Source organism: Herminiimonas glaciei, from assembly GCF_042664955.1.
Lineage (GTDB): Bacteria > Pseudomonadota > Gammaproteobacteria > Burkholderiales > Burkholderiaceae_D > Oxalicibacterium > Oxalicibacterium glaciei.
In genome coordinates, this window is the sequence record NZ_JBHTBU010000001.1 from 1,973,396 (window position 1) to 2,030,568 (window position 57,173).

Consider the following 57,173-nt stretch of genomic DNA (forward strand, 5'->3'; position numbering starts at 1 on the left):
AACCTTTATCCCCCAGCTCTTCCACCTTCATATCCTGTCCGTCGAATTTAACACTGATGGCTTTCGGATCTTGTGTTTCTTCAAAATCCTTCAGGAATTTCTTCATCGCTGAGGTCGGATGATCACCGCCAAAGGTATTCATCGCACTTTGCAAGGCCGCTTTCCTGCCCATGGTGGCAGAACTTATAGCAGCACCAAAACCGTTACCGAGCGATGGATGATCGGCCAGCATTTTCTTGAACTGGGTATTGCGTGGATCACCACTCAACTCGTAACCATTCGCACCTGCGGTGACGCGCAATGCCGGTGGCACATTGATGCCATAGGCTTTGAGGGCGGAATTCAAATCCGAAGTGGATGAGGCGGATGACGTGGCCCCCACGGCAGTAACACTCAATGTGCCTTGCCCGATTGCTACCGTCTGGTTCGTTGTATTGTTCAGCACATCCGCGAATTGCGTGCCGGGTGCTTTCTTAAGATTGCCGAAAGTATTCTGTAAAGCCGCAATATTATCCAGATTGATTCTAGTCACGTCCGTGCTCCTGTCAGGGTATGTAAAGCGCTCCTCTGACCACGGCGAAAAACACGGTAGCCAGCGCCACTATTCTGGCAATGTATAAAGCGACATCATCTTTGAATAGACAGGTGTTTACCCCTCAATTCCGGCTTTGCTATGCGCAATCCACGTGCTAACGGCTGAAACGACGCTTGGCTGCAACTCATTTATCAGAGAAATAGCGTGCCGGTGATTTGCCCAGAGCTTTCTTGAACATCGTAATGAATGCGCTGACCGAGTCATAGCCGAGGTCTTCCGATACCCTTTGCACCGACGCACCGGATGCCAGGCGCTGCAAGGCGATGATCAGGTGTAACTGGCGCCGCCAGCGGCCGAAAGTCATGCCGGTTTCATTCAACACCAGCCGCGCCAAAGTACGTTCACTCATGGCAAAGCGCTCGCCCCACTCCGCAACCGTACTGCGATCATCCGGATGCTGGGTCAGGGCGCTGGCAATCTGGCGCAGGCGCGCATGGTCGGACACCGGCAAATGCAATTGTTCGGTCGGCATCATCACCAGCTCACTCAGCAACACTTCAACCAGCTTTGCAGTATGCCCATCCGGTGGATAGTGCTGCGGTAAATCCGCGAGGTGCAAAATCATCTCGCGTATCAACGGTGTCAGCGCCAGCGTCGCGCATTCGCTTGGCAAACTCGCAGCACCCGGTTCCACAAACAGGAAACACAGACGCGCATTGGCCGTCGCCCGATTGCTATGCGGCATGCCGCCCGGTATCCAGACCCCGCATTGCGGCGGCACCATCCACAAACCACCCGGCACTTCGCAAGTCACGCCACCATGCAAGGCCACCACCAATTGCCCCTTGCGATGCATGTGGATAGGCGACTCGCTTTCCGATCCCTCGGTATCGATACGCAAGGCAACGGCCGGCTGAAAAAGCCGGTCAGCATTGTAATCAATCGAACCCAGCAGTGTGACCATAAGGCAATTTGACTGTTTTTAGATATAAGTTGTCATTATCCACAAATTCCTAAAAACCAGTGCGGCTTAAGCTAATCCTGTGATTTTCTTGCGAGAGCTTGTCGTGAAACCGTATTCCACTATTACCACCGCCACCCCGCCCCGGCTTACCAGCCCGGCGCTGCTGTTGTTTGGCATCCTGCTGATTGCGATGAACCTGCGCGTGCCGTTTACCAGCGTCGCACCCCTCATCGATTCCATCCGTACCGGTCTCGATTTAAGCTCCAGCGCCGCCGGCCTGCTGATCACCTTGCCCTTGCTGGCGTTCGCGGCCGTGTCGCCATTCGGCTCCCTGCTGGCAAAAAAATTCGGCATCGAACGCTCACTGCTCGCCGCACTGCTGGTCATCATTGCCGGCATCCTCCTGCGTTCGGCAGGATCGGCAGCAACGCTTTATGTGGGCACGGCGATCATAGGCGGCGGTATTGCGATCGGCAATGTGCTTTTGCCCGGATTGCTTAAGCGCAGCTTCCCGCAACAAATCACCAAATTCACCGCCATCTATGTATTAACCATGGGCGTGGCTTCCGCGGTCGGATCGGTCTATGCGATTCCATTGGCGCAATTATCCGACTACGGCTGGCGCTTTGCGATGGCGGCTCTGGCGGTGCTGCCTTTGATCAGTGCCTTCATCTGGCTGCCGCAATTACGCAAGCACACCGAAGTCAATGCCGCGATCAGCACGCCGCCGCCATCCGCTCCGGTCTGGCATTCGGCATTGGCGTGGCAAGTCAGCCTCTTCCTTGGCTTCAATTCCCTCGTCTATTACATCATGACGACCTGGCTGCCAGCGATGTTGACAGATGCCGGCTATACCGCCACTGAAGCCGGCAATCTGCACGGCCTGATGCAATTCGCGGCGGCGACGCCGGGCTTGCTGATCGTGCCGCTGGTCGGTCGCTTCAAGGACCAGCGCGGTATTGCCTTCGGCGTATCGATCATCACCGTTTTGAGCATAGTCGGACTCATGCTTGCGCCAGGCTTCGCCGTATTCTGGACTTGCCTGTTTGGTTTCAGCGCCGGCGCCACCCTCATCCTCGGCCTGTCCTTCGTCAGCCTGCGTGCAGCCAATACGCTGCAGGCTGCCGCCCTGTCCGGCATGGCGCAATGCATAGGCTACACGCTGGCGGCGATCGGACCGACGCTGATCGGCAGGATCCATGATGCGCAAGGCAACTGGAGTGCGACCCTGCTCATATGCGCGGGGGCAGCTTTCCTGATGGCGGTACTCGGCCTGTTCGCCGGCCGTAACCTGCACATCGGTGTCCACGCATAAGGACTAGCCGGCATGCAGGCGCATGCCGGTATGCTCTGCCAGGCCCTGCAAGTCTTGTTGTGCACCGATCAGGATCATCCTGGTATGCAAATCTTCCCGCACCCGGCTGCTGACTTTCGATCCGAGGCAACACAGCTTTTTGTCACGCAGGTCGACATAAACCAAATCGTAATGTTTACCAAGCGAGCGCCACAGCGCATGTGCGCCGGATGACTGGCGCGCACCGCTGATCAGGCTATGCCCTGCATCCAGCCACCAACGGTAAATCGCCGTCGCAATCCCGCGTCGCTGATATGGCGTCGCATACTTCGAATGCGTCGCGCGCAAATGTTTATCCTGGCGCCGGTTGAGCTCTATCAGGCGGTTGAAAATCGTGTAACCGGCGAGACAATCGCGTTTCACATCTTCCACATAGATGTAATGCTCGCCATCGGCGACGCGATAACGAAATCTCAGGCCCTGGAAATCGATCTGCAGCGTCGGCAAATCGTACAAGGCGTCGCCGGGACGATTGAGACGACGGTGCAAGCCATCAAGTTCTTTTTCCACTTCAGACGGCGGCAGTTGTACATCGATACGTAGCGCCAGCACACCTGGACGCCACAGCGGCAAAGGGAAAGAAGCAAACAAGCTGCTCAAACTCACCTCCGGAAATCTGTCATCTCTCGCGTATATTCAGCAATGCAAACCCGGGATCACACCAGGCAGGCACCTCCCCACCAACCGCTCATCAAACGTTGCGGTTTGCTGCTTGCGTGCACTTGCGCACTCGCTTCCCAGGCCTCCAGCTGGACCACCAGGCCGGCGTATACGCCATAACCTTCCCCCGCCTGTATTTCTTCCTGCGCCTGCAAGCTCTCACCCGCCTTGATCGAACCCTTGGCAACTATTGCGTGCCCGGCCTTAATGCCCCAGTTTGCTTCCAGGTGGCTGTCGCACAATATCGTGGCACCGCAGGCGATACCGTTACCCGCCCACACGCTGTCATGTGCGGTGATCGCACCGTTCACGCGTATGCTCTTGCCGCAACGTAGTGCACCTTTGCTAAGCAGGTCCTGTCCGACCATGAGATTTCCATCCAGTGTCAGACCGGCTCCGCACAACACTTCCCACTCGGCGCGTACATCGCCACCGCTGCGTATCGCATCCTCGACCTCTATGCCCCACGCCACCTTGATATCGCCGCCTGCTTCCAGCGTGCCATCGCAACGTATGCTGCCGCCAGCCTGGATATCTTCACCGGCGACGATAGCCTTGCCCGCACGTATGCCACCACCGGCACGTATCGAACGACCGGCGCGTAATACGGTAGTGACTTCGATATTGCCCTGTACTTCCAGCGTACCGGCAAACACCATAGCCTCCGCATCGATGGCATCGACCTGCAAGACTTCATCGGTAGGACCGAATTGCGTCAGCAACCAGCAGGCATCTTCCACTCGCCCTGCATCGACCAGCGCATTCAATAAAGGCTGGTAATCACTGCCATCGGCATGGTTGCGCAGGAACCAGCGGAAACCATCCGCGCATGGACGTTTGTTTTTAACGAAGTTTTTGGTCAGGTCCATATATCCGTCCCGCTGGCGCAAGAGATGCGTGGCCTGTCGGCAAGATGACTGAAAGGCAAAACCACAACACCAACGTGCTGATACCCGACAAGGCTATGCTTGCCGCAAATAAATGTAGACATAAGTGAATCCCAAAGCGCGGCGCAACCCGCATAAGGGTCAGCCGCTATCGCGCCTGGCTTAAGCCCGGCGATAGATGATGCGCTAATGAGAAAAAGGAAATATCGCCGGGCTTAGGAATCTGCTGCCGGCTGAAGGACGTGTTCTGCGCCCATAAACCTGAGCGCGTGCGAAAACAGAACGGTCATCAAGGACTGTTCTGTTGCAAAGCTGCTCATGGAAGGAAGGTGGAAAGACATGGGCGATAGTTTAGGCCATCTGCGGACCAGGGTCAAACCGCAAGCCCGCGCCATCTCAACTCAAAACCAGTAACGCCGCGCATACACGATGCTCATCACGATACCGGCGACAATCACAAACCAGCGCACGACAGACGCAGGCAGCACACGCACCAGCAAGCCACCGACATACCCGCCCAATAATGCACCACCCAGCATGATCAAGGTCGCGCGCCACTGCACTGCCCCTTGCACGATGAAGATAGTGATCGCCGCCAGGCTCACCGCCGTTGCCAACAGATTCTTCATGACTTTGACCTTGCGGATGTCATTCGGCTCGGCCAGTGACAGCACAGCTGTGAGGATCACGCCCAGGCCTGCGCCAAAGAAGCCGCCATAGATGGAAGCAACACCCAGCGCCGCATAGCCATGCATCCCTGACGCCTCCGCACCGGCGCGGCGCCGTTCCGCCCAGGCACTGATGGCAGGGGCTAAGGCAAACAGCAAAGTGGCAAATGCAATCAGCGCCGGTACCGGCAATACGAACAATCGATCAGGTAGCGTCAGCAAAAGCAGCGCACCCAACACACCACCGACGACGCAAAGCAGTAGCGAGATGATCAGTTGCTTATTAGCGGTCGGCAGTTTTTCCCGATCTGCGAATGCGGCAATCAAATGGCCCGGAGCTACCGCCACCGCATTCGACGCATTCGCAATCACCGGAGTCAGTCCGGCCGCCAGCATCACCGGAAATGTAATCAGCGTCGCGCCACCGGCCAGCGCATTGATCATCCCGCCGGCGATGCCGGATATAAAAAGAAGTGCAATGATCAGTGCATCCATGACAGCCTTTCCCGAGTCAGGACAGGCTAACTATTCAATGCAGTCTGATCTAGAACGTTTGTGACCGGCGCATGCTATTGCGATAAGCGCCGGGGGTGACACCAAAGACACGGAAGAAATGACGGCCGAAATGGCTTTGATCGGCAAAGCCGAAATCGGTAGCGGTGTCGGCGACGGAGATACCGTCGCGCAATTGCCTGCGCGCGGCATTCAGGCGACCGACCAGGCGATACGCATGTGGTGACATGCCGATATCGCGCGTGAATTTACGGCTGAAAGCCTCACGACTCAAGCCGCTCGCTGCCGCGATGGTAGCGATGGAAGCCAGGCTGTTGCGAAATTCCTGCAAAGAGATAGTCGCACTGGCTGACTGTATCCCGGCACGTATTGATGCCAGTTCCCCTTCCATCTGCTGCAGCAAAAATGGCACATCAAAATCTTGTGCATTCAGTTGCCGGATATCCAGCACTGCCGGCTGTTGCCGTGCATGTCCGGGCTGGTAATAGATATTCAGGCATCTGGTCCCGACCGCCAGGTGCGGCAAACTGCAATGCGGCATGCCCGCCGGGATGTACAGGCATTGTCCTGCATCAAGCCGGATGACTTTATTGTCCACCTCAAACTTCCTGCTACCGGCGAGCACCAGTGTCAGTTGCCCTTCGTCATGGAAATGCGTACCCAGCGCCGGGGCCGAGTCCCCGGCCCAGAAGCCATACTCCGTCCTGCTTGCGCTGCCGTCGCGCCAGTAAGTCCAGTATTCGTGCTGATGCATAAGTCTTGCCGCCGATTGCAATACAGCATTGTTGCACAGGGAAAAATCATGTGCTGCGGTCAAAAGACTTCCTCTAATCCCACATCAATTTGCGCCTATGTCCGATTAACTAAACGGCGCAGCGTATCTATGATTAGATTTTTGCTGCCAACAGGAGGATGAAATGTCCGACATCAAGACAGGCAAGAAAACCGAAGCCGCCGATCAGGCCGGAGAATCGGGTTTAAACAATGCCACGCCCACTCCACCGCCGGATGCACAAGTCAGGCTGCGCGAAAACGCGAAGGAAAGCGACAAGCTGGATTCGCCCGAGAGAACCAACGATTCAACCATAGACCCTAACAAGCCAAAGGAAGACATATTGAAAGGTTTTCACGGCGGCTGAACAGGATCACATTGCTGTGCCATTGCGCACAACTTTCCCTGCATCACCAACGTTCGCTTTTTGAGTGAACACACTACTAGGAGTTACTGCTATGAACAAAGATCAAGTTAAAGGCAATCTCAAACAAGCCGAAGGCACCATCAAGGAAGTCACCGGTAAAGTCATCGGGAATAAAAACCTCGAAGAAAAAGGCAAGCTGGAAAAGCATATCGGCAAAGTGCAGGAAAGCTATGGCGATGTGAAAGACGATATTAAAAAAGGAATCTGAATTTAATTCGGATACCAGATAAAAAAATGGTGTTCAGTTCACACTGAACACCATTAAAGCTACTGCACACGAAGCACAACAAGTGGATGACACCGATCCACACGGCACCATCCAGTCACAACATCAACCCGATACTTCTTCCAGCGAACGCCCTTTGGTTTCGGTTCCCATCACGATCACCACCAAAGCCGCGATACCAAACGAAATAGCACCCAAAGTAAATACACCGGTATGGCCGGTCATAGGCAAGATCACGCCGACTGCAAACGGTCCGAGCAAGGAACCCAGGCGACCGATCGAGGACGCAAAGCCGGAGCCGGTAGCACGTGAACGGGTCGGATACAGTTCCGGCGTATAGGCATACAGGACCGACCACATGCCGAACAGGAAGAACTGCATGCACAGACCCGCACCTATCAATTGCGCAACCGGCGCTTGCGCTGTTGCTACCTGACCATACACATACGCGGCACAGGCACTACCCACCAGCATCAATACACAGGTCGGTTTGCGTCCCCACTTCTCCAGCAACCAGGCCGAGAAGATAAAGCCCGGTATACCTGCGAGCGAAATATAAACGGTGTACATCACCGACTTGGTGACTTCATAGCCGGCCTGCTGCAGCAAAGCGCCCAGCCATGTGGTCAGGCCGTAATAGCCCAGCAAAGCAAAGAACCACAAAGCCCACAGCATCACGGTGCGTTTCGCATACACGCCATGCCACAGCTCGGCAAACAAGGCGCGCTTGTCTTGCTTCTTCGGCATTTCATTAATGGGTGGCGCAGGAGTCGGCAAAGGTTTGCCGCCATTGGCCTTGATCACATGCTTTTCGATCCTGGTCGTTACTGCATCGGCTTCTGCATCACGGCCCACTTCTTCCAGCCAGCGTGGCGATTCCGGTACATAGCGACGCACGATGAATACAAACACGGCAGGAATCGACAAGGCGATGAAGATGCCGCGCCAGCCTATCAAAGGCAGGGTCAGGTAAGCCAGGATACCGGCTGCGATAAAGCCAAGCGGCCAAAAGCCTTCCAGGATCGCGACATATTTACCGCGGCTCTTCGCCGGTACGATTTCCGACACCATCGACAAGCCGATAGGAAATTCCATCCCCATACCGAAACCGAGGATCACGCGGAATACCATCAACCAGGTAACGTCAGTAGCGAAACCGCAAGCCAGGCTGCCCACGCCCCAAAAAATCATGCTCCACTGGAAAACCGGTTTGCGTCCGAATTTGTCGGCCAGCATGCCGGCGATTGCAGCTCCAAGGAACATGCCGAGAAAACTGGAACTGGCAAGCAAACCGGCTTGCGTCGTAGTCAATGCGAATTCAGCTTTGATGGACCCGAGCACGAAGGTCATAATGCCGAGATCCATCGAATCGAAAAACCATGCTGTTGCAATAATTCCGAATAGGGACCGCTGGTAACGGGTCATAGGCAAACGCTCAAGGCGCGCAGCCACATTGGCACGGAGGCTAACTCCGGTATGTACATCCATCTTTGTCTCCTGTTGAACCACCGCCGGTGATTCGCTTGTCTGTTTGGTTGATTTGCTCAACCTATTATGTGTATGCGATGCGCATAAAACGCACTGATATATTACATGAATTCTAGTGACATTCAATATGTTTTTAAGAATTTATGCAAAATTGCAAGGCGGAAATTTACAGAAGATCGTATTCATGTTTACTGCAAACAAAAAAGAGGACTATCTCGATAGTCCTCTTTTACTTAGTAAAGCATGGGCACTAATACTGCGCTGCGCACACCGCTTTTTACACCGGCACGCCCTGGCTTCAGAAGCGTTGGCGAATACCAAAGCCGGCGCTGACGCCACTGGATTGCGCAGTCAGCTTATCGTAACTGACGACGCTATAGATATCGGTACGCTTGGAAAGAAAGTAGTCATAGCCAAGTGAAACCGTATTGCGGACCAGTGATGACTGCACGTCACTGTGTCCCAGTACCGCACTCAAATCTCCGTCTGCCTTGACATTGGTACGAGCCCAGGAAAGCAAGGCCGAACCCTTGCCTACCGGCATGCTGGCACCAAGCTGCACCGTATTTGATTTCAGGTCATAGCGGCTATCGTCTGCTGCATTCATTAATTTGTTGGTCGAATAATTCAGTGTTCCAAACAGTTTGATGAATTGCAGGTCATAGGCACCACCGACAAACCAGGTATCGTTTTTTGATGCCGCCAATGTATAGGTGGCCCCGCTTGCCCGGTTATACGGTGTGAACGAAAACACTTGCGAAGCACCTGCCACCGGATCAACCGGATTATTCGATTTCACGGACTGGAAGTAAGCGCCGAATGAGAGCGGACCATTTGCATACATGGTATTGGCGCCAAAATTGTTTTTGCCTGAACTCCCGGCTTGTTCACCAAGTTGCAGGAACAGGCTGGTAGTAAATCCACCCAGTTTAGGCGTGACATACATGATTTCATTGCTCCACGCCGTATCACCTGCAACGGTGGCAGACCATGCCCGCCCGGCATAGCGACTGGACGATGTTTGCGTATGCAAACCGAGCGGTGAAAACTGGAAGGAAGAACCAAACGGGTTGAATGTCAGCGACGGCACAAAGTTAGGTGCCAGGTCACGGCCCAGCGACACTGTGCCGAAGGAGCCAGACACCCCTACGTTGGCATCGCGGGAAAACATGGTATCGGTACCGAAGCGCCCCATCGCACCAACGTCAGGCCGCATAAAGCCGGTCAGCGCAAAGTGTGCCTTCAGGCCATTACCCAGTTCCTCCGTGCCCTTGAAACCCCACCACGAAGTTTGCAGGCCGCCGCTATTGACTACCGATGTACTCGCAGCATCACCGCTGCGTTTGATCGAACCGGCATAGACGTCGAGCATACCGCCGACTTGTACGCTGGTCTGCGCAAGTGCTTGTGCGGAAAGCGCACACGCGAGCAGGCCCAGCACGCTGCCGACGGCAGCATGTTTTATTTGTTTCATTGTTAGCTCCTTTTTAGATAAACAACTGCTTCATTGTGGTTAGCGGGCCGCATTACTCTCACCGTCTCCCCCATCACATCAGGCAAGGCTGCTGCGACAGGCATTTGAATCAAATAATGTGGTACACCACCTTTATGATAAAAATAGTAGCCGAATATTCATCGACCAACTGACATAGCAGTTACCGTGCCAAGCCGTACCGGCACTTAAAGCATGGATATTTCCCGTTTTTGGTGAAAGAAGCGCATCCACATTAAGTGGTATGCCACATTAATGTGCGCAGATTAAATAAGAAAATCTTAAATACCTATATGCAGCAATATTCAGTCGAACTTTTGATGCAAATTTGCATCACGCGTGCCTACGCAGCCTACCAACCTTCGGCCATAGATTTGAGGGCAGCCTTCTATTACCTCGCCCATCCGGCTTGCCGGCAGTATCTTTGCCATCAGCCTGGAGCCTGTCGGTGCCGGCCGACAAAGACATACTCATCACTACGACATACGCCGTCAGCCTTATACCCGTCCGGAACTCACCATTCATTTGGCAGTCAAGCAAGCATCACTTGCGTAACGCGAGTCCCACCATCAGGAGGACGTCATGACAGTAATCATCGCCGGACACTTTGAACAGCAGGACGAAGCAAAGGCAGCACTTGCGGCTTTGCTTCGTGCAGGCGCGCCAGAGACACAGCTCACTTCGTTTTACGTCAATCCGCCGGGGCAACACGATATGTTTCCTATCGGCGGAGATCGTGACGAATCGCCCGGCGCGGAAGACAGCGACAAAGGCTCGATCGCAGGACTTGCTGCAGGCGGCCTCATTGGTGGCGCAGCAGGTACCGCGGCCGGTCCGCTGGGTGCCGTCACCGGTGCACTGGTAGGCGCGCACATCGGCTCATTGGTAGGCACCCTGACCAGTACCGATGAAGAAAAGGACACACCGCCCTTGCGCAAAGCAGGCATGCTGGTGGCCGTCACTGTCACCAGCGAAGAAGAGGAAGAAAAAGCCATAGCTACCTTCCGCGGCCTGGGCGCGCAGTGCGTCGAACGTGCGGAAGGCCAGATCGTGGATGGTGACTGGACTGACTTCAATCCCTTGTCGTCACCCATCTTCGTATAAACATCTATAAGTTGCAGGCGCAAAAAAACCGCATCCCTTTAAAAGGCGATGCGGTTTTTATCGGGTCAATGTATTCGATGACGCTTAGTTCGTATCTTCATCCGTCGTGCTTTTCGCAACCCTGTCCCTGACCATACGTTTTTCTTCTTCAGTCAGGATCTTGTCTTCGCCTGGCACTGTTTCCTGCACTATCGTGTCACGTTCTGCGCGTTTTTCAAGTTCTTCGTTGCGTTGCTGCACTGCGTGGATTTGCGTCAACATGGCGATCTCCTTTTGAATAATAGTCTGATGATCTTACGTTGCCCGGGCAATACGGCAAATCAGACAAACGGACAAGCACTTGTCGGAATAGGCCTGCAAACAACATTGACGACCGACAACAAAATCAACAGCACCGTGGGCTAGCCACTAATTTCCGCGCGCATACTTGCCGGGTGGCACCCCCACGTGGCGACTAAAGGCGGTACTGAAAGTACTGGCCGAACCATAACCGACGCGTCCGGCAACTTCAGCCAGTGCGACATCCTGATCGCGCAGCAAATCCTTCGCCACCGCCATGCGCCACGCCAGTAAATATTCCATCGGTGGCAAACCCACGGTACGCGTGAAGCGATCAAAGAATGCCGAACGTGACAGCGCCACCTCTTTCGCCAACTGGGCCACGGTCCAGCTACGTGCCAGATCACCATGCATATGCTGCATCGCCAGCGCAATCCGCGCATCCGCCAAACCGCGCAACAACCCCGGCGAAGAATGCCGGCCGGCCGTCGAACGCAAGGCTTCTACCAGCAATACATCCACCAGTCGCGTCAGCACCAGCTCGCGCCCTGGCCTTTGATCATGCGCTTCGTCCGCCACCAACTGCACCAACAGGGAAAGGCGTGCCGCACCACGTATATGTATCAGCGCCGGTAACAGCGATACCAGCAAGGCCGCATCCGGCGAATCGAACACAAAGTAACCGCCAAGCAAGCGCACATCCGGAGCGCCGTCCTGCCTGCCGTGACGCACATCTTCGGTCGGTGCCGGTTCTTCCTTTGGATCGATAAAGCGAGGAGTGACAGGCGCAAACCCGGACAAAGTAAATCCGGGTGTTGCCGGCAACAGCACAAAATCACCCGCCTCCAGCGTGAGAGCCTCCTGCCCGTCTACCGCGAGCAGGCAACTCCCTTCCAGCACCGCACAGAAACTCGGCTGCCCGAAGTCGGAGTAACGCACACCCCAGGCACCGGCGCCGCTAATGCCTTTTGAAAACACGGTGCGCGGCCTGAGCAAGGTGATGACATCTGAAAGCGGATCTGTCATTTTGGACTATCACAAATTAAATATGGACTTTTGATTATAGATCGTCTTGATTCGTATCGCTATAGTGACAGCCATCGAAATCACTTTGGAAACACAAACCATGAAAACCGTCCTCATCACTGGTTGCTCTTCCGGCTATGGCCTTGAAACCGCACGCCACTTTCACACGCAAGGCTGGAACGTCATTGCGACCATGCGCACTCCACGCCCGGATCTGTTCCCGCCATCCGATCGCCTGCGGGTAATCGCACTTGATGTGACCAAGCCGGACAGCATTGCAGCAGCACTGGCAGCCAGCGGCCCCATTGACGTATTGGTGAATAACGCCGGGATCGGTTTGTTCGGCGCTTTCGAAGCGACGCCTATGAGCACGACGCGCGAAATATTTGAAACGAATACCTTTGGGGTAATGGCAATGACGCAAGCGGTGCTGCCGCAATTCCGCAGCCGCAAATCGGGGATCATCGTCAATGTCACATCAAGCGCAACCCTGGCGCCGTTTCCACTGGTCGCGACCTACACCGCAAGCAAGACAGCAATCGAGGGCTTCACTGCATCGCTGGCTTTCGAGCTGCGAGCGTTCAATGTAAAGGTCAAACTGGTTGAGCCGGGTTACGGGCCAAGCACCAGCTTCACCAGCAATACCGGATCGCGCATGGATGGCTTGATCCCGGAAGCATATGCGCCTTATGCGCAGGAAGTGTTTGCATCATTCGCGCAGCCGGCCGCGGTGACTACGGAATCAGATGTAGCGCAGGAAGTGTGGCGTGCGGCGAATGATACATCCGGGCAGTTGCGCTTTGCGGCGGGGGAGGATGCACTGGCTTTGGTGCGGGCTGCCTGACACTTGGGCTCGTTCAAATGACGCCGGGATCCGGTTCATCAATACAAACCGAAAAAAAATCACTGGATTTTTTGTTCCAGTGATTTTTCCAGCCTCACCTGGAATTGATTGGGGTCCGGCAATGCGATCCCCTCCTTCTCCAGTGCGTTCACAATGGCGACGCGCACGTCTGATGCAGTCAACCTCAGCTTTGCCCGTATGGAGTCGGTCCAGAACCTGCCTTCTATTTGCAAATGTTCGGCGGTCAATTCCCTTAATCTGATAGATGCTGCCGGATGCGACGCTACGCCAGGCACACCACTCATGGCTTTAAGAATGACAGCCATTGCCCGGTTAATGTCTTCCTCATATTCGAGATATACAAAAACCGAGGTACGTCGTAATGGGGATGCGGTGTTATTGGTCACGCGCGACATGAATACTTCGCCGTTCGGCACCAGTACCAATCGACCATCGTAAGTTCGTATATGGGTCGCGCGGATTTCAATCTTTTCCACCGTCCCTTCCGTTTCACCCACTACGATTTGATCTCCAATTTCGAATGTCTGCGCCAGAAGGATAAACAAGCCGCTCACCAGGTTCGACAACACATCCTTCAGCGCAAAGCCAATTGCCACTCCACCGAGGCCCAAACCGGTTGCCAGCGAACGGGCATCAACCCCCAGCACATCCAGCGCAACACAAATGCCTATCACCCAAATCAGGTAATAGGACACCAGGCGAATCAAATTCGCCTTCATCGGATTTTTAATAAACTGTGTGCAAAATCTGGCGACACGCTTTACCAGCATGGCAAGGAGCCAGAAAATGACCAGGATGATGAGCGCTGCCAGCAGCGATGGTAGTAGTTCGGCCAGCCGATCTATCAGACGATCAACGGATGTCTGTACGCTTTTTAATATTGATCCGTTCAACAACTGGCCCATGAAAATCCTTGCAAATGACCAAGTACATCCTGACAGGGCATTAAGTATCTTCCGGGGACATGTATTAAAAAATTGGCTGTTCAGGCAATGCTTATTGCCCTTTGGTGCAAGGCCGGGGAAATGTGGAATATCACGCTCTGGACTACCGACTATTTTCACCTTGCATCAGCAACAGGCGGTATTTCATATGCAAAGCCCACTACTTTGATTTCATCGCAACGCAGATATCCGAGCCCACCTGCGTGCGCCATTTTTATCCGCAGACCGCTAAGAAGATGATCGACGTATCAGCGCTATTTTTTTAAATTCCCCAATCTTGTCCCGCTTTCAGACAGAATACGCCGCTTATTCATCTATCAGGGCATAGCTTCCACATCACGGTAGTGATCATTGCCCTGTGCTTATCCGGAATTCTATTAATGAAAAATCTGACGTTCAAAACCACGCTTGCCATCAGCGCGGCCATCGCATCCCCACAACTACTCGCCAACGGTTTTGCACTTAACGAACAAAGCATTAGCGGCATGGGTACAGGCTTTGCCGGCCGTGCTTCTTCCGCTGACGATGCCAGCACTGTATTCGGCAACCCTGCCGGTATGTCGCGCCTCAAGCGTCAACAAGTCACCGCAGGTATTGCTGTCATTGATAGCAAGAGCGAAATCAGCAACGCCAATGGCAATCGCCCCGGCACCAATGATGGCGATATGGTTCCTTCCAGGACCGTGCCTATGGGCTTCTATGTCAAGCCTCTTGATGACAAATGGGCGCTCGGTCTCGGCGTTTACTCGCCGTTCGGCATGAACACAGATTACGAAAGCACTTTCCAGGGCCGCAACTTCGGCAGTCAAAGCCAAATCAAGGTCGTGACTTTCCAGCCGACCGTCAGCTATGCATTCAACGACCGGCTCTCGATTGGTTTCGGCCCAACCATCAACCGCATCACCAGTACTTTGGATTCGGCATACACGACTGCATTCTCACCAAACAATGATGGTCGGGTTCAAATCAAAGGGGATGATATCGGCTATGGCTACAACTTCGGCGTACTGGCTCAGGCGACCGACACCACGCGCGTCGGCCTGACCTACCACTCCAAAGTCAGCTATCAGCTCACCGGGCACACCAGCGTCACGCCTGGTGCCGGCACCCCGTCCCCGGTACTGGTGGCGGGACGTTACGCAGCCTCGTTCAAAATCCAGACACCTGAATCATGGGACCTGTCGCTTACACAGCAGTTGAACCAGGCCTGGACGCTGTACGCCGGTAGCACATGGACGCGCTGGAGCCGCATGAAAAGCATCACCGTCAACAACGCCAACGTAAAGGGAGGTGCCCTGGCTCCGGGTGCATTCACCACTATCACCGAAGAACAGAACTGGCGCGACACCTGGACCTATGCCGTCGGTACGTCCTACCAGATGAATAAACAATGGGTGCTGCGCGCCGGCCTGACCTATGACCAGTCACCGGGCAATGGTATCGACCGCACACCGCGCTTCCCTACCGGCGACCGCACTATCCTGAGCCTTGGTGCCGGCTGGAGTCCAATCGAGGACTTCACGATTGATGTGGCTTACTTTTATCGCAAAGAGGAAAAAGTAAGTGTCAACAACGTCAATCCGTTCCCGCTTGGTCAAAGCTACAGCGCTGATTACAGGAATAGTGCGAATGGTTTGGCTGTGGGGGCTACCTATCGCTTTTAAATTGCGCTGGAAGGTCGGGGCCTCGCGATTCGGTTCGCTACCCTGGTATTAATTGGTATTCCCAACCGACCTTCGTTCAGGACAACACCCTATTTACCGAAGTGAGTAGGGTGTGGCAGTGATCGACTTGCGCGCGTTGGGATATGAAGGGGCGTATGACCGGGTCGCAGCCTTCGCCTGACAGTAGAAATTGGATCAGTTAGAAAGGGGCAACTCAGCGAGAAAATCAACATTGATGCACCCAAGAAGCAACGGTGATCTACTATCGTCGAAACGCTGGCTTTAAGAGCGTCGGGCGTCTTAAACACAATATATAATTTCGTAAATGAGCGCTTATCCTTCTCTTTCACAAATCCGCTCCACTTCAACAAATAACGTGAGCGCTATGTTCAAAACAAACACAGATAAGTGTCACAGCAGAATACGTTTTCCAATCCTGTCTCAACAAAGACTCTCAGTATCGTGAAGCGTAGCCGCAAGGTCATCGTGGTTGGCGGCGGCATCATGGGTGCGTCGGCAGCCTGGCATCTTACAAAAGCCGGCGCGACAGTCACCTTAATCGAACGTGCTCCCGCCAGCGTCTCCACTGCCACCGCCTCATCCTTCGGCTGGGTCGGTGCCAGTGCGAGCACACCTTCCGATAACCCGGAAGCATTTGCTGCAAGGTTGAAAGCGCTTGAGGAGTTCGCTCGTATCGAACGCGAACTCGGCCCATTGCCGATCGCGGCGCGCGGTGCGCTGCTCTGGCAAGCTACGGAAGACGAAACCGGATCGATGATTGCTGAACATCGGGCTGCCGGCACACGAATAGAGTGCCTTTCTCGCGTTCAGATCGCAATAAGGGAACCGCGGCTTGCCACGCTGCCGCCGCTTGCCGCCTGGGCACCGGATGACTTCGCTTTGGAACCCGCTGCTTTCGCTCGTCAACTGGTGGCGGCAGCCAAAGCGGCTGGTGCATATGTACGCCAGGGAGCCGTTGATGCTATTGAAACCGCAGGAGGTCAAATTACAGGTGTGTTGATGGCCGGGCAAAAGATAGCTACCGACGTTGTGGTTCTCGCCAATGGTTATGGCGCGCGCACGATCGCCTTTACGGTCGGCGTTGACCTTCCGATCCATGAGTCACCAGCAGTATTAATTCGGTTTGGTGTTGAAGCAGGCATCATCCGTCACTTACTTTGTGCACCAGAAATTGAGTTGCGGCCAGCGTTGGGAGGTGGCCTCATCTCTGCTGCCGACTATCCAGAAAATGGCGAGGCCGGGCTTCCCGCCCTTGCCACGTCAACGGGTGATGTCATTGCACAACTTCTGGGAATGGCGACGACGCCCCCTCTTCTTTCCATCAACGCTGCACAACGTCCGATGACAGCTGACGCCGTGCCACTTTGCGGCCATGTGGGACAAATCAACGGCCTATATGCTCTGGTCGCGCATCCCGGCGTGATCCTTGCGCCACTTTTGGGGCGACGTTGCGCCGAGGCTATTCTCAGCTAAAGCTAAGGCGACGGTATCTATGTCTAAGGAACCCTGCCGCAACGAAGGGCTATTCAAATAAAGACAATTCCATTATTTATTATAAAAATCATTACTGTCGTCACAAGCGCAAGAAATTTCATTCAAGCTTTTTATTCCCATTACGTAGTAACAGGATTTTTTAGAATTTTGTATTTGGCATATCAATTTGAAAGGAACATCAGCTGTTCCTTGCACAGAAATATTCTCTACATTCTTTGAATATTTAAAATCAAAATTCCCACCGTTTTGAAATGATCGAGTATTCGCATCTAATGATTTAGCTCCCTGATACACGTACTCATCATCATTAATTTTTATTTCATTAATGATTATTTTTTGTTGAGTATCGTTGTTCACCATAATGAAGGACGACATTGGAATCGATTTAATATACAAATAATAGGCAGCGCAGATTAGAAAAAGTACGCTGCAAAAGACCATAATTTTTTTGAGTGACATTTTCTTAATACCTGAAAAATAAACTACAAAAAATACCTCGTTAATACATTGTGTGATTTCAATAAAAAAGCGACCCCAAGGGCCGCTTTTTTACCGACTTACTTACCCTTCGCCGGGGGATTGTTTCCCCTGCCTCCGCCTGATGGGTTTCCGGTCTTGCTCGGTGCATTGTTTGGTGTAGTTCCAGACATTTGTATCTCCAGTTTAGAGTCGCCATATCGACGACACATTGAAAATATCTGTCATGGCATACTTCAACAAACCATATTCATGGGATAGGCGGGTGCTTTCAATGTGCTCACCTCATAGCTATGAACACACGAGTGAGTGAGTAACTAGCTGGCATTGCTGTGTATACCGCCTTTTTACACCGTGCAGGGACGATGAAATGTTGAACGCGAATGGCCGCTATCGACCCAAAGCAGACAGATTCCAAAGTGCTTATTCTCTGATGTTTTATTGCCTCATTGCTAGAGCAAGTCTCGTTGCGTCCTTGGCCGGAGGTTGCCCAAACTGACGGGAGTATTCTCTGCTGAACTGAGTCGAACTTTGATAACCGACTTCATAGGCTGCTGCCGTAACACTGTAGCCGGCAGAAATGAGCAAAGTGCGCGCTTTTAGCAGGCGAATTTGCTTTTGATATTGAACCGGGCTTAACGCTGTGACTGATTTAAAGTGACGGTGGAATGCAGATATGCTCATAGCGGCACTATCCGCCAAGTCATCCACACGCAAAGGCTCTGCATAATCGCGACGAATCATCTGGATTGCCAGATTAACCTTAGACAGGGCAGTATCTGGCAGAGCAATGTCACGCAGCATCCATCCCATAGGCCCCTCTATGACTCGATAGAGAATTTCACGCTCATAAGCGGGCGCCAGCGCAGGAATATCATTCGGATGGTTCATAAGTCGAAGCATGCGAACCCATGCGTCAAGCAGTTCTGGCGTCACCTTGGCAACAGAAAATCCTGACGAATCATCAATTTTCTTTACAGTATTAGGCAGGTCGGCAAGGAGATTTGCAATTATGCCCGCATCCAAGGTCAGACTTACTGCAAGATAAGGCTCTCCACTATCTTCGGGACGAACTACACCTGCAGCGGGAAGGTCTACAGACATAACAAAATAGGTTGATGGGTCATACTGCAAGGTTCGCCCACCCACCGTCATTAACTTACTACCTCGCAAAATGAGATTAATCATCGGGTCGTAAACTGCCGCCAGCTCGTGTTCCGGAATAGTCCCTTGCACCATTGCCACACGAGGAATGCCAGTTTCGGTACGTCGATTTTGAGCATGTGCCGCTAACGCACGCAACTCATTCAGTTGATTATCCATGCTGCGATTAGACATCAGCTAAACACAGTAAGCAATCGAAAAGCAGGATTAGGCAGGTTTAAGGCGTGAATTGGCATGCCCACCTCAACGTCAATATATATTGTAGAGGCTCTTATAAAAGTTTATCGGAGCTTCTTCATGAACGTTGTCATCATCACCGGCGGGAGCCGTGGAATCGGAGCAAGTACGGCGCTGGAATGTGTTCGTCGCGGATTTGGTGTCATCCTCACCTACAACAGCCAATCAACGAAGGCTGACGAAATTGTGAATCAGATTTACGGCGCAGGCGGAAAGGCGGTTGCTTTGAAGCTAGATGTGGGTGATACAAGCTCATTTCTAGCGTTTCGTAGTGACGTCGAAAAATGCCTGGATACCGTTTGGAACACCAAACAACTAGCTGGCCTTGTTAATAACGCTGGTTATGGTCTATTCAATCTCATCGAGAGCGTGACAGAAGAACAGTTCGATGGACTGATGAACGTCCATTTGAAAGGCCCATTCTTCCTTACCCAAAAGCTGCTGCCGTTAATGAAGGAAGGCTCCAGTATCGTCAATCTAACAAGCGCAACTACTCGTGTCGCTTTCTCTGGCGTCGCGCCGTACGCCGCCTTTAAGGGAGGCTTGAATGTGCTTACCAGATACATGGCAAAAGAATTTGGCGAACGCCGCATCCGCGTTAATGCCGTTTCTCCCGGCGCAATTCGAACGGAACTGGGCGGTGGGCTAAATGATGAATTCGAGACTCTATTGGCCTCCCAAACCGCTCTGGGGCGGGTTGGAGAACCAGAGGAAGTAGCGAAAGTAATCGTCGGTCTTTTAACTGAAGACAATGGCTGGATAAATGCACAAACCATCGAAGTCGCTGGCGGCTTCAACATCTGATGTTAAAGGGAGAATGTTATGTTGGACCATGTATTCCTATCGGTAAGCGATATTGACCGTTCTGTCGCGTTTTACACGACTGTCCTTGCACCAATTGGTGTAACGACTCGACTCGATTACGACGGCAAAGATGGACCACCCGGACATCCGGACCTCAAGGGATTTGGCGCTCACGGTCGCATGTCCTTTTGGCTGCGCCAAGGTGTAGTGGACAGTCGTGCCGCGCACATCGGATTTCTCGCGCGCAGCGAAGCCGCCGTCAATGAAGCCTACGCAGCAGCCATGGCATCGGGTGGCAGCAACAATGGCGAGCCTGGATTCAGGCTGCACTATGACCCCCGCTATTACGCAGCAAATGTCCTGGACCCAGATGGGTACAGCTTGGAATTCGTATACAAAAGTTGGCAGGTATAAGGCATGGGCACTTTACTTATTTACGGTGCGACCGGTTACACCGGTCGCATGGCATCTCAATATGCTGCCGAATCTGGAACGCCAATTATTCTTGCAGGCCGTGATGAATTGAAACTTGCAACATTGGCTGCCGAACTCAACGTGCCTTACAAGGCTTTCTCCCTGGATGATTTCAAGGATGTTGAAACTGCGCTCTCAGATGTCTCTGTCGTACTGAACTGTGCGGGCCCATTCGCGCGAACAGCTGAGATACTCATGCGAGCCGCGATTAGCCAACGTGTGCATTATCTTGACGTATCGGCTGAGTTATACAGTTATGAGCTTGCCGAAGCTCTGAGCGCGGCAGCAGTTGAATCGGGCGTCATGCTTCTACCGGGCAGTGGCGGTAGCGTCGCCATACTGGGCTGTTTAACCGCACGCGCTATCGAGCGTGTCGCAAGCCCTCAGGGAATCCGGTTGGCCTTACAGGTCAAAGGACCAATGTCACGTGGCTCGGCAATTAGTGCATCTGCGAGCCTGACCGATTCAAGTTTTCATCGTGCAAATGGTCAATTACTCAAAATAGAAGATGCATCCTTACAACCCTTCGATTTTGGCATGGGTAAAGTGGACTGTTTTCCGGTCACACTGCCCGATTTGCTCACCATCTGGCGCGCTACGCAGGTTCCCAATATAGATACGTTTGTTCACATTGCCGGCGACAGCTTTCCGAGCGGAGATTTGTCAACGCTTCCTGATGGCCCCAATGCTGAAGAGCGTTTAGCTAATCGGTACCGCGCGGTGGTTGAAATTACGGGAAAAGAAGGAGACGTGACCCGTGCACTGCTCGATACAGTAAATGGCTACACGTTTACCGCCATGGCATCAGCTGAAGCTGGCCGAAGAGTTCTGGCTGGTGAGTATAAGCCGGGCTTTCAGACACCCTCACTCGTGTTTGGGAACGGCTTTGCAGAGACTATTGCGGATACAACAATTAGTGATATCGCCATTGATGGGCACTTACAAGGAAATTAAATGAAGACAGAAGCAATCGAGATTACTTCCTTTTCATTATCAAAGGGGCTGACCATAGATGACTTCATCACTGCAAATGCAGATGTGGACATTTGGCTGGCGAAGCAACCAGGTTTCATACTTAGACGCATATCCCAGCGAAAAGACGGTACGGTTATTGACATGTTGTTGTGGGACAGCACAGAGGATGCCGAGAAAGCAGCGCGAGGCATAGTCACAGAATTGGCTAATTCACCAGTACATGCCGCCATTGACCAGTCGACGGTTGACTGGTCAGTCAATGTTTGTCGACACAGTGTGAATTAGAAAAAGATAACTCAGCGCAACGCTGATTTAGATAGCCGCCCCCATTGACAGAAAAGGCCCGTATAACCGGGCTTTTTTTTTGATGACTGTCCGCTTCTGGCCGATTGCGGACATTGGAGCACACCAAAGTGCTCCAATCGAACAATGGTGTGTATACGTTCCTATTACACCGCCAATCCTGCTTTTGGGGACCCGCGCTCGGGTGCCAGCAGCTCGAATTTGAACCATATCCCGAGTTCAAATGTACTTGTCGAGATCGGGATACTTTTCTAGCATCGGCCGCAGGCAGTCACGCCATGCATCGATGATCTCCTGACGCGCTCGCAGTCCTCTATCGCTGTATTCCTGCTTAATTCGGGGATCAGGCGCTTCCGCCACCTTCACACGATACTCGATGGTGATTACGTGTTCTAACGTCTCATCATCAAAGTCTTGCTCAATGCTTTTCACACTGGAAGACTCGGTATCCTCGAATGAAAACTGTTGATCCAGCGCTGTGACATGTCGTGGGTAGATGGGAAGCTGCCTCATCATGCACCCCGCAATACAGTATTAGTTTGTTTCAATAGTTGTAAAAGCTTGCTCCACTTGATCATGGTATGCCCTCCGTCAAGAGAGTATTTATAACCGACGTTTTCGTCTCCCCCAACATTTGAGAGTGCACCAAAGCAAGTTTCCGGGCAGAATTGCTAAACTTTTAAAAAATTAGAGATAGTCATTACGACTGCTATCCACAGGAAGTTTCGAATAAGCGGGGAGAAAGCTTGTGAGCACGACATGGAATGATCGATTTACATCATGGGCTCAAGCCCCGAGCCAGACCGAGACCGATAAGATCAACAACGCAATTACTGCGGTTAAGAAAGCGCTCGCCGCTGACCCGAAAGTAGCATCGGCGACCAAAGTATTTGTTCAAGGCTCCTACCGCAACAGGGTGAATGTTCGGCAGGATAGTGACGTAGATATAGGTGTTCTCTACACCGGCAATCTGTTCGGCACCGATTACCCCCCCGGCAAAACTGATGCTGACTTCAACGTGATTACCGTTGAATACGGATACTCAAGTTTCAAGAACGACATTGAAAAGGCTCTCGTCGGCTACTTTGGACGAGCAGCTGTTTCTCGCGGTGATAAGGCTTTCGATGTTCACGAAAACACATATCGTGTCGATGCTGACGTAGTACCTCTCATGGTTCACCGTCGTTATGCAGTTAACGGCACGTACATTTGCGGAACACAGTTGAATCCTGACAGTGGTGGCAGGATCATCAACTGGCCCGAACGTCTATACGATACTGACGAGTGGCCAATTCAGCATTACGAAAACGGCAACACTAAGAACAACGATACTCGCCGAGCGTATCGCGGTGTTGTCCGTATCGTGAAGAAACTTCGCAACATTATGGATGAAGAAAATATCGCTGAATCCAAACCACTGAAAGGTTTCAACGTCGAATGCCTCGTTTGGAATGCTCCTAATACCTGCTTCGCGCACACCACATGGTACGAAGATGTGTCCTCCGTCTTGAATCACCTGTCCTACCATTTGTCTGACATGGCCCTATGCGAGGAATGGGGCGAAGTGAGCGAATGGAAATACTTATTGAAGGGTGACGACACGAAACGCAAGCAATTTAAAGCCTTCGTGGATCGTGCCCGTCTGTACATTGGTATTATCTAAGTCATGTTCACACGCCTTCAGATTACGGTAGCACTTGCCATTGCGACTATTGCATGGGGATTGGCTCTTTGGCTCCAAGGAACGCCGCTTTCCTGGGACCACCTTGCCCCCTTCAGCACGGTGGTTGGCGTCCTTGTAATTGTCGCGTTAGCGATGGAACATTTGTTTTGGCGTTTGCCTATTTTTCACGGCTGGCTTTTTGATCGTCCCGACCTCCGCGGCACTTGGAAAGTTACAATTCAATCGGAGTGGATCGACCCTGAAACTGGGGAGAAAATTCCTCTGATTACAGCATACGCCGGGATCGTGCAGACATTGAGCAAGCTACAAATTCAGCTTATGACACCTGAATCTGAGTCCTGCCTACTCGCCCATGCAATTGAGCCTACACCATGCGGCAATCGTTTTAATGTGTCGGTTGTATACGCCAATACTCCCGGCATCGAACTCCGCGGAGTTCGCAGTGAACGGCACGTTGGAGCTGCGACAATTTCCACGCACGGCGCGAAATACAAACCGGATTCGCTGACTGCTGAATACTGGACCGACAGAAAAACCGTCGGTCGAATGATCTTTGAAGGTCGCGTAGATAAAGTCTACTCACGCTTCGCGGAAGCAAAGCAGAACCTTGGTTAGCACTGTTTTCTTTTCGCTGTAATTTCTTAGGTAGTAAGCGCCTGCTTAAGGCTAAAACTGTCATTCTCGATCAGGTATTCGAATCATACATTGGTGTGTATACAGTCAACTTACACCTTCCAATCCAGATTGAAATCGCAGGACTGTTCACCGACCTACCATAAAAAATGGCCCAGTTTTTCAACGGGCCGTCTAACTGTTTGATTTCCTTAGCATTCTGTCGGTACATCAAGAGCTTAGTAGGCTCTTGATGCACTCAAGCTAAACACGAACTGTTTTAGTGCGACGAAGGGGATTCGCCTACGTTCCGCAGGCCGCGGTTGCGCTTGCAAGCGCAACCCTTCGAATCCCCCGCGTAAGCCGCGCAGGCGGCTTACTTCTCTGCGCCAAACAAAAAAGCCCGCATAGCGGGCTTTTGTATTTTGGCGGAGAGAGGGGGATTCGAACCCCCGGTAGGCTATGAACCTACACACGCTTTCCAGGCGTGCGACTTAAACCACTCATCCATCTCTCCTGAATCTGGTCTTCGCGGACTGCTTTTTAGCGAAGCCGCTGATTATAGCAAAATTTTCCCGAAAAATACCCGTTTTCCTGCTTTAGCGCCCTTCCCGCTATAAAAAAGCCGCCGCAACTGGTCGCCGCGACGGCTTTTTCGAGCACTACCGGTAATCGTTTTGACTACTGTTTTTACTGTGCCTGCTTCAACTGTTCCAGGATGGCCGGGTTTTCCAGAGTGGAAATATCCTGCGTGATGACTTCGTCTTTCGCCAGTACGCGTAAGAGACGACGCATGATTTTGCCGGAACGGGTTTTCGGCAGGTTATCGCCAAAACGGATTTCCTTCGGTTTGGCGATAGGACCGATTTCTTTCGCCACCCAGTCACGCAATTCCTTCGCGATCTGTTTGGCTTCGTCGCCGGTCGGGCGGCTGCGCTTGAGGACCACGAAGGCGCAAATCGATTCGCCGGTGGTTTCATCCGGTTTGCCGACCACTGCCGCTTCGGCCACGATAGGGTTGGCAACCAGTGCCGATTCGATTTCCATCGTCCCCATGCGGTGACCGGAAATGTTCAGCACGTCATCGATACGGCCGGTGATGGTGAAGTAACCGGTTTCTTCATTGCGGATCGCACCGTCGCCGGCGAGATAGATGGTGCCGCCCAATTCATGCGGGAAGTAGCTTTTCTGGAAGCGCTCAGGGTCATTCCAGATGTTGCGGATCATTGATGGCCATGGGCGCTTGATAACCAGCAGGCCACCTTTGCCGTTTGCCAGGTCGTGGCCGACTTCATCGACCACCGCCGCCGCGATGCCCGGCAATGGCAAGGTGCAGGAACCCGGCACCATAGGTGTCGCACCCGGCATCGGCGAGATGACGTGGCCGCCGGTTTCTGTCTGCCAGAAAGTATCGGCAATCGGGCAACGTTCACCGCCGATGTTTTTGTAGTACCACATCCACGCTTCCGGATTGATAGGCTCGCCTACCGAACCCAGCAAACGCAGGCTGGACAGATCGTATTTGCTTGGGTGGACGGCAGGATCTGCATCAGCCGCCTTGATCAGCGAACGGATTGCAGTCGGTGCAGTGTAGAAAATGGTGACCTTGTGCTTTTGCACCATGTCCCAGAAGCGGCCGGCGTTCGGGAACATCGGTACGCCTTCGAATACGATTTGCGTCGCGCCGCAAGCCAGTGGCCCGTAAGTCACATAGGTGTGGCCGGTGATCCAGCCGATGTCGGCGGTACACCAGTAGACGTCGTTCGGCTTGATGTCGAAGCTCCACTTCATCGTCAGCATCGCCCACAGCAGGTAGCCGCCGGATGAATGCTGGACGCCTTTAGGCTTGCCGGTCGAACCGGAAGTGTAGAGGATGAATAATGGGTGTTCGGCACCGACCGGAACCGGTTCGCATTCGGCCTTTTGTTTGTCGACCAGGTCGTGCAGCCAGATGTCGCGACCGGCGACGAAATTCATCTCACCACCGGTACGTTTGTAGACCACGACATTGCGGATAGTGTCGCAACCACCGAGTGTCAGCGCTTCATCGACGATGGATTTCAGTGGCAGGTTTTTACCACCGCGCACCTGGTAATCCGAAGTCAGTACCGCCACCGCGCCGGCATCAATGATGCGTTCCTGCAGCGACTTGGCCGAGAAACCGCCGAATACCACCGAATGGGTGGCACCGATACGTGCGCAAGCCTGCATCGCAGCTACGCCTTCGATCGACATCGGCATATAAATAATGACGCGATCGCCCTTCTGGATGCCCAGCTCTTTCAAGCCGTTGGCGAATTTGCAGACGCGTTCGTAGAGTTCCTTATAAGTGACACGTGTCACCTTGCCGTCGTCTGATTCAAAGATCAGCGCGACTTTGTCGGCATTGCCATTGGTGAGGTGGCGGTCGAGGCAGTTGTAGGAGACGTTGAGCTCGCCGTCTTCGAACCACTTATAGAAAGGTGCATTCGACTCATCGAGTCGTTTGGTAAAGGGCTTGCTCCAGAGGACGTTCTGTTGCGCCAGGCGCGCCCAGAATCCTTCGTAGTCTTCCGCGGCTTCAGTACATAGAGCGTTGTACGCATCCATGCCGCTGATGGCGGCATTGTTTACGAAATCTACAGGCGGATTGAATACCCGCTCCTCTTGTTTGAAGCTCTCGATGCTGGACATTGTCCCCTCCAATATGGATTTTATTTGTTACTCACAATATGCTTTTACACTTACTGAAGCCTTACACGATTCCGAGTCCGTGGTTAGGCTCCGACAAGCTGAAATCGGCGACCTGTACTGCACAGGAAAACGGTCGGCACGTGTAAAATGCAGTCTTCCGTTTTATCCCTGCTTAACCCAACGCTTCCCATGAAAACACCCGTATCTACTAACGAATTGTCAACAAAACAGCCGATACCGCCGCTGGCCCGCTTTATTTTCATGACGCGCTGGCTACAGTTACCATTGTATCTGGGTCTGATTTTGGCGCAATGCGTCTACGTTTTTCATTTCTGGGTTGAATTATCGGATTTGATCGGCGCCGTGCTCGGCAATCCTGATTCCCTGCAACATATCCTGGACGCGGTGGCGATCCCGGGCGCGGTCAAACCGAGCAAACTGAATGAAACAACCATCATGCTGGTGGTTTTGGGCCTGATCGACGTCGTGATGATTTCCAACCTGCTGATCATGGTGATCATCGGCGGCTATGAAACCTTTGTCTCGCGGATGAACCTCGAAAGCCATCCGGACCAGCCGGAATGGTTGTCACATGTAAACGCTTCGGTATTGAAGGTAAAACTGGCAACTGCGATCATCGGTATTTCATCGATCCACTTGCTGAAAACATTTATCAACGCTTCTGCCTACGATACCAAGACCCTGCTGGCGCAAACCGGCATCCATATCGTATTCCTGTTTTCCGCCATGGCAATCGCCTATAGTGATCGCATCATGGCTCAAACCGCTGCCATCAGCGATTCCCATTAACCCGTCATCACTTTCTAGCCGATACTGCCATGACCATCATTAAACAAGACGATTTAATCGAATCCGTAGCAGCCGCTTTGCAATACATCAGCTACTACCATCCGCAGGATTACATCCAGCATTTGGCCCGTGCGTATGAAGCAGAACAAAGCCCGGCCGCGAAAGATGCGATTGCGCAGATCCTGACCAATTCACGCATGTGCGCCGAAGGCAAACGCCCGCTGTGCCAGGATACCGGCATCGTGAACGTATTCCTGAAGGTCGGTATGGGTGTGCGTTTTGAAGGCTTCTCCGGCTCGGTAACCGATGCCGTCAATGAAGGTGTACGCCAGGCCTACAACCATCCGGATAACACACTGCGTGCATCCATCGTCGCCGATCCGCATTTCGAGCGTAAAAACACCAAAGACAACACGCCTGCCGTGGTGCATGTGGAGTTGGTTCCGGGCAATACCGTTGATGTACAGGTCGCAGCCAAAGGCGGCGGCTCGGAAAACAAAACCAAATTCGTCATGCTCAATCCCTCCGACTCACTCGTCGACTGGGTCATGCAAACCGTGCCGCTGATGGGCGCCGGCTGGTGTCCGCCGGGCATGTTGGGCATAGGCATAGGCGGTACCGCGGAACGCGCAATGCTGATGGCAAAACAAGTGTTGATGGAAGACATCGACATGTACGAACTGAAAAAACGCGGCCCGCAAAACAAGACTGAAGAATTGCGTATCGAATTGTGCGACAAGATCAATGCACTCGGTATAGGCGCGCAAGGCCTGGGTGGCCTGACCACCGTGCTCGATGTGAAGATCATGATGCATCCGACGCACGCCGCATCAAAACCGGTAGCGATGATCCCGAACTGTGCGGCGACCCGCCATGCGCATTTCGTACTCAATGGTTCCGGTCCGGTATATCTGGATCCGCCTGCCCTGTCCGACTGGCCTAAGGTCAACTGGATGCCGGATACCGAGCAATCCAAACGTGTCGACCTGAACACGCTGACCAAAGAAGAAGTCGCATCGTGGAAGCCGGGCCAAACCCTGCTGCTGAACGGCAAGATGCTGACCGGCCGCGATGCTGCGCACAAACGCATCCAAGACATGTTGGCCAAAGGCGAAAAACTGCCGGTCGACTTCACCAACCGTATCATCTACTACGTCGGCCCGGTCGATCCGGTACGTGACGAAGTCGTTGGCCCGGCGGGCCCAACCACTGCGACCCGCATGGATAAATTCACTGAAATGATGCTGGCGCAAACCGGCCTGATTTCGATGGTCGGTAAAGCCGAACGTGGTCCGACCGCAATTGAAGCGATCAAGAAACATAAATCGGCGTACCTGATGGCCGTCGGTGGTGCCGCTTACCTGGTATCCAAAGCGATCAAACATGCCAAGGTACTGGGCTTCGAAGACCTGGGCATGGAAGCGATTTACGAATTCGATGTGCAGGATATGCCGGTAACGGTCGCGGTCGATTCCACCGGTACTTCGGTACACAACACAGGGCCTAAGGAATGGAAAGAAAAAATCGAAAAGATCCGATTGAACGAGATTCCTGTTTCCGCAGTCTGATCCGGCACATTCCGACCATATAGAGAGCTGAACGACACTGTGAGCTTTTCCGCTTATCCTGACCCAGTTGCAGCCGACGCACCGATAGGAATTTTCGATTCGGGCGTCGGTGCCTTATCGGTGCTGCGCCATATCCAGGCGCGTTTACCATCCGAGCATTTGCTGTGTTTTGCCGATTCCGGTTATGCACCATACGGCGGCAAATCCGACGCCGCCATCATAGAGCGCACGCTGGATATCACCGCCTTCCTCGCGACCAAGAACATCAAGGCCATCGTCGTCGCCTGCAACACCGCGACGGCAGCGGCGATAGAAGCGCTGCGCCAACACTACCCAAAACTGATCATCGTCGGTGTCGAACCCGGCCTGAAACCAGCCGCTGTGTTCAGTAAAAGCGGCAAAGCAGGTGTACTGGCCACTGCCAGCACCCTGGCCAGCAGCCGCTTCATCGCGCTGCGCGATCAGATCAGCAATAGCACCGGCATTACTTTCCTGACGCAAGCCTGCGTCGGCCTGGTCGAGCAAATCGAAAAAGGCGAACTGGATTCGGCCGAAACGATTGCCATGCTGGAGCGCTATGTAACGCCACTCCTGCGTGGCGGTGCCGATACACTGGCGCTGGGTTGCACCCACTACCCTTTTGTCCAACCGGCAATAGAAGCCATTGCGCAGCGTGAAAGCGCGGTACCGGTGACCATTATCGATACCGGCGAAGCGGTGTCGCGCCAGCTGGAGCGCCTGCTGCAACAACGTGGCCTGCAACGCTTTGAAACCACGGCCGGCTCGCTGCAAGCCTTCACCACCGGCAGTCGCAGCGCCCTGGTGGCGGCCTTCGCAAACCTGCTGAACCAGCACCCGACCGTGACCGAAATGTCTGCCAAAACAGCGGCTTAAGGAAATTTCACCTCATTTCTTGAATTGATTTGCCAGCTGCGTATGAATTTTGTATAATGCGCAGCTGTCCTGCAGAACATTGCAAGGCAGATAGTTGTAAATCAGTGGTGGCTGTAGCTCAGTTGGTAGAGTCCAGGATTGTGATTCCTGTTGTCGTGGGTTCGAGCCCCATCAGCCACCCCACTGAACCCCATACATCAGCATGTAGTTCCTCGCTGAAATCCCGTTTCCCCCAATTCATCAAGCAGCTCACAAGGACATCAGGTCTTTGCCGGATATTTCTTGCGCAAAAATCCATACTCGACAATTTGCGCAAGATGCCATCCATAGACTTTTAAAACACCCAGCGATAACTTGCCGCCAGCCAGTAAGTTGACATTTCACCTTCTGTACTCGCATTCAACATCACATTCGCGATACCACCGCCGACTTTGGCTTCCAATCCGAGTCCGGCACGCAGCCAGTTCCGTTTCAAATCGTGTCCGCGGAAAGCAAAGGCGCCTCCACCTGCCCCAAGCAGCACACCACTGACTGTCGTCGCCTGGTTTTCGAAGCGATGCGCTGCTTCCAGGCGTCCGAGCATGGTGACAGTAGCGCTGACTGGATGCACTGCGTCCACGCCTATATGCGCAGTGGTGGCATTTTCCGTGCGCTTGTTCCACAAGACAGGGAAGCCCTTACCCTGCTCCGTATAGCCATCCATCCGCGTTTTCATATACGTCAGGCTGGTGTACGGCGTCAGGCGTGTCTTACCTATGCTCATCGTATCCATCCAATCCAGCCGCAGCCGTATGCCTGCTGTTTCCGTATCCGGATTACCGTAAGCATGTGTCAATACACCGGCATTCCGATAAGCACGATCTATCCGCAAATCGCCATGGCCATAGTAGGCACTGACGGTAGCCAGCATTGCGCTATTGGGCACCCACAAGATCAATTCGGGCAATAGATAAGTACTGCGCGCCGTGGTATCACCACCCAATCCGGTATTTGCACTGCTGTAGGTACGACCCAAGGCAATATTGAACTGCATCGCTTGTGTCGGACGATAGCCATAGCCGATTTCTGCCAGGCCTTGTTTGCTGCTGTAAGCATCGTGCTCCTGCCGTCCGACATCACCAGCGGTCCATACATTGGCCCGCCCTACCGGTAACAAGGAGCGCATGGGACTCCCATGTGCACCATGCAAAACATCGGCATCTTTTGCTCCCGGCAAGGCCGAGTTGGCAACATCCTGCAAGCCGGCATTGAACTCCGGCACATCGATCAGGCCGGAGGTGGCGCGCGCAATAAAGGCGTGGCCGTTATCGAGCTGTCCAACCACCACATCGCCGGCCGCGTTAACATCTGTCGCGACACGGGTATTAAAGTGCACGACCTTGACGCCATTGGCTATCAACCAATCCTCAATGGTCTGCATGCCACCGGCCTCGGTCCAGCGAAAAGCGCGGACAGCGCCGCTGCTGATCTCGGACTCACCGACCACCACATCGCCGATGTCATTAATGCCCCTGGCCGTGGAGTTGTTGCCACCCAGCGTACCGAGATCCTGCATCTTGCCGCTGGCTTCGGTCCATAGGAAAGCGTGGCGGAATCCATTGTTGACGCCCGGAATACCATTGATGCTTTCTACATATTCGGCATAACCCACCACTTTATCGCCGGCAGCATTGACAGCAATTCCTTCGGAGTTTTTACCACCCAAAGTGCCGAGGTCATCCATTTTTCCACTGGCTTCAGTCCAGCGAAAAGCACGATAAGTCGAATCATCGCTGAGGTTCGAAGTGCCGACCACCACATCGCCGACTTTGTTGACGGCAAAGGCATTGGCTTCGGTCCCACCCAATGTGCCCAAATCCATCATCTTTTGATCGACTGCCGTCCAGCGGAAAACGTGACGCTCTTCGCTGCTGGTGTTGGCACCTCCGACCACCACATCGCCGGCGGCATTGACTGCATAGGCAGCAGACGAGCTGCCACCCAAAGTACCAAGATCAGTGATCTTTTGATCGGCTGCCGTCCAGCGGAAGGCATGCGTCACTCCGGCACTGGTATCTGACTCCCCTACCACCACATCACCGGCGGCATTGACACCGTTGGCCAAGGAAAACAGCCCGCCCAAAGTGCCGATATCATCAATCTTGCCGCTCGACGCATTCCAGCGGAAAGCGCGAGAATGCGCGCCCCTGCGGACAAAACCTACTACGACATTACCGTCAGTGTTAACACCGCTGACAATCGACGAACCATCGCCTATACCCTGGTCCGCCAGATCAATCAAATCTGTCGCCGCTGCCTGCTGAGATATGGACAGCACCACTAAAAACATGCATATAACTGTCGCGAAAGGCATAACTGTAAGCCCGCTCCGCGCACCACCACTCAAACTCATACCGCTCTCCCCCATGCTCAAAAATGTGAAATCACCCTGATTTCATATGCAACGATTCAACGTTGGCGCGAGCATAGAAAAAGAACAAACAAAAATATTGTACGAATCTCCTAGTTTTGGATAATCGTTCAAACAAAATGCAAACAAGTACTAACAGTAGACGAGAAGGTTTATTGAGAGCGACACAATAGTGCAAGATCGCTTTCGCCAATCATTTATGTACTTATTTGTGCTCGGCAAGATAAATCTTGTTTCAGGAGATTCTTGTTTGAAGAGGGCTAGCGTAAATGGCGTGGAATCCGTAATTACTGCAATCGCTTCATAAAGCAAACGCACGCATACGCAGCACAGCAAGCAAGGAAATGCAGCTGTGGAAAAACCAGCCGCCAACTGATGTGACGGCTTTCGTTCAGGCGGGGGGGAATACGATTAAAAGATTTTGTCGCTATGCAGATAATCGGCTGCAATTGCATTGATAGCCGCGAGGCGCACTTCTGCATTACCGCCCTGTGCCGCGACGATGCGGTGCAGGTAATCCAGCATCGCAGTCTTGGCTTTGCGGGCGACTTCTACCGTCACTGCTTCTTCTTCGTACAGCATGACGTAGGAACGGGAAAAGTTCGCGATCAGGAAATAAGCGGCGGCGTTAGCGGAATCTTTTTCTACCAGGGGCAGGCATTGCGCACGCAATTCAACGTAGGCATCGGTACCGGCTTCGCCTGATTCAAACTGGCTGACTATCTCTGCTAAATTCATTTTCACTTCCAAAAAGGTCGGTTAAATTCACTTTTCAAAGCAGCAGTCGCGGAGGACTTTTTCTTTCGCCTTGAGGACATATTGTACCTAAGCTGTCAGGCTATGCACGTCCGGCGTGAATTCCCTTGTTAATCGGCAGCGCGCATAAAAAAACCGTCGCAAGCGACGGCTTTTTCTTTACACGATCTGATACAGATCAGTGACCGGACAATGCAGCTTCAGCAGCAGCGTTTTGTTTGCGGATTTTTTCTTTTTCAGCTTCTTCAGCGCTCAGTGGAGCTGCCGGATCTGCGCTTGTTGTTTCTGCTGCCGGAGCTGCTGGTGCTGCTGCAGGTGTGTGGCTCTCTGCGCCACAACCAGCCAATAACATAGCCAATGCAAATGCTGCGAATAATGCTTTACTCATTGCTCTTCCTTCTGGATTGATGAATCTTGACGATTCGATGTATTTGCAAACGCGCGCTAACACCCACGTTTGACACGTGTACTCTCACGACGAAACATTGCATACGCCACTGAAGCCTCTGACGTGAATATAAGAGTTGTTAAGAAAATGGTAAATTGTGGAATCCACGTACCGCCTGCATGTCGCAATGCCAATGTTTGCAATGCTGTCGGGCACATCGTGATGCCATATGATGTATGCGTCACAACAACATATCTGCGTTGATTGAAGTAGCAAACAGATTCAATCAACGCACAAATCAGGGAAAGAAATAAAGATGAAAGCTTGCTTGCGCAAGGTAATCAAACTTGGCGTGCTCATCATCAGCGTTGTATTGATTACTGTACTTGCCGTGCGTATTTACGATGTACACGGTGGACCGTCACTGCAACTCTGGCATACACATGTGCCGCATGAAATGCCGCACAAGGAACTGGTGAAAGCGGACTGGGCCGCATATCTGGCAGCAGAGAACGCCGTCTTCGATGAAGTCCGGACCGCGGTCAGCGAGAAGCTGGATGCAGAGACGCGCGTACCCGGCAATCGCTACTATCCAAACAGCCCCATCTATCCGCCACACTTCAAACAGGACTGGAATCGTTCTTTCTTGCTGGAGCCGCAAGGTGCAGCACGGGGTGCCGTCGTACTCTTGCATGGCTTGACCGATTCACCATACAGCCTGCGCCATATCGCCTATCTGTACCAGCAACGCGGCTTCGTCGTGCTTGCAATCCGCCTGCCGGGACACGGTACGGTACCCGCAGGTTTGACCGATGTGGTATGGGAAGACTGGCTTGCCGCGACTCACCTGGCGGTGAAAGAAGCGCGTCGTCGCGTCCCTGCCCCTTTGCCACTACAGATCGTCGGTTACTCCAATGGTGGTGCACTCGCATTGAAATACACACTGGAAACCCTGGATGACCCGCAGTTGGCGCGACCTGATCGCCTGGTCTTGCTGGCACCGATGATAGGGGTCACTGAACTCGCGCGCTTTGCCGGTGTATTCGGCTGGCCTAAAATTTTCCCGGCATTTGCGAAGGCGGCCTGGCTCGATATCGTGCCCGAGTTCAATCCATTCAAGTACAACTCATTCCCGGTCAACGCGGCCAGTCAATCGTCATTGCTGACGCGCAATCTGCAAGCGCACATCATCCGCGAAGAACAACGCCTGCAGCAATTGCCGCCCATCCTCACCTTCCAATCCATAGTCGATTACACCGTCAGTACGCCTTCGGTCGTCTACAGCCTGTATGCGAGGCTGCCGGACAATGGCAGTGAACTGGTGCTCTTCGATTTGAATCGCTATATCAAGTTCGGCCCTCTACTGCGCTCCGGCAATAATATGCAGGCAGATCGTTTGTTACCGGCCGCACCACGCAATTTCCGCTCTACGGTAATTACGAATGCGGGCAGTGATACCCGCGATGTGAAAGAACACAGCACTGCGGCCCGCAGCGTGAACGAAGAAAGGCGGGCACTCGGCCTGTCCTTCCCGGCCGATATATTTTCCCTGTCGCACCTGGCGCTGCCTTTCCCGCTCAGCGATCCGCTCTATGGTACCCAACCGGACAATAGCGATAATTTCGGTGTCAATCTCGGGGCGATGGCAATACGCGGCGAACGGGGCGCGTTGATCGTCAGCCAGGATGCGCTCACGCGCCTGACCTCGAATCCATTCTTCCCTTATATGCTGGAGCGCATAGGTGAAGGTTTGACTGTGCCGGCACGACCCTGATCACGGTCGGCGGCCTGCATTAGGCTATCATTGCGTATTGTTCACCTTCGAGCTGCACCATCATGACGCAAACCCTGATCGATACCAAGGCGCTGGAACAGGTGCTGGAAGAATTCGCCGATGCACGTAACTGGCACCAGCACCACTCACCCAAAAACCTGGCGATGGCCCTGACCGGTGAAGTCGGTGAGTTGGTGGAGATTTTCCAGTGGCGCAGCGAAGAAGAGTCATGGCAGGTCGCACAAGCGCCGGAAACTGCTGAACACGTGCGGCAAGAGCTGGCTGATGTAGCCTTGTACCTGGTACGGCTGGCATCGGTGTTGAAGGTGGACCTGAATGCCGCGATCCAGGACAAGCTGGTGCTGAACGCAAAAAAATACCCGCCACTGTAGAATCCGGCGCTGCCTGGTTTAGTGCAGCGCTCAAGTACGACATACAAGATTTAAATCATTTCGATATTCCCATGACAGATACAGCTTTCAATTCCAGAAAAAATCCTGCCACTACCTTTACCGAATGGCTGCGCGAACAACACCAGGAAAACTGGGACGCAGCAATCAATCACCGTTTCATCGATGAATTGTTCGCCGGCAGCGTCGCTACCGATGTGCTGCAACATTACCTGGTACAGGATTATCAATTCATAGACCGCTTCGTCGCCCTGCTCGGTGCCGCCATCGCAAGTGCCGACCGCTTTGAATCACGCGTGCGCCTGGCGCGCTTTACCGCGATGATTACCAGCGATGAAAACACTTACTTCCTGCGTGCATTCGATGAGCTCGGCCTGCCTGCAAAACACCGTAATGCGCCGCAACTGACGCCGCAAACCAAGGCCTTCCAGGATTTGATGACGGAAGCCGCGCAAAGCCAGGTCTATCCGCTGTGCCTGTCGGTACTCACGGTAGCGGAATGGCTGTACCTGAGCTGGGCCGATCGGCCGGATGCGCAATTGCCGCCGCGCTTCATCCATGCCGAATGGATCACACTGCATAACAATCCGGCCTTTGCCGATTTCATCGGCTGGTTGCGTTCCGAACTGGATCGGACCGGTGCCGCACTGGACGCCGAAGGACAGGCCCGCAGCGCCGATATGTTTGGTCGCGCCGTCAAGCTGGAACGTGATTTCTTTGATCACGTCTACACCCCGCTCCAATATTCTTGAACCACCGCCCGCTCATTCACATAGCGGGCCACGTCTTATTGAAGGAAGACCATGTCTTTTACAGCTGAAATCTGGAAAAAAAATGCGGCCTTGTTTGAAACAATCCGCACCATGCCATTCAATCAGGAACTCGCTGACGGCACCCTGAGCAAAGAACGTTTCCGTCATTACATGATCCAGGATGCGCACTACCTGGTCGCTTTCGGGCGTGCGCTGGCGGTCGCTGCGGCCAAGGCAGACAATGCAGATGAAGTAGTGCAATTCGCCAATGCCGCGCATGGTGCAGTGGTGGTCGAACGCAGCCTGCACAAAGACTTCATGGAACAGTTCGGTGTCAGCCCTGCGACCTTCTCGTCCACGCCGCTGTCGCCGACTACCCATCATTACAGCAACTTCCTGCTGGCCAATGCATGGGGCGCATCCTATCCGGTCGCGCTGGCCGGTTTGCTTCCCTGCTTCTGGATCTATGCCGAAATCGGCCGTGACATCATCGGTCGTGCCGCCAAGGACAATCCTTACGATTCATGGATCGCCACCTACGCCGGCGATGAATTCCATACCGCAGTGCGAGCTGTGATCGCCACCGTGGACCGCGTGGCATCCGTGGCCAGCGAAGAAACGCGACGCGATATGCATATTGCTTACACGCATGCTGCAAAGCTGGAATGGATGTTCTGGGATTCCGCCTATCGCCTGGAGCAATGGCCGGTCTAGACCGCCAGGCCTTACTCCACCTTTTGCAAGACAGGAAGAGGTAGACTAGGGGCTGGCTTGCAGCAATGCTGCCGGCATCATTTCCATCACTACAAGACAGGAGTTCGACATGGACGAAGAAAATTTCAACCTCAGCATGCGCAAGTTTTTGAAGATGGTGGGTGTGAGTTCACAGCACGAAATTGAAAAAGCAGTGGCCGCGGCGATCGCCAACGGCAGCGTTGCGGGTACCGAGTCTTTCCCGGCCAAGGTTACGCTGGAAATCGCCGGACTCAAACTGAAGGTGGACTTTGACGGCGAGATACGCCTGCAATAAAACCAGGGTAGTCACCCACAATTAAAATCGGATCTGCATCACTGCACATCCGATTTTTTCATTCTGGCTACCAGCTTTAACGGCTAAAGAGACTTACCACTTGTACGGCGGAATCGCGATACTCACCAATTCATTGATTTGCGTTTGCTCGGCGAAGTGCCCCGGATTGCTCTCAGCTGCGGCCTGCCGTGCATGGGTAACGATGAACAAGCCACCGATTACTGTGATGGCGCACACCAGTAGTGTGTAGTGGAGTTTTCTCATGGTTGTCTCGATTCAAAAAATGGAGTCACAGAATTACGGCAAGGTACTGATAATCTGATCGCTACCTACTGTAATTTGCGGCCCGAAAGCCAAAATATTGGCATGTGTAAGCCATGCTTTTTCACTGCTGTCTCGGCTCATCTTTTGCTTCTTCCCCAACCATGGATTGCGTTTTTTGCGTTGCAGGGAATTTTCCTCACCTAAAGCGTGCACGAACTCCGGCGTAAAAATGCTGGGCTCGGTCTTGTTATATGCATAGCCTTCATTTTGGATCTTGTTGCCCAAATAACGCAAAGCTTCAATACGTTTTCGTTTCAGGATTTTTTCAGTTCGTTCAGCTTGATGTTCGACACTTTCCTGCCGCGCATTGATATAGCCCGGCCATTCAATGTCGCCCAAACGTTCGGCGATTATCTGTTTGAACATCGTCGATGTCTCGCCTGCTGTGCCTGGAAGAATGGACATGATCACCTCTGATCCGATTTATTCTCTTATTGAACCCTTATTCAGAACACCCGCATCCCGCATTCACCGTCCCTAGCCTGCCATAGCTGCAGCAGTGTATGAGTATCGTAGCCGGAGGCGGCACGGGCTCATATAGGACAGAAGCGCGAGTTCGTGTAGGAAAAGATGAAGGAATGCAAACTTTCTGCCATAAATGCGATATGTCAGATGACATAGAATGACAGCTGTCAAGTCTCCTGTTGTCTTTTGGTAATTTCGTCCATAGCCGCCAAATCCACTACTAATTTCCTGTAGGCTTGTGAGTCAGGACTAACTCGCTCAGCACTCATTCGATAACGCACCATGCCTAACGACGAAACATCTGTTAAGACCACTGCAGCTATCCCCACACTCGCTATTCCCGCACTCTCGCTGGCCGCCTTTGGCAGCGCCATCTCGCTGCGCGTAACCGATCCCTTGCTACCGCGACTGGCCCAGGAGTTCGACATTTCGCTGGGGAATGTTTCCTACGTTATTACCGCCTTTTCCATTGCCTACGGCATCTCGCAATTATTCTTCGGCCCGGTCGGCGACCGTTTCGGCAAATATTTCGTGGTGGCCTGTGCCTGCGTCGCCTGCGCGCTTACCTCATTGCTGTGCGCACTGGCCCCCAACTATCCGCTGCTACTGGTCGCACGCTTCATGGCAGGTGCCACTGCGGCAGCGATTATTCCACTTTCGATGGCCTGGATAGGCGACGTCGTACCCTACGATGAGCGACAACCGGTACTTGCCCAATTCCTGATCGGCCAGATTGTCGGGATTTCCGCCGGGGTCTTGTTCGGTGGATTGGCAGCCGACTATTTCAGCTGGCGTGTGCCGTTTTTCGGTATTTCATCGTGCTTCGTACTGATCAGCATCACTTTGTTTTCCTACAACCGCCGCCTGCCGGCCTATGCGCTGACCAAGCACAAGGCCGAAGGCGCAGTGATACGTCGCATGATCAATGAATTCACCCAGGTCCTGTCCACACCGTGGGCGCGCGTAGTCCTGTTCACCGTGTTCCTCGAAGGTGGCTTCCTGTACGGTGCGTTTGCCTTCATCGCGACCCATCTGCACCACGTCCATCATTTATCGCTGACCAATGCTGCGTCGCTGGTGATGCTGTTTGGCCTTGGCGGCCTGCTGTATGCCGGCACATCACGGAAACTGGTGCGCAACCTTGGTGAAAAAGGCCTGGCGCGCTGGGGTTGTGTGGTGATTGCCGCTTCCTTCCTGACGATAGGACTGGCACCGGTCTGGTGGTGGGCGATACCCGGTTGCTTCGCCGCCGGCCTGGGTTTCTACATGCTGCACAACACCTTGCAGATCAATGCAACGCAAATGGCACCGGAACGCCGGGGTGCAGCGGTATCCACCTTTGCGTCCTGCTTCTATATGGGGCAATCGGTCGGTGTCGGCATTGCCGGTTTGATGGTCGGCTTCATCGGCACCACCACCGTGATTTGCATCGGTGCCATCGGCGTGCTGCTGACCGGCCTCAATTTCAGCCGGCTCAAAGCCAGGACCTGAGACAGTAGCGACATGTCAGTATCAGAGTGATTTGCTTGCGGCAAATGTCGTAAGCGATATACTGATACTGAACACTATCGCTTATCAGGAGGCTATATGTATCGCAAAATTCTGGTCGCTTACAATGGCACGCCCGAAAGCCGTTCCGCGCTGCAGGAATGTGTAAGGCTGGCTCCGACTCCTGCTACTGAAGTGCATTTGCTGGTTGTCGTCAGTCCACCGCAATCGGTCGTCATCGGCGAATATGCGATGGTTTCCATGCTCGGCGTCGAAGAAGAAATCGCGGCGGAACGCCAAAAAATGGAAGATGAGTTGAATATCGGCCTGAATCATTTACGTGAGGCAGGGTTGAATGTGCAGACTCATCTTGAAGTTGGCGAGCCGGTGCCGATGATTTCAGACCTGGTCGATAAGCTGGGTATTGAATTGGTGATCGTTGGTCATTCGCGCCAGCAATCGCTGGCCATGCGCTGGTGGCGTGGTTCTACCGATGCATTGCTGGTGGAGAAAATCCGCTGCAGCCTGTTGGTGGCGAGCGACCCAAATTAGTATTTACGGTACTGCAAGGTGCTGTCGAAACATCTTGTTACAGTCTTTACCAATAAGCGGTAGCAGCACCGTGCAATTGGGCGTTAAATACAATCATCATTAGTGAGATTGTCATGAAAAAATTTATTACCCTTTCCCTTGCCGGCCTGATAACAGGTGCAGCCTTGCTGGCTGCGGCACCGGCAATGGCAGGCGGTGGTCACTGGTCCGTCAATGTCGGCGTCGGCCTAGGTGGTGGCGGTTACGGCGGCTATGGTGGCTACTATGCGCCGCCACCGGTGTATTACGCACCACCGATGAATAACTATTCCAACTATTACGCACCGCCGGTTGTGTATGGCAATGCGGTACCGGTTTACCAGGCGCCGCCACCTGTCTATTACGCTCCGCCGCCTGTGATCGTTTATCGCAGTGCGCCACGTTATTATCCGCAGTATGGCGGGTATTACCGTAACCCGGGTCCGCATTACCATGGCCCACATGGTAACCACGGTCATCGTTAATAGTTAATTCCCTGCCTCATGCAATGATCAGCCTATGATTGTTGCAGGCACAAAAAAACGGCTAGTCCTTACAGGCTAGCCGTTTTTCATTGCTGCGGATTGATCAACTACCTGATCAGTTGCCGCTTATCTCCAGCCGCGATAACCATGTCCGTAACCACCGTGGTAACGCGGACCATAGTAACCGCGCGACCGGTATTGGAAACCAAGGTTAATCGACGGCGTTACATACACAGGAGCAGGAGCGGCATATACCGGTCCTGCATATACCGGCCCGGTGACATAGCCTGGTTGGGCATAGTAACCATCGTTATACGGCACCACCGCACATCCACCAAGTGCAGCGAGCGCTACCAGCGAAATTGTGAGGCGTTTCGCCATGCCTGGTGTAAATGATTTCATCGCAACCACCTTTCTTCGTCCTACTCGTTTAGGGAGCAGTGCAGCGTATTCGTCACTTCAATACCTGCCGGCTCCCACTCCGATATTCTTTTTTTGCACTGATGTTTCCTGTCGAAACCATCCTTGCTTCAGCCGGCCGCGGCGCTATCGGATGCACCACTGCCGGCATTTATCCTGTTACGACTTAACGGCGATAGTAGTCACGGCCATATGGTTCGTAATCCACACGTCGTTCATTGCCGCGATAGTACTGACCACGATATTGATCGCGCTCGGCATAGCTATCACGATAATAAGGGCGCTGATAAACCTGTACCGGACGCGGTGCCGGGCGATAGTATTGCTGCGGTTGGTAATACGCCTGCGGTTGACGGCCGTAATAACGGTCATCATGACGTCCGGATGACGCACTGGCACCGACTACAGCGCCCAGCACACCACCGACGATCGCAGCATCCTGTCCGCCTATGCTGTTACCGATGACGGCACCCACCACTGCACCAAGTGCAGTATTGACGCCACGATTGTCTGCAAAGGCAGTGGTCGACACTGCAGCAGTCGCTATCAGGGCAATACCGATCAATTTCTTATGCGACATGGCGCTTCCTTTTTATCCGTCGCGGAAACCAGATTTGGTTTCAAACTCGCTACGTCATGGAATCACTATATAGATCGGCTGCGTAAAATCCACGAGGGAAATAGTCTTTTACAATTGTAAAGAAGTATGAAGACAGCCCGCTGCCGCCAGGCATAGTTGCCTGGCCTTGTGTATCTGCGGAGTGCCTGGATGATGTGGCGACAACATCCATATCTGATTCAGTGGAACAACAGAATCAGGAAGTGAAGATCAGAGGTTAACTTCGGAAACGATCTTCCATTGCGCGCCCTCTTTCGCCCAATACTGGCGCTTGCGCGTGACGTGCTTGCCTTTGCCTATGGTTGCTTCCTGTGTGAAAGCGGCAACAATCAATTCTTTCTGGTCTTTTTGATCAGGGTAACGGAACAAGGTTACATCACGTAAGCTGACGCTGATTTTGCGCGCTCCCAGATTCGACTGCTGAACTTTATCCAGCCAGTTGCTCAGGTTTTGACCGCGCATCGCCTTGAAGTTACGCGAGTAATGGCGACGCAGCGATTCCGGATCCGTGGTTTCCAGGTCAGCGCGCCAGGCTTCCAGCATTTTATTGGCAGCCAGTTTGTCCGCTTCCCATTTGGCCTTGCTGACGAACTTCAAATCTTCACTGATGATGACCGGCGTATTGCCGATTTCAACCGATGCCGATAATTCTTTCAGGTCAGGATTTGTTAACACGACGCAACCATCGGATGACAAAGGCGGGCGACTGTAACTATCGGAAGGCGTGCCATGCAACCAGATACCGGAGCCACTGCGGCCATTCGCCTTGTCCCATTCATTCGGATAATTGATAGGCAAGGCACCGGGACCGTAGAACTCAGGCAGGCGTGCACCAGGCAAACGCGCGGTAATGTAATACACACCCAGCGGCGTCTTTTGGTCGCCTTCCTTGAATTTGTTGACGCCGAGGCGGCCCTGGCTGATGTAGTAATCGCTGGTCAGCTTGAATTGGCCATTGACGCGCTGATAGACATACAGGCGTGAACGCTTCGCGTCGACCAACAAGACATTCTTCTGGTCTTCGCGCATTTGCAAGATCGCACGTGGCACCAGGTCGGGGTCTGGCCGCTCGCGCAGGGACTTGAGGCGGACAATTGCCTCATCGCGCAAATTATCCAGCCGGTCAGCCGGCGCATTCGGAGCCGCACCAAAGGTTTTGATCGGACGGGTGTGCAGCAATAGCAAATCGCCACGTACCAGGTGACCAAGGCGGAAAGTAGGATAAGCCGCTACCAGTGCATCGGCTTTGGCTTGTGCATCACGCAGACGATTTGCCGCCAATGCCTTATAAACATCGATCAGCATGATTTCCGGATCGAGGCGCGCCGGCACCCCTGGCTTGCTGCCATTGGCCCAGGCCGGTGTCGCCATAACGCTGGCGGCGACTACTACGCCTAAAGCAGCACTACTTGCCTTATATCCGATACGACGTGCGATAAATCGCAATTGTGTGCACAAACAAACCATCAGCTACCCGAACGCTCCTGCTTGATATGCCATTTATTGCCTTGCTTGGTCATGACCAAGGTTTTGCGGCTATTGGCTTTGGTACGATCAGAATCGTAAATCTGACGGAATTTTACAGTAGCAGTGTTACCAGTGACGGTAACTTGCGGCGTTTCTATCTTCACGCTGATGCGGCCCTTGTCTTCGATACGGGCGCGACGCTCATCCGCCCAGTCCTTGCGCGACTGGCCCGGCGGCAAAGCGAAATCACTGGCGTAGGCATTCAGATAAGCTTTCACGTCGCGTGCACTCCAGGCCTTGGCCCATGCGTTCACCGCGCTCATGACTTGCTCGCGCTCGGCATCAGCGGCGGCATTGGCTTTTGCTTTCGCTTCACGCTTGGCATCGGCTTCCGCTTTTTGTGCCGCCTTCTGCGCCGCTTTTTGTTCGGCTAATTGTTCTGCCTTTGGATCATGTTTCGGTTCAGGCTTGGCTTCGACCTTAGGCGTTTCCTTGACTACCGGCTTCGGTGCAACTACCGGTGCAGGCTCAGGCTTTACCGGTTCGACCCGCGTTGGTGCCGGAGCTGGTGTCGGTGCTGCCGCCACTACCGCCACTTTGGGATTGGTGCCACCGGTGGTATTGCCAACCAGGGTGCGCACCATCGTCAATTTGGACTTTGCCGCGGTATTGCTGTTATCGAGCTGCAAAGCCTTGTCGTACGCCTGGCTTGCCAATTTGGCATGTACGTCACCCAGGTTTTCGTAAGCGGTGGCATAAGTCGGATTGGTGCGTATCGCCATATCCAGCGCCGTGCGCGCCTTGTCGTATTGACCACTGGATGCGTACAGCACGGCCAGGTTGTTATACGGTTCAGGCAGGGTTGGATAATCTTCTGTCAACTTGGTAAAAATGGTGATTGCTTCCGCCGACTTGTTTTGCTCGGTCAGGATCACACCCTTGAGGAAACGCATTTGCGCGTCGCGCGGGTTCTTGCTGAGGAAGGCATCGGCCTTCGTCAGGGCCTGTGCATGCTGGCCGGCACGCAATAACTGCGACACATCCGCCAATTCATCGGCCATCGCCGGACTGGCATACACACCTGCAACAAAACCGATAGAGACGAGAGCGCGGCTCAACGCGTGGCGTAGGCCTGAATGAGGGGTGCGACGCGACGCAAAGAACATGGTTTTCCTTATTATGGTTGTAGGGTAAATACGCACACCCGATATAGTACGACAAACAGCTCGGCTTCCACTATCGATTGCTACATGGAAATGTGGCTGCTTGACTACGTTATCCGGGGTTTTACCGCGAGCGGAGGGACAATTTCGAGGGCGGCGTCGATTTTGCGCGATTTAATTGACAGCTGCAAGCGAGATGGCAGCAGATGCTGCCGGAAATTTCACCGTCGACAGAAGCAGGTACACAAGCAAAAAGGAGATGCAGCTTTGCGGCTGCATCTCCTTTTTCCGGTTTGCTGACGGCAGTTTACTTGGCTGCTGGTGTCGGCAGTGTGGTCAGGGCATAAGACATTTGCAGGTTGGCGGCCGGGGTCACCGCTTCCGCTACTGTACTGACAGAGTGTGGCACAAGCACGGTTTGCGCTACCGGCTGCGCGCCAAACATCTGCAAACCATTACCCTGCACGGCCCAGCCGGCGAGGCCGGCACACAGGGCAAAGCCTGCGGCTACTGCAAGCCATGCGGCGGTGCGTGATTTCACCGGTGATACCAGCTCAGCTTCAGCCAATACCGCTTCCGCACGCATGCGCCATTCTTCGTTTTGCTCACCCTGCTCGCTGATACGCACCAGCAGCTCGTGCGCCACAGCTTGTGCTTCGGCTTGTTCGCGCTCCAAACGTGCCTGGTTCGCTTTCGACAGTTCCAGTGCGGCGGCCGCCGACTTTGCCTGTTCCTGCGCGTAAGCGAGCGCAATACGCTCCGCTTCCAGTTGTGCTTCCTGTGCCAGGCGCGCTTCGGTCTCTGCGGCCAGGCGCTGGTTTGCCAGTTCGGCTTCTTCCAGTCCCGCAATCGCGCATTGTTCTGCTTCGGTACACGCGCGCTGCTCGGCCGATAATTTTTCCTGCAGCGCGGTCAGTGCAATTTCACTGGCTTCTGCTCTTTGCAATTCCAGTTGTTGCTGCTCTTCCAGCATGGCCACAGCCTGCTCTTCGGCACTGATGCGTTGTGCTTCGATTCCTGCCAGCTCGCTGGCTTCCAGTGCTTTACGCTCTGCCAGTTCCGTCAGGATGCGCTGTGCTTCGGCTTGCTGCATTTCTTTTTCCAGCAATTCCTTTTCAGCGGCATTAGCGGCTTCGGTCGCCTCACGCAATGCAGCCTGCACCTGCTCACGGCTGCGCAAGATGCTGGTTTGTTCCTGTTCGGCGCGGGCACGCGCTTCCGATGCTGCCAACGCTGCTTCTTCCGCCTGCAGTTTTTCCTGGGTCGCCTGCAGCAAGGATGCTGCAGCATTCGCGCGCTGCTGCTCGGCCTGCAATTTTTTCTCGATCGCATTCATCGCCTGCTGCTCGAGGTTGGCGCGTACCCTTTCGGTTTTCGCCAATTCGAGTGCCTGCTTTGCCTGTACTTCAGCGGCAGCCGCTGCTTTGCGTTGCAGCTCAGCTTGTTGCTCGGCCGCTTCCAGCGTTTGTTTTTCCGCAGCCAGGCGCACAGCACTGGATGCACGCAATGCCTCTTCCGCTGCGCTACGGGCTTGCAATGTATTGGCTTGTTCATGCTCGAGCAGGATGCGCGCCTCGGCTTCTACCCGTGCCTTTTGTTCCAATGCCAGTTTTTGCTGCATCGCTGCCAGCGCCTGCTGTTCGGCTGCGCTGCGAGCCTGTTCCTGCTGCGCCAGTTCCAGTGCCTGTGCTGCGAGCTGCTCCGATGCCAATGCCGCCGCCTGCTGGAATTCTGCACGTGCCTTGGTTTGCTCCAGAGTCGCGCGCGTCGCCGCGCATTCCGCTTCGCTGGCGGCACGCATTTTTCGTTCTTCCAGTTCACGCTCGCGCAGCATTTCCATCTTTTGCAATTCAGCCGCAGTGCGTGCTTCGGCTTCCGCTTGCGCCGCCGCTTCGATCTGGCGTTTTTCTTCCAGTGCCTGCACCGCCAGCTCTTCAGCTTCTGCGCGTTCGCGCTCGGCACGTGTCAGCTCAACCATTTGCCGGGTTTTTTCCAACTCTGCGCGGGCGGCTTTACGCTGCATTTCGGTCTGCGCCCTGGTTTGAGCCAGTGCATGCTGCTTGGCCATTTGCTCTGCTTCGCGTGCTGCGCGCAATTCCTGCTCAGCTTGCTCTTGTGCTTCCAGCAAAGCAGCAGTTTCCTGATTCGCACGATCACGTGCTTCGGAGGCAGCCTTGGCTACCTGCTCCTTCGCGATCCGTTGGCGATGGCTGAGTAATTCCTTTTGTACTGCATCAGCATGTGCACGCTCGACAGCCAGTTTTTCCTGCATTGCCTGCAACGATTTTTGCTCGTCCTGCAAGCGTTGCTCCTGCAACTTGGCCAGTTTCACCGCTTCATGCGCTTTTGCCAGTGCCGCATCGGCCGCCGCACGTTTATGGTTCGCTTCGGCGACAGTTTGTTCCAGCGCCAGCTTGATGGCGGCGCTTTCTGCTTCCTTCGCCGACAGGTTTTGCTGTTCTGCTTTTTCCGTCAGGCGCAATAAGGCGGCTTGTTCCTGATCCGCTTCCGCATTCGCGGCAACGCTGGCGGCTACCGCCTGTTCCGCTTGTTTTTTTGCTTGCAAGGCAGCCAGTGCAACTTGCTCTGCTGCAGCACGTTCGCGCTCCGCATTCGCCAAAGCCAGAGTTTCTTCCGCTTTTTGCGACGCGGTTTCCGCCATTTGCTGTTGCAGCTCAAGGCGTTCAGCCGCACGGTCCAGTGCAATTTTTTCAGAAGCGACACGCGCTGCGGCCATTGCCGCTGCCGCCCGTTCCATCGCCACGCGTTGCTCCGCCAATTCACGTGAGCGTAATTCTTCTTCGGTACGTACCCGCGCTGCAGCCATTGCCTGTTGCTCGGCGATTTCACGCTGGCGTGCTTCTTCTTCGCCACGCGCTTCCACTGCGATGCGGGCCCGCACTTGTTCATCCGCCTGGTGTTCGGCTTCCACCCGCGCTACCGCCGAGTTTTGCAATTCTTTTTCGACCTGGATGCGCGCTTCAGTTGCGACACGGATACGCTCTTCCGCTTCACGACGTGACTGTGCCGCCACGGCCGCCATCTTTTCCACATGTTCGCGACGCGCTGCAGCGGCCTGCATTTCGGTTTCCGCCTGCATGCGCATCTGGATCGCTTCCAGTGCACGCTGTTCGGATTCGAGACGGGCTTGCGCGATGCTATGTTGTTCCTGCTCGGTCGCAGCACGTGCCTTGGCTTCTTCACGTGCACGCACTTCAGCCGGCATGCGGCTCAGCATGGTCGCGAGTGCCTTGCTGTCAGCTTCTTCACGTTGCTGGCTCAGCATGACTGCATCACGACGCGTACTGATCAGTGCCTTATTGGTTTCCAGTGCGAGCTTTTCGCGGCGGGCATGTTCGCGCGCTAGGTCGGCGACGCGCGCTTCCAGGCGAGCACGCTCTTCGGCATCTTCCTGTGCCGCACGGGTTGCGATTTCGGTAGTGGCAATACGCTCCGCTACCTGGCGACGCAAGTCTTCGGTTTCCTGCGCCAATTGCTCGGCGGCCGCGGCCGCACGTGCACTGAGCTCGGATTCTTCGGCGATTTGTTCTACCGTGCGCTTACGCGCCAATTGTTCCGCTTTGGCACGACCGATAGCGATGATGCCCAACTGGGTATCGGCCTCGGTACGCGCGCGCAGTTCGGCGATTTCCTTGTTGACGGCGATGGTGCGCGCTTCGCTGGCGGCACGCGCCTGGCGTTCGGCTTCCAGGCGGGCACGGCTGGCGGCGATGGCTTCTTCCGCCGCACGCGCATGTTTATTGGCTTCCGCAATCGCCGCCGCATCCGTCTGCACGCGATCTTCTGCCAGCGAACGGGCGTGTGCTTCCGCATAGGCGCGGTTTTCAGCTGTTACGGTTGCCTTGGCTTCTGCTTCTACGCGGGCGATCGCTTCGCGGATTGCCTTGAGGTCCATGCCGCCGACACGTGCACCACTTTTCGGCACATCAATTGTGCTGTCTATGACGTCGTCGTTCTCCGCAGCCGTCGCCGACAGAGAAAGATTTTTGCGCAGTGCCTGGTTCGTTTCCATCATGGATCCCCGTTTGAATATCGTTTCCGGCTGCTTTTTATCCGCTTTTGCCGGAGTTTCTTGAGGCATTATCAAGGGACGGCCGGTAAATCAGGCCTGAAAAAGAGGGGGAAAGCCGAGCCATTTCGGCGATATGCAATGGCAGCCGGGCCCGCCGGCAGATGAATTGACGCGGGATTACGACCGTCGACTACTGTTAACTAAGGGCGGGGAGCGATCGACAGTTCGTGCAAGATACTGCTCAGGCGCTCCATGCGGAAGGGCTTCACGAGGAAGTAGTTCATGCCCGCATCCATACATATTTGTATATCTGACAACGCCCCGGCTGCTGTCAGCGCCACAATCGGCAGTGTCGCCGCCGGGCCGCTCATGTTGCGGATGGCACGGGTAGCGGCCAAACCATCCATTTCCGGCATGTGCATGTCCATCAGGACCACATCAAAAACGCTGGCCTGTACCGCCTGCACCGCTTCCAGCCCGTTTTGTGCGATTTCCACCGTATGACCGGCTTTCCTCAGCAAGGTAGCGGCGACTTTTTGGTTGATTTCATTATCTTCCGCCAACAGGATATGCAACTGGCGTGTATTCCTGGCAGGCGCGGCCAATACCTCCGCTGTCGCTTCCGTTTCACTGCCGACACCAAACTGCAGCTCGAACCAGAATTGACTACCCTTACCCTCGGTACTATGCACACCTATGCTGCCGCCCTGCATATCAACGATCTTTTTACAGATCGACAAACCCAGGCCGGTGCCGCCGAAGCGCCGTGAAATAGAGTTATCCGCTTGCGAAAAAGCCTGGAATAAGCGTGCCTGTGCTGCCGGGGCAATCCCAATGCCGCTGTCGATCACGGTAAAGCGCATACGCGCCTGGCCTGCATTCAGGTTCAGCAATTCGACCTTCAAGGTGACACCACCCTGCTCGGTAAACTTGAGCGCATTATTAATCAGGTTCAGCAAAACCTGGCGCAGGCGATTCGCATCGCCGACCAGCACCCGGGGGATCTCGGCTGGGCATTCGATCGCCAGCGACAAGGCGGCATCACAGCTGCGTGAAGCCATCAGGTTGATCACGCTATCCATGGTTTTGAGCAAATCAAACTGCGCGGCTTCAAATTGCAGGTTGCCGGACTCCAGCTTGGAGAAGTCCAGGATGTCATTGAGTATGCTCAATAAGGCTTCGGCAGAATATTGCGCGGTTTCGAGGTGCTCGCGCTGGGTACGGTCGGAGGTTTCAGCCAGCGCCAATTGCATCATGCCCAGCATGCCATTCATCGGCGTGCGGATTTCATGGCTCATGACCGCCAGGAATTCTGATTTCGCCCGGTTCGCCGATTCCGCCTCATCCTTCGCTATCGATAGATCACGTGTGCGTTCCACCACCTGGTATTCCAGGTTGCGGCTCAGGTTCAGCAGCGATTCATAGAGTTGCACATTCGCGAGGCCGGCCGAGATATTGGTGCACATGACATCGATCAGCCTGTGCTCTATCTCCGACAAGGCGCGCTGCAAAGGACAGCAAATGACATATTCATTCGCATCATTCAGCGTTTGTATATACAGGCCGACATGCTGGTCACTGTAGATATTCTTTTGCGCCGCCAATACTTTTTGCACGGTCTCCAGCACCGCAGGTTCGGTTCGTATGATTTTGCCGACCGATGTGACCACCCGCATGTCCTCACTACCCAAGGTGCGTCGCATCACCAAACCATCGAGTGGATGCTGGATCAGCAGGTTTAGCTGCTTGAGGATTTGCATCGCAAAAGCTTGCTCGGAAGGCGTTTGCAGGAAGGCCGAAGCAGCATTCACCACATGCTCGAGGCCGTTGCGCCCTTTTTCCAGCAAGAGGATATCTTCGTAGGAGCGCAGTGCCGAAATCACGCAGGTCAACAATTTTTGCCTGGTCAGTTCGGTCTTGGATTTGTAATCATTGATGTCGTAGTCAATCACGACATCACGTTCCGGTGCCTGCCCCGGCTGCCCGGTGCGCAGGACTATGCGCAAGCTGCGATTACGCATGTCCTCGCGGATGTAACGCACCAGCCTGAGCCCGGCATCCTCATCTTCCATCACCACATCCAGCAGGATAATTGCCATGTCCGGATGTTGCTTCAACACTTCGCGCGCTTCCGCCGCTGAATACGCATGCAGGAACTCCAGCGGACGCCCTTTGAAGCGGACGTCTATCATCGCGACTGCCGTGACCTGGTGCACTTCCTCTTCGTCATCGGCAATCAGGATTTTCCATGGCACGCCACCGTCGCCGCCGGCACCTTCTTTTTCCGGAGCAAATGAAAAATCGTCAAACATCGCGCATCCTAAACATGGTCGGGCCCGTCAGTATCGATTTCAGTATCCGCTGCCTCTATCGGATTGCGCGGAAAACGCAGGATGAAAGTGGTACCCACGCCCAACTGGCTTTCCACCGCAATCTGTCCCTGCAAACTACCGTTGACCAGGTTGTGCACGATATTCAGGCCCAGGCCGCTACCGCCACGACCGCGCGTCGTCGTGAAGAAAGGGTCGAAGACTTTGGCCAAGTTCTCTTGCGGTATGCCATTGCCGTTATCCGACAGGCTCAGTTCGAGCATATCGGTTTCTTCCCCCTGCTCATACACATTGCGCACCACGATCAGTATTTCACCCGGCACATGGTCAGTAAAGGCATGTAGCAAGGAGTTCATGACCAAATTGGTGATAACTTGCGACAAGGCCCCCGGGTAGGTATCCACCTCTATCGTCTCATCACAATTGACCGTCACCTTGTGCTCGGAGCGACGCAACATCGGACTCAGGTTGGACAGGATTTCATCAATATAAGCCTTGAGGCGGAAGGTCCGGCGCTCTTCACTGGTCTGGTCAACGGCGACGTCTTTAAAGCTCTGTATCAGCGTCGCCGCGCGTTCCATATTCGACAACAGCAATTTACTGATGGTGCCAGCGGTACCAACATAAGCATCAAGGTCGGAGCGCTTCATGGCACCGCTCTGGAACAGCGACTTCAATCTGGCAGTTTCCTCTGCCAGTGTCGAAGCACCGGTGACACCGACGCCCAGCGGCGTATTGATTTCATGCGCGACACCGGCCACCAATTGTCCGAGCGAGGCCAGTTTGGCCGATTCCACCAATTGCTTCTGCGTGCGGCGCAGCGAGTTCAGCGTGTCATGCAATTCGGTATTCTTGTGACTCAGCGCTTGCGTACGGGCTTCGATTTTTTGTTCAAGGTCGTTGTACAAGCCGGCGTTTTCCAGCGAGATTGCAATCTGTGTCGACAGGATTTGCAGCAGCTCCGTATGTTCCGATGTGAATGCATCGAAGGCCAGGTTGTTTTCCATATACAGCACGCCGACCAATTGCCCTTGCTTCTGCAAGGGCAGGCACAGTATTGACTTCGGCCGTTCGCGCTCTATATACGGATCGCCGTTGAACTGGCTGTCATTGCCGGCATCACCCAACACCACATTGCCGTGTGTGCGCTTTACATAGTTGATGACGGCCAGGCCCAGCGTCGTGCTTTTTTCCAGCGGCAATTCCTGTTCCACCACGATCGTGCCATCCGCACTGACTTCCGCCTGGATAAACAAGCGCCCGTGCTCCATCAACAGCAGTGCACCTTTTTGCGCGCCGGCATTTTCAATCAACAAACGCATCAGCTTGGAGAGTAATTTATCGAGCTGGATTTCACTCGACAAAGTCTGCGAAGCCTTGATCACCGTCTGGATATCGACCTGCCGTTCACGCGCATCTTCCAGGTCACGACTGTTCTCGCGGCGGCGGGTAATCACGCGTGCCAGCAAGATCGGATACGCTTCCTCCATCTGCATCGCCTTGGCAAAAGCACCCCACTCTTCATAGCGTGCATGCGCCTGCTCCAGATGCATGCGTGCATTGATGTCCTTGCCTTGCCCGAGATAAAACTTGCCGGTCAATTCATGCGCCAGCGCTTCATCGTTGATAAAACCGTATTTGCGGGCACCGGCAATCGCCTGTTCATAAGCTTGCTCGGCCAAGCTGTTCCGATCGCTGACGCGATAACGTTCCGCTTCGACCAATTGCCATTTGTGGCGATAATTCATCGGTGCATGATCAGCCCAATCCTTAAATTGGCGCTGCCATACCTTGACCCGTGCCAGTGTCGCCGACGCATGGGCATCGTATGGCCGGCACAAAGCCAGCTCCGACAGTGAATACACCCACATCAGGAAGCCGGACGAAGGCGTACCGAAATGAAAACCCGGCAACTCCATGGCTTCCATCGCATGCAAGCGCGCTTTGCCGAATTCACCGAAATAATATTCGCCGATAGCTTGTATCGTACGCACATAGAAAATGCCCCACGGGTCGGCGGCATTCTTGCGCGACTGTACATAATCTTCCTGGTCGCGGCCTTGCGTGATGTCGGTAATGGATTCACCAACCAACCGTGAAAACAGCAAGGCCCAAGGGATCATCACGCCGAGCAAGGCGGCATAATCCATCTTGCGATAGATATCGAGGTCCTTGCGTATCGTTTGCAAGGCTTCCTGCACATTGCCGCCGGACTGGAAGCGGATCGCATCCGAAAAGGACAAAGCCACCATCGCGCCCGGACGGTCACCGGTTTCCATCGCCTTGACGTAGATATCCATCAAGGGTTCCAAAGACAGGCGCAAGTGCTCGCGATGGTGTCGTATGATGCCGTGGAAAATCCCGGCCGCCCCCAGCGAAATTTTTTCCCCACCCAGTTGTGCCGCGACCTTGCCGAATTTATAGCCGTCGGCAATCTTGCCGAGTTTGCCGACCAGCGTGCGGCCCCAGACCGCGTATGCATAAGCACAATGCGGCGACGAACCATAATGGATCGAACGACGGACCATTTCCAGCGCAACCCACAACACGGAATTGGAACCGGCCAGGTAGGTGAAGCCGTAACCGAGGAAAGCCATGGTCGCGTGCAGTTGCAGCAGATACTCCGGATCGGTTGCCGGTGGCAGGTTTTCCAGTTCCAGCGGGTCGCGTCCGCGCATCGCCGCTTTCAACTTCAGGCGTGCCAGCAGGATATGTTTTTCATTCAGGTTAGGCGGGATCTTGATGCCGGCAATTTCCAGCATCTCAATGCCGGTCTTCATCAATTCTTGCGGCTTGTAGATCGCGCCGTAGCAACGTATCAGGTAATTCTTGGCCGCGATGATTTCACCCGGCGTTTCGCTGTGCTCGCAGACGATCTGGCACAGCTTTTCCATTTCCTTGTAATCGGCACGGGCGAAGGCGGCATTGATCTTTTCCATGTACAGCTCGTGCATGAAAACCTGTTTTTCACGCCAGATATGTACGCTGCCAAATTCGCCGGCAATATTGATGCAATCGCGGTGCACATCGAAAGCGGCTGATTTACGTGCTTTCTTCGCGGCCTGCAAATTCAGCTCCGCCAGTTTCTCTTTCTCGCTTTGCAGCGTCAGCAAAGAACGTCCCTGGTTCAGGTGATCGACCAGTTCGAAGATCGATTCTTCTTTTTCTTCATCCGTCAGGCTGTTCAGCAGCAAGCGGCCGATTTCCAGATGGATGGCATCAGCTTCGTATTTGGCAATGCCTTCATACGCCGCCTGCTGCACTTTATCGTGCCGGAACTGATAAACGTATGACACCAGCGCGGTGGCCGCCACCGTATGCTCGGCCGGCAACACCAGGCCGGTCTGGATTGCATCGTGCAAGAGTTCGCCGATGTCCTGCTTGGAGCGTTGGCTGACGGTTTCCAGCGTTTGCAAATCAAAGCGGCTGCCGATACAGGCGGCGATCGTCAACAGCCGTTGCGTGGATTCCGGCAAGCGCCGCAATTCCTTGGTCAGCAGGTCAACCACGTTATCGGTGATGTTGAGTTCTTCGATCTGCGCAATATTCCAGCGCCAGCGGCCGTTTTCAAAGAACAGGAAGCCATCGCTGTTGAGGCTCTTGATGAACTGGCCGATGAAGAAAGGATTGCCCAGCGTCTTGCGATAAATCAGGCTGGCCAGCGAGATCGCTTCCGCTTCTTCACATTGCAGCGTATCCGCCACCATCTCGAGGATGCTCAGGTCGGATAAAGGACTCAGCTCGATAGTCGTGACATTGGCTTCCTTGCGGATCAGGTCCAGCGTCAGGTTTAGCGGATGCGCAATATCTACTTCATTGCTGCGGTAGGCCCCGATCAGTAGCAGGCAGGGGTCGTTCAGGTTGCGCATCAACAAGCTGATCAGCTTCAGTGAAGCGGCGTCGGCCCATTGCAAATCATCAAGGAACAATACGATAGGATGTTCGAGACGCGTGAACACACTGACGAAGTTTTGCATCACGTAGTTGAAGCTATTCCGTGTCGCACTCGGCAACGGTACTTGCGGCTGCTTGCCGATGATGAATTCCAGCTCGGGAATTGCATCGATGATCAATTGCCCGTTTGGGCCCAACGCTTTCAGTAACTTGACACGCCATTCGGCAATCCGGCTTTCATTTTCCGTCAGGATTTGCCGCATCAGTTCACGGAAAGCCTGGTTAAAGGCAGAGTACGGGATAGTCCTTTTGAACTGGTCGAATTTACCGGAGATGAAATAACCGCCTTGGGCCACCACCGGTTTATGGATTTCATTGACCAGCGACGATTTACCGACGCCCGAATAACCGGTCACCAGCAACAGTTCTGTCGTGCCGGCCGTGACATTCTTGAATGCAGTCAGCAAGCGCGCATATTCGCAATCGCGACCATACAGCTTTTGTGAAATTTGCAGGCGATCGCAGACGTCATGTTGCGCCAACGGGAAAGGCTCAACCACACCGCTATCCTGCAGGGCGACCCGGCATTGTTCTATATCACTGAGCAAGCCTTCCAGGCTCTGGTATCTGTCTTCGGCGTTCTTCGCCAGCAATTTGAGGACGATATTGCCTATCGTTTCCGGTATCGCCGGATTGAAGCGGCTCGGCGGCAAGGGCTTCTTCGCAATGTGGCTATATACCAGCTCCATCACGTTGTCCGACTCGAACGGCAGGTGCCCGCTCAAGAGTTCGTACAGCACGATACCGAGCGAATAATAATCGCTGCGGTAATCGACCTGGCGATTCATGCGTCCGGTTTGTTCGGGCGAGCTGTATGCCAGCGGTACCGTCGCATCGTTACGGAATTCGACCGACCCATCCTGCAGCAGGCGCAGGTTGGCCAGGCACACCGCCTGATGCAGGTCGACGCGCTTATGCACCTCGCTCAAACCCTTGATCAGGGCGACGAACAAATGCAGTGCGGCATTCAGGTCATACGCAGGTATATCAACATGCTCATCCGCCTCATCCGAAATCGCGGACGCACGGAAAAACATCGTGCGGTGCAAGCCGACTTGCGTCTGGCTTGAGCGCTTCGCTAATGGTGACCAGGCAGATTGCTGTGGGAATTTGATTTGATGCTCCGATTTCATCGCAAATTGGCGACAAAGGGTGCCAGTTCATCTTGCAAAAAAATTAATTACAGTTAATTATAGGCAACTGTTATTCGCTCAACCGCCCCGCGTAATATAGCTGAATCCTCTAGTGCGCGGCCATGATGTGGTATCAAATCTACAATTAATTTATGTCAGACAACACACTCGCGCAAGAATGCATTCCGGTTGGGGAACAGCAATACACCGCAGACCTCGCCGCCCGTCTCAAAGCCAAAATCATCCGCGACAACCCGACCGGCATCATGCGCCGCGATGCGCACCCAAAAATGCATGGCGTGGTCAAGGCGGAATTTACAGTTGAAAGCAATCTGGCACCGGAACTGCGCGTCGGCATTTTTGCCGAGCCGCGTAGCTATCAGGCCTGGATCCGCTTTTCCAACCAGGATGGCACGATACAGGCGGATAAGGCGCGCGATATCCGCGGCATGGCGATCAAACTCATGGGCGTAGCCGGCGACAAATTGCTGGAGAGCGAACGCCACGAACAAACCCAGGACTTCATCGTCATCAGCACCAATGTCTTCGTGACTAAAAACGTTGAGGAATTCGATGCGCTGATCAAAGCCATGACCGGCAGCATTTGGGCCAAGATCGGCTTCTTTGCGACGCACTGGCGCGTGATCTGGAATCTGGTCACCTCATTAAAACAATTCGCCAATCCGCTGCAAATGCGCTACTGGAGTACCACGCCCTATTTATTCGGCGACACCGCCGTCAAGTATTCGGCTATCCCGCACGTTCCACACCCTGATGCGATGCCACCGAATCCAGGGCCGGATTACCTGCGCCAGGCCATGGTGCGGCAACTCGGCCAGGGCGAAGCCAGCTTCGACTTCACGGTACAACTGCAAACCAATGCAGAGAATATGCCGATCGAAGATCCGGGCAAGGAATGGAAAGAAAGCGAATCACCGTTCCGCAAAGTGGCGACGATACGCATCCTGCAACAGGAATTCGATAGCGAAGCACAACGTGTATTCGGCGAAAACCTGTCTTTCACGCCATGGCACAGCCTGCCGGCGCATCGGCCATTAGGCGGCATCAACCGTGCACGCAAGATCGTCTACGATGCGATCTCCACCTTCCGTCACGAGTACAACAAGGTGGCACGCAAAGAACC

Annotated in this window: 52 protein-coding genes and 2 tRNA genes (2 of these 54 running past the window's edge); 26 read left to right on the forward strand and 28 right to left on the reverse strand. The window is 53.9% G+C overall.

Annotated features, from left to right (window positions below):
* Together ACFQPC_RS08875 and ACFQPC_RS08880 are read right to left on the reverse strand one after the other, a co-directional pair.
* Positions 1–532: the 5' portion of a hypothetical protein gene (locus ACFQPC_RS08875; RefSeq protein WP_382271509.1), read on the reverse strand. 158 nt of this gene lie to the left of the window's left edge; only the first 532 of its 690 coding nucleotides appear in the window; the start codon lies at positions 530–532; its stop codon lies off the left edge, out of view.
* Positions 533–719: 187 nt separating this feature from the next.
* On the reverse strand, positions 720–1,499 hold the full coding sequence (locus ACFQPC_RS08880) for an AraC family transcriptional regulator (protein ID WP_382271510.1): 780 nt from the start codon (positions 1,497–1,499) through the stop codon (positions 720–722).
* Between the two features lie 103 nt (positions 1,500–1,602).
* Here ACFQPC_RS08880 and ACFQPC_RS08885 point away from each other — a divergent pair, with 103 nt between their 5' ends.
* Positions 1,603–2,814, forward strand: a complete 1,212-nt coding sequence (locus tag ACFQPC_RS08885; RefSeq protein ID WP_382271511.1) for an MFS transporter — start codon at positions 1,603–1,605, stop codon at positions 2,812–2,814.
* A 3-nt stretch (positions 2,815–2,817) separates the two neighbouring features.
* On the opposite strand, the gene ACFQPC_RS08890 is transcribed toward ACFQPC_RS08885, so the two are convergent.
* From ACFQPC_RS08890 to ACFQPC_RS08905, 4 genes are all read right to left on the reverse strand, one after another.
* Positions 2,818–3,444 carry an N-acetyltransferase gene (locus tag ACFQPC_RS08890; RefSeq protein WP_382271895.1) on the reverse strand — a complete coding sequence of 209 codons (627 nt, stop codon included), beginning with the start codon at positions 3,442–3,444 and terminating at the stop codon, positions 2,818–2,820.
* Between the two features lie 65 nt (positions 3,445–3,509).
* Complete coding sequence (locus tag ACFQPC_RS08895) at positions 3,510–4,382, reverse strand: hypothetical protein (RefSeq protein ID WP_382271512.1); 873 nt, start codon at positions 4,380–4,382, stop codon at positions 3,510–3,512.
* A 419-nt stretch (positions 4,383–4,801) separates the two neighbouring features.
* A complete protein-coding gene (locus ACFQPC_RS08900) occupies positions 4,802–5,563 on the reverse strand; it encodes a sulfite exporter TauE/SafE family protein (RefSeq protein ID WP_382271513.1) in 762 nt (253 codons plus the stop codon).
* Positions 5,564–5,612: 49 nt separating this feature from the next.
* Complete coding sequence (locus ACFQPC_RS08905) at positions 5,613–6,335, reverse strand: AraC family transcriptional regulator (protein WP_382271514.1); 723 nt, start codon at positions 6,333–6,335, stop codon at positions 5,613–5,615.
* 163 nt (positions 6,336–6,498) lie between these two features.
* Between ACFQPC_RS08905 and ACFQPC_RS08910 the strand changes: the two genes are divergently transcribed.
* Both ACFQPC_RS08910 and ACFQPC_RS08915 read left to right on the forward strand, forming a co-directional pair.
* Complete coding sequence (locus ACFQPC_RS08910) at positions 6,499–6,720, forward strand: hypothetical protein (protein WP_382271515.1); 222 nt, start codon at positions 6,499–6,501, stop codon at positions 6,718–6,720.
* Between the two features lie 91 nt (positions 6,721–6,811).
* The gene (locus ACFQPC_RS08915; RefSeq protein ID WP_382271516.1) at positions 6,812–6,988 is read left to right on the forward strand and encodes a CsbD family protein; all 177 of its coding nucleotides are present in this window, start codon (positions 6,812–6,814) and stop codon (positions 6,986–6,988) included.
* A 123-nt stretch (positions 6,989–7,111) separates the two neighbouring features.
* Here ACFQPC_RS08915 and ACFQPC_RS08920 read toward each other — a convergent pair whose 3' ends face one another.
* Together ACFQPC_RS08920 and ACFQPC_RS08925 are read right to left on the reverse strand one after the other, a co-directional pair.
* Positions 7,112–8,494 (reverse strand): MFS transporter, encoded by a 1,383-nt coding sequence (locus ACFQPC_RS08920; protein WP_382271517.1) that lies wholly within the window; start codon positions 8,492–8,494, stop codon positions 7,112–7,114.
* A gap of 298 nt (positions 8,495–8,792) precedes the next feature.
* The gene (locus ACFQPC_RS08925) at positions 8,793–9,968 is read right to left on the reverse strand and encodes a porin (protein WP_382271518.1); all 1,176 of its coding nucleotides are present in this window, start codon (positions 9,966–9,968) and stop codon (positions 8,793–8,795) included.
* A gap of 600 nt (positions 9,969–10,568) precedes the next feature.
* Between ACFQPC_RS08925 and ACFQPC_RS08930 the strand changes: the two genes are divergently transcribed.
* Positions 10,569–11,090 (forward strand): glycine zipper domain-containing protein, encoded by a 522-nt coding sequence (locus ACFQPC_RS08930; RefSeq protein WP_382271519.1) that lies wholly within the window; start codon positions 10,569–10,571, stop codon positions 11,088–11,090.
* A gap of 84 nt (positions 11,091–11,174) precedes the next feature.
* Here ACFQPC_RS08930 and ACFQPC_RS08935 read toward each other — a convergent pair whose 3' ends face one another.
* Both ACFQPC_RS08935 and ACFQPC_RS08940 read right to left on the reverse strand, forming a co-directional pair.
* A complete protein-coding gene (locus ACFQPC_RS08935; RefSeq protein ID WP_382271520.1) occupies positions 11,175–11,351 on the reverse strand; it encodes a hypothetical protein in 177 nt (58 codons plus the stop codon).
* 147 nt (positions 11,352–11,498) lie between these two features.
* Positions 11,499–12,395, reverse strand: a complete 897-nt coding sequence (locus ACFQPC_RS08940; RefSeq protein ID WP_382271521.1) for an AraC family transcriptional regulator — start codon at positions 12,393–12,395, stop codon at positions 11,499–11,501.
* A 100-nt stretch (positions 12,396–12,495) separates the two neighbouring features.
* On the opposite strand from ACFQPC_RS08940, the gene ACFQPC_RS08945 reads away from it, so the two are divergent.
* Positions 12,496–13,239, forward strand: a complete 744-nt coding sequence (locus tag ACFQPC_RS08945) for an SDR family oxidoreductase (RefSeq protein ID WP_382271522.1) — start codon at positions 12,496–12,498, stop codon at positions 13,237–13,239.
* A gap of 59 nt (positions 13,240–13,298) precedes the next feature.
* Here the strand turns inward: ACFQPC_RS08945 and ACFQPC_RS08950 are convergent, their stop codons facing one another.
* A complete protein-coding gene (locus ACFQPC_RS08950; protein ID WP_382271523.1) occupies positions 13,299–14,324 on the reverse strand; it encodes a mechanosensitive ion channel family protein in 1,026 nt (341 codons plus the stop codon).
* Positions 14,325–14,584: 260 nt separating this feature from the next.
* Between ACFQPC_RS08950 and ACFQPC_RS08955 the strand changes: the two genes are divergently transcribed.
* Together ACFQPC_RS08955 and ACFQPC_RS08960 are read left to right on the forward strand one after the other, a co-directional pair.
* Positions 14,585–15,868 (forward strand): OmpP1/FadL family transporter, encoded by a 1,284-nt coding sequence (locus ACFQPC_RS08955; protein ID WP_382271524.1) that lies wholly within the window; start codon positions 14,585–14,587, stop codon positions 15,866–15,868.
* A 408-nt stretch (positions 15,869–16,276) separates the two neighbouring features.
* Positions 16,277–17,362, forward strand: coding sequence for an NAD(P)/FAD-dependent oxidoreductase (locus ACFQPC_RS08960; RefSeq protein WP_382271525.1), 1,086 nt, complete (start codon positions 16,277–16,279; stop codon positions 17,360–17,362).
* 72 nt (positions 17,363–17,434) lie between these two features.
* On the opposite strand, the gene ACFQPC_RS08965 is transcribed toward ACFQPC_RS08960, so the two are convergent.
* Both ACFQPC_RS08965 and ACFQPC_RS08970 read right to left on the reverse strand, forming a co-directional pair.
* Complete coding sequence (locus tag ACFQPC_RS08965) at positions 17,435–17,758, reverse strand: hypothetical protein (protein ID WP_382271526.1); 324 nt, start codon at positions 17,756–17,758, stop codon at positions 17,435–17,437.
* 540 nt (positions 17,759–18,298) lie between these two features.
* Complete coding sequence (locus tag ACFQPC_RS08970) at positions 18,299–19,198, reverse strand: AraC family transcriptional regulator (RefSeq protein WP_382271527.1); 900 nt, start codon at positions 19,196–19,198, stop codon at positions 18,299–18,301.
* Positions 19,199–19,321: 123 nt separating this feature from the next.
* Here ACFQPC_RS08970 and ACFQPC_RS08975 point away from each other — a divergent pair, with 123 nt between their 5' ends.
* The 4 genes from ACFQPC_RS08975 to ACFQPC_RS08990 are packed head-to-tail and all read left to right on the forward strand — an operon-like array spanning position 19,322 to position 21,799.
* Positions 19,322–20,065, forward strand: a complete 744-nt coding sequence (locus ACFQPC_RS08975) for an SDR family NAD(P)-dependent oxidoreductase (protein WP_382271528.1) — start codon at positions 19,322–19,324, stop codon at positions 20,063–20,065.
* An 18-nt stretch (positions 20,066–20,083) separates the two neighbouring features.
* Positions 20,084–20,479 carry a VOC family protein gene (locus tag ACFQPC_RS08980; RefSeq protein WP_382271529.1) on the forward strand — a complete coding sequence of 132 codons (396 nt, stop codon included), beginning with the start codon at positions 20,084–20,086 and terminating at the stop codon, positions 20,477–20,479.
* Between the two features lie 3 nt (positions 20,480–20,482).
* The gene (locus ACFQPC_RS08985) at positions 20,483–21,493 is read left to right on the forward strand and encodes a saccharopine dehydrogenase family protein (protein ID WP_382271530.1); all 1,011 of its coding nucleotides are present in this window, start codon (positions 20,483–20,485) and stop codon (positions 21,491–21,493) included.
* On the forward strand, positions 21,494–21,799 hold the full coding sequence (locus tag ACFQPC_RS08990; RefSeq protein WP_382271531.1) for a hypothetical protein: 306 nt from the start codon (positions 21,494–21,496) through the stop codon (positions 21,797–21,799).
* 237 nt (positions 21,800–22,036) lie between these two features.
* On the opposite strand, the gene ACFQPC_RS08995 is transcribed toward ACFQPC_RS08990, so the two are convergent.
* Entirely contained in the window at positions 22,037–22,333 is a 297-nt protein-coding gene (locus ACFQPC_RS08995; protein WP_382271532.1) for a hypothetical protein, read from the reverse strand.
* A gap of 232 nt (positions 22,334–22,565) precedes the next feature.
* Here ACFQPC_RS08995 and ACFQPC_RS09000 point away from each other — a divergent pair, with 232 nt between their 5' ends.
* Positions 22,566–23,480, forward strand: a complete 915-nt coding sequence (locus ACFQPC_RS09000) for a nucleotidyltransferase domain-containing protein (protein ID WP_382271533.1) — start codon at positions 22,566–22,568, stop codon at positions 23,478–23,480.
* A gap of 3 nt (positions 23,481–23,483) precedes the next feature.
* On the forward strand, positions 23,484–24,116 hold the full coding sequence (locus tag ACFQPC_RS09005) for a Cap15 family cyclic dinucleotide receptor domain-containing protein (RefSeq protein ID WP_382271534.1): 633 nt from the start codon (positions 23,484–23,486) through the stop codon (positions 24,114–24,116).
* 423 nt (positions 24,117–24,539) lie between these two features.
* Here ACFQPC_RS09005 and ACFQPC_RS09010 read toward each other — a convergent pair.
* Together ACFQPC_RS09010 and acs are read right to left on the reverse strand one after the other, a co-directional pair.
* Positions 24,540–24,630 (reverse strand) — tRNA-Ser (locus tag ACFQPC_RS09010).
* 173 nt (positions 24,631–24,803) lie between these two features.
* The gene (gene acs / locus ACFQPC_RS09015) at positions 24,804–26,786 is read right to left on the reverse strand and encodes an acetate--CoA ligase (protein WP_382271535.1); all 1,983 of its coding nucleotides are present in this window, start codon (positions 26,784–26,786) and stop codon (positions 24,804–24,806) included.
* Between the two features lie 189 nt (positions 26,787–26,975).
* Between acs and ACFQPC_RS09020 the strand changes: the two genes are divergently transcribed.
* From ACFQPC_RS09020 to ACFQPC_RS09035, 4 genes are all read left to right on the forward strand, one after another.
* On the forward strand, positions 26,976–27,596 hold the full coding sequence (locus ACFQPC_RS09020; RefSeq protein ID WP_382271536.1) for a TIGR00645 family protein: 621 nt from the start codon (positions 26,976–26,978) through the stop codon (positions 27,594–27,596).
* A gap of 29 nt (positions 27,597–27,625) precedes the next feature.
* Complete coding sequence (locus tag ACFQPC_RS09025) at positions 27,626–29,164, forward strand: fumarate hydratase (protein WP_382271537.1); 1,539 nt, start codon at positions 27,626–27,628, stop codon at positions 29,162–29,164.
* Between the two features lie 39 nt (positions 29,165–29,203).
* Complete coding sequence (gene murI, locus ACFQPC_RS09030; RefSeq protein ID WP_382271538.1) at positions 29,204–30,058, forward strand: glutamate racemase; 855 nt, start codon at positions 29,204–29,206, stop codon at positions 30,056–30,058.
* A 107-nt stretch (positions 30,059–30,165) separates the two neighbouring features.
* Positions 30,166–30,241, forward strand: a tRNA-His gene (locus ACFQPC_RS09035).
* A gap of 151 nt (positions 30,242–30,392) precedes the next feature.
* Here ACFQPC_RS09035 and ACFQPC_RS09040 read toward each other — a convergent pair.
* The 3 genes from ACFQPC_RS09040 to ACFQPC_RS09050 form a co-directional block, all read right to left on the reverse strand.
* Positions 30,393–32,375, reverse strand: coding sequence for an autotransporter domain-containing protein (locus ACFQPC_RS09040; RefSeq protein WP_382271539.1), 1,983 nt, complete (start codon positions 32,373–32,375; stop codon positions 30,393–30,395).
* Positions 32,376–32,879: 504 nt separating this feature from the next.
* Positions 32,880–33,206 (reverse strand): hypothetical protein, encoded by a 327-nt coding sequence (locus ACFQPC_RS09045; protein ID WP_382271540.1) that lies wholly within the window; start codon positions 33,204–33,206, stop codon positions 32,880–32,882.
* Between the two features lie 196 nt (positions 33,207–33,402).
* Positions 33,403–33,612: a hypothetical protein gene (locus ACFQPC_RS09050; protein WP_382271541.1), complete on the reverse strand. Its 210-nt coding sequence runs from the start codon at positions 33,610–33,612 to the stop codon at positions 33,403–33,405.
* 316 nt (positions 33,613–33,928) lie between these two features.
* Here ACFQPC_RS09050 and ACFQPC_RS09055 point away from each other — a divergent pair, with 316 nt between their 5' ends.
* The 5 genes from ACFQPC_RS09055 to ACFQPC_RS09075 all read left to right on the forward strand — a co-directional run bounded on the left by ACFQPC_RS09055 (position 33,929) and on the right by ACFQPC_RS09075 (position 37,578).
* The gene (locus tag ACFQPC_RS09055) at positions 33,929–35,386 is read left to right on the forward strand and encodes an alpha/beta hydrolase (protein WP_382271542.1); all 1,458 of its coding nucleotides are present in this window, start codon (positions 33,929–33,931) and stop codon (positions 35,384–35,386) included.
* A 62-nt stretch (positions 35,387–35,448) separates the two neighbouring features.
* Positions 35,449–35,778: a nucleotide pyrophosphohydrolase gene (locus ACFQPC_RS09060; protein WP_382271543.1), complete on the forward strand. Its 330-nt coding sequence runs from the start codon at positions 35,449–35,451 to the stop codon at positions 35,776–35,778.
* Positions 35,779–35,849: 71 nt separating this feature from the next.
* Positions 35,850–36,548 carry a TenA family protein gene (locus ACFQPC_RS09065; RefSeq protein WP_382271544.1) on the forward strand — a complete coding sequence of 233 codons (699 nt, stop codon included), beginning with the start codon at positions 35,850–35,852 and terminating at the stop codon, positions 36,546–36,548.
* Between the two features lie 51 nt (positions 36,549–36,599).
* On the forward strand, positions 36,600–37,262 hold the full coding sequence (tenA, locus tag ACFQPC_RS09070; protein WP_382271545.1) for a thiaminase II: 663 nt from the start codon (positions 36,600–36,602) through the stop codon (positions 37,260–37,262).
* Between the two features lie 109 nt (positions 37,263–37,371).
* Positions 37,372–37,578: a DUF6494 family protein gene (locus tag ACFQPC_RS09075; protein WP_012078737.1), complete on the forward strand. Its 207-nt coding sequence runs from the start codon at positions 37,372–37,374 to the stop codon at positions 37,576–37,578.
* Between the two features lie 93 nt (positions 37,579–37,671).
* On the opposite strand, the gene ACFQPC_RS09080 is transcribed toward ACFQPC_RS09075, so the two are convergent.
* Both ACFQPC_RS09080 and ACFQPC_RS09085 read right to left on the reverse strand, forming a co-directional pair.
* Positions 37,672–37,842 carry a hypothetical protein gene (locus ACFQPC_RS09080; RefSeq protein WP_382271546.1) on the reverse strand — a complete coding sequence of 57 codons (171 nt, stop codon included), beginning with the start codon at positions 37,840–37,842 and terminating at the stop codon, positions 37,672–37,674.
* A 33-nt stretch (positions 37,843–37,875) separates the two neighbouring features.
* Positions 37,876–38,307 carry a hypothetical protein gene (locus tag ACFQPC_RS09085; protein ID WP_382271547.1) on the reverse strand — a complete coding sequence of 144 codons (432 nt, stop codon included), beginning with the start codon at positions 38,305–38,307 and terminating at the stop codon, positions 37,876–37,878.
* Between the two features lie 342 nt (positions 38,308–38,649).
* Here ACFQPC_RS09085 and ACFQPC_RS09090 point away from each other — a divergent pair, with 342 nt between their 5' ends.
* From ACFQPC_RS09090 to ACFQPC_RS09100, 3 genes are all read left to right on the forward strand, one after another.
* A complete protein-coding gene (locus tag ACFQPC_RS09090; RefSeq protein WP_382271548.1) occupies positions 38,650–39,858 on the forward strand; it encodes an MFS transporter in 1,209 nt (402 codons plus the stop codon).
* Positions 39,859–39,954: 96 nt separating this feature from the next.
* A complete protein-coding gene (locus ACFQPC_RS09095; RefSeq protein WP_382271549.1) occupies positions 39,955–40,407 on the forward strand; it encodes a universal stress protein in 453 nt (150 codons plus the stop codon).
* A 113-nt stretch (positions 40,408–40,520) separates the two neighbouring features.
* Complete coding sequence (locus ACFQPC_RS09100) at positions 40,521–40,910, forward strand: hypothetical protein (protein WP_382271550.1); 390 nt, start codon at positions 40,521–40,523, stop codon at positions 40,908–40,910.
* A 126-nt stretch (positions 40,911–41,036) separates the two neighbouring features.
* On the opposite strand, the gene ACFQPC_RS09105 is transcribed toward ACFQPC_RS09100, so the two are convergent.
* From ACFQPC_RS09105 to ACFQPC_RS09135, 7 genes are all read right to left on the reverse strand, one after another.
* Positions 41,037–41,312, reverse strand: a complete 276-nt coding sequence (locus ACFQPC_RS09105; RefSeq protein ID WP_382271551.1) for a hypothetical protein — start codon at positions 41,310–41,312, stop codon at positions 41,037–41,039.
* A 184-nt stretch (positions 41,313–41,496) separates the two neighbouring features.
* Positions 41,497–41,910 carry a YMGG-like glycine zipper-containing protein gene (locus ACFQPC_RS09110; protein WP_382271552.1) on the reverse strand — a complete coding sequence of 138 codons (414 nt, stop codon included), beginning with the start codon at positions 41,908–41,910 and terminating at the stop codon, positions 41,497–41,499.
* A gap of 249 nt (positions 41,911–42,159) precedes the next feature.
* Positions 42,160–43,395 carry a L,D-transpeptidase family protein gene (locus ACFQPC_RS09115; protein ID WP_465261797.1) on the reverse strand — a complete coding sequence of 412 codons (1,236 nt, stop codon included), beginning with the start codon at positions 43,393–43,395 and terminating at the stop codon, positions 42,160–42,162.
* 20 nt (positions 43,396–43,415) lie between these two features.
* Positions 43,416–44,582: a nuclear transport factor 2 family protein gene (locus ACFQPC_RS09120; protein WP_382271553.1), complete on the reverse strand. Its 1,167-nt coding sequence runs from the start codon at positions 44,580–44,582 to the stop codon at positions 43,416–43,418.
* A gap of 304 nt (positions 44,583–44,886) precedes the next feature.
* A complete protein-coding gene (locus tag ACFQPC_RS09125; protein ID WP_382271554.1) occupies positions 44,887–48,615 on the reverse strand; it encodes a coiled-coil domain-containing protein in 3,729 nt (1,242 codons plus the stop codon).
* 197 nt (positions 48,616–48,812) lie between these two features.
* Entirely contained in the window at positions 48,813–50,924 is a 2,112-nt protein-coding gene (locus ACFQPC_RS09130) for a response regulator (RefSeq protein WP_382271555.1), read from the reverse strand.
* Between the two features lie 8 nt (positions 50,925–50,932).
* Positions 50,933–56,029, reverse strand: a complete 5,097-nt coding sequence (locus ACFQPC_RS09135; RefSeq protein WP_382271556.1) for a trifunctional serine/threonine-protein kinase/ATP-binding protein/sensor histidine kinase — start codon at positions 56,027–56,029, stop codon at positions 50,933–50,935.
* Positions 56,030–56,181: 152 nt separating this feature from the next.
* Between ACFQPC_RS09135 and ACFQPC_RS09140 the strand changes: the two genes are divergently transcribed.
* Positions 56,182–57,173, forward strand: partial view of a catalase family protein gene (locus ACFQPC_RS09140; protein ID WP_382271557.1) — the 5' portion only. Its footprint extends 19 nt past the window's final position; 992 of the gene's 1,011 nt are visible here — the first part of the coding sequence; its start codon is at positions 56,182–56,184; its stop codon lies beyond the right edge, outside the window.

What these genes read in the sequence shown, in the direction of transcription:
- ACFQPC_RS08880 (WP_382271510.1), bottom strand. Translation starts at nt 1,499, where the DNA reads ATGGTCACACTGCTGGGTTCGATTGATTACAATGCTGACCGGCTTTTT.
- ACFQPC_RS08895 (WP_382271512.1), bottom strand. Translation starts at nt 4,382, where the DNA reads ATGGACCTGACCAAAAACTTCGTTAAAAACAAACGTCCATGCGCGGAT.
- ACFQPC_RS08900 (WP_382271513.1), bottom strand. Translation starts at nt 5,563, where the DNA reads ATGGATGCACTGATCATTGCACTTCTTTTTATATCCGGCATCGCCGGC.
- ACFQPC_RS08905 (WP_382271514.1), bottom strand. Translation starts at nt 6,335, where the DNA reads ATGCATCAGCACGAATACTGGACTTACTGGCGCGACGGCAGCGCAAGC.
- ACFQPC_RS08910 (WP_382271515.1), top strand. Translation starts at nt 6,499, where the DNA reads ATGTCCGACATCAAGACAGGCAAGAAAACCGAAGCCGCCGATCAGGCC.
- ACFQPC_RS08915 (WP_382271516.1), top strand. Translation starts at nt 6,812, where the DNA reads ATGAACAAAGATCAAGTTAAAGGCAATCTCAAACAAGCCGAAGGCACC.
- ACFQPC_RS08920 (WP_382271517.1), bottom strand. Translation starts at nt 8,494, where the DNA reads ATGGATGTACATACCGGAGTTAGCCTCCGTGCCAATGTGGCTGCGCGC.
- ACFQPC_RS08925 (WP_382271518.1), bottom strand. Translation starts at nt 9,968, where the DNA reads ATGAAACAAATAAAACATGCTGCCGTCGGCAGCGTGCTGGGCCTGCTC.
- ACFQPC_RS08930 (WP_382271519.1), top strand. Translation starts at nt 10,569, where the DNA reads ATGACAGTAATCATCGCCGGACACTTTGAACAGCAGGACGAAGCAAAG.
- ACFQPC_RS08935 (WP_382271520.1), bottom strand. Translation starts at nt 11,351, where the DNA reads ATGTTGACGCAAATCCACGCAGTGCAGCAACGCAACGAAGAACTTGAA.
- ACFQPC_RS08940 (WP_382271521.1), bottom strand. Translation starts at nt 12,395, where the DNA reads ATGACAGATCCGCTTTCAGATGTCATCACCTTGCTCAGGCCGCGCACC.
- ACFQPC_RS08945 (WP_382271522.1), top strand. Translation starts at nt 12,496, where the DNA reads ATGAAAACCGTCCTCATCACTGGTTGCTCTTCCGGCTATGGCCTTGAA.
- ACFQPC_RS08955 (WP_382271524.1), top strand. Translation starts at nt 14,585, where the DNA reads ATGAAAAATCTGACGTTCAAAACCACGCTTGCCATCAGCGCGGCCATC.
- ACFQPC_RS08965 (WP_382271526.1), bottom strand. Translation starts at nt 17,758, where the DNA reads ATGTCGTCCTTCATTATGGTGAACAACGATACTCAACAAAAAATAATC.
- ACFQPC_RS08970 (WP_382271527.1), bottom strand. Translation starts at nt 19,198, where the DNA reads ATGTCTAATCGCAGCATGGATAATCAACTGAATGAGTTGCGTGCGTTA.
- ACFQPC_RS08975 (WP_382271528.1), top strand. Translation starts at nt 19,322, where the DNA reads ATGAACGTTGTCATCATCACCGGCGGGAGCCGTGGAATCGGAGCAAGT.
- ACFQPC_RS08980 (WP_382271529.1), top strand. Translation starts at nt 20,084, where the DNA reads ATGTTGGACCATGTATTCCTATCGGTAAGCGATATTGACCGTTCTGTC.
- ACFQPC_RS08985 (WP_382271530.1), top strand. Translation starts at nt 20,483, where the DNA reads ATGGGCACTTTACTTATTTACGGTGCGACCGGTTACACCGGTCGCATG.
- ACFQPC_RS08990 (WP_382271531.1), top strand. Translation starts at nt 21,494, where the DNA reads ATGAAGACAGAAGCAATCGAGATTACTTCCTTTTCATTATCAAAGGGG.
- ACFQPC_RS08995 (WP_382271532.1), bottom strand. Translation starts at nt 22,333, where the DNA reads ATGATGAGGCAGCTTCCCATCTACCCACGACATGTCACAGCGCTGGAT.
- ACFQPC_RS09005 (WP_382271534.1), top strand. Translation starts at nt 23,484, where the DNA reads ATGTTCACACGCCTTCAGATTACGGTAGCACTTGCCATTGCGACTATT.
- acs (WP_382271535.1), bottom strand. Translation starts at nt 26,786, where the DNA reads ATGTCCAGCATCGAGAGCTTCAAACAAGAGGAGCGGGTATTCAATCCG.
- ACFQPC_RS09020 (WP_382271536.1), top strand. Translation starts at nt 26,976, where the DNA reads ATGAAAACACCCGTATCTACTAACGAATTGTCAACAAAACAGCCGATA.
- ACFQPC_RS09025 (WP_382271537.1), top strand. Translation starts at nt 27,626, where the DNA reads ATGACCATCATTAAACAAGACGATTTAATCGAATCCGTAGCAGCCGCT.
- ACFQPC_RS09045 (WP_382271540.1), bottom strand. Translation starts at nt 33,206, where the DNA reads ATGAATTTAGCAGAGATAGTCAGCCAGTTTGAATCAGGCGAAGCCGGT.
- ACFQPC_RS09050 (WP_382271541.1), bottom strand. Translation starts at nt 33,612, where the DNA reads ATGAGTAAAGCATTATTCGCAGCATTTGCATTGGCTATGTTATTGGCT.
- ACFQPC_RS09055 (WP_382271542.1), top strand. Translation starts at nt 33,929, where the DNA reads ATGAAAGCTTGCTTGCGCAAGGTAATCAAACTTGGCGTGCTCATCATC.
- ACFQPC_RS09060 (WP_382271543.1), top strand. Translation starts at nt 35,449, where the DNA reads ATGACGCAAACCCTGATCGATACCAAGGCGCTGGAACAGGTGCTGGAA.
- ACFQPC_RS09065 (WP_382271544.1), top strand. Translation starts at nt 35,850, where the DNA reads ATGACAGATACAGCTTTCAATTCCAGAAAAAATCCTGCCACTACCTTT.
- tenA (WP_382271545.1), top strand. Translation starts at nt 36,600, where the DNA reads ATGTCTTTTACAGCTGAAATCTGGAAAAAAAATGCGGCCTTGTTTGAA.
- ACFQPC_RS09075 (WP_012078737.1), top strand. Translation starts at nt 37,372, where the DNA reads ATGGACGAAGAAAATTTCAACCTCAGCATGCGCAAGTTTTTGAAGATG.
- ACFQPC_RS09080 (WP_382271546.1), bottom strand. Translation starts at nt 37,842, where the DNA reads ATGAGAAAACTCCACTACACACTACTGGTGTGCGCCATCACAGTAATC.
- ACFQPC_RS09085 (WP_382271547.1), bottom strand. Translation starts at nt 38,307, where the DNA reads ATGTCCATTCTTCCAGGCACAGCAGGCGAGACATCGACGATGTTCAAA.
- ACFQPC_RS09090 (WP_382271548.1), top strand. Translation starts at nt 38,650, where the DNA reads ATGCCTAACGACGAAACATCTGTTAAGACCACTGCAGCTATCCCCACA.
- ACFQPC_RS09095 (WP_382271549.1), top strand. Translation starts at nt 39,955, where the DNA reads ATGTATCGCAAAATTCTGGTCGCTTACAATGGCACGCCCGAAAGCCGT.
- ACFQPC_RS09100 (WP_382271550.1), top strand. Translation starts at nt 40,521, where the DNA reads ATGAAAAAATTTATTACCCTTTCCCTTGCCGGCCTGATAACAGGTGCA.
- ACFQPC_RS09105 (WP_382271551.1), bottom strand. Translation starts at nt 41,312, where the DNA reads ATGAAATCATTTACACCAGGCATGGCGAAACGCCTCACAATTTCGCTG.
- ACFQPC_RS09110 (WP_382271552.1), bottom strand. Translation starts at nt 41,910, where the DNA reads ATGTCGCATAAGAAATTGATCGGTATTGCCCTGATAGCGACTGCTGCA.
- ACFQPC_RS09120 (WP_382271553.1), bottom strand. Translation starts at nt 44,582, where the DNA reads ATGTTCTTTGCGTCGCGTCGCACCCCTCATTCAGGCCTACGCCACGCG.
- ACFQPC_RS09125 (WP_382271554.1), bottom strand. Translation starts at nt 48,615, where the DNA reads ATGATGGAAACGAACCAGGCACTGCGCAAAAATCTTTCTCTGTCGGCG.
- ACFQPC_RS09130 (WP_382271555.1), bottom strand. Translation starts at nt 50,924, where the DNA reads ATGTTTGACGATTTTTCATTTGCTCCGGAAAAAGAAGGTGCCGGCGGC.
- ACFQPC_RS09135 (WP_382271556.1), bottom strand. Translation starts at nt 56,029, where the DNA reads ATGAAATCGGAGCATCAAATCAAATTCCCACAGCAATCTGCCTGGTCA.